Source organism: Roseovarius sp. B-10 (genome assembly GCF_056859295.1).
The window spans coordinates 112,079-168,521 of the sequence record NZ_JBSXOE010000042.1 but is presented as its reverse complement, the minus strand read 5'-3'; the positions used below and the strand labels follow the sequence as shown (position 1 = coordinate 168,521).

Below are 56,443 nucleotides of genomic sequence, written 5' to 3'. Positions count from 1 at the left end.
ACGTGGGGCCGCGGTCTTGCCGGTGTGTTCGACGCCGCGCAGCGTGTGGCCGACAGCATTAACGGCATGTCCGATGGCAGCCTCACGGTCGATGTAAAGGGCGCGGGCGAACTCGTCGGCGCGTTCGAGGTGTTCGACGCCGTGACCGCCGGTCAGGCCGACATGTATCACGGGGCCGATTACTATTTCGTTGGTCAGCACCCGGCGTATGCCTTCTTCACCTCGGTGCCCTTCGGCATGACGGCGCAGGAACTGGTGAACTGGTATTATCATGGCGACGGCGCCGGCTTCCACGATGAGCTGGGCCAGATCTTCGGGCTCAAGTCGTTCCTCGCGGGCAATACCGGCGCGCAGGCGGGCGGCTGGTTTTCCAAGGAAATCAACGGCCCCGAGGATTTCAACGGCCTCAAGTTCCGCATGCCAGGCCTGGGCGGCAAGGCGCTGGGCAAGCTGGGCGCGAGCGTCCAGAACCTGCCCGGATCGGAAGTCTACCAGGCGCTTGCCTCGGGGGCCATCGACGGCACCGAGTGGATCGGACCCTGGGCCGACGAAAAGGCCGGCTTCCAGGAGATCACCAAGACCTACTACACTGCCGGTTTCCACGAGCCGGGCGCGGGTCTGTCGATCGGCATGAACCGCGAGGTGTTCGAGAGCCTGAACGCACAGCAGCAGAAGATCGTCGAGATCGCCTGCGCCGAGGCGCATCAGTGGAACCTCGCGCAGTTCCTTGCCAACAACTCCGCCGCGCTTCAGCGCCTGCAATCCGCAGGCGTCAAAACGCTGGAATTCCCCGACAGCGTTTGGGACGCGTTCGGCCAGGCCTCCAACGAGGTCCATCAGGAAAACATGGGCGACGACATCTACAAGCGTGTCTACGACAGCTACATGGCGTCGATGGCGGCCTCGTCCTCGTGGATCCAGAAATCCGACGGTGCCTATACCGCACAGCGCGACCGCGTGCTCGGCTGAGGCCAATCGCCGGTAACTAACGGCGCAGGCCCCGGGGCATCCGGGGCCTGCGCGCATACCCGGCAGGGGCAGGTGCCCACGCGGAGCAGCGCGGGCGCGAGGGGGGAAGATGATCGACGCAGTCCTGTGGTTTTTCCAGAACGTCGCGATGGCCTTCATGAACTTTGGCTACGCGGTCACGCATCCTGGCCTCTGGCTCGACTGGTCCGACAAGCAGGCCATCATGCGGGTGGTCTATTACGGCGGATCGGTCGAGTTCTTCTTCGTGGTATTCACCACCTTCCTTGTGCTGACCGGCATCGGCATCTGGCGCAAGCGCGTGATGTGGGCCTGCGTACGCGGCCTTGAGGGCTTTGCCAACACGGTCGGCCGCCTCGTGGCCTGGGCGGGCCTTGTCATGGTTATCCAGCAGATCGTCATCGTTTTCGTGCAGCGGATATTTGCGCGGCCTGACATCGTGCTGGGCGTGGGCATACCGCTGGAATTCGACATCAGTTGGTGGGCCGAGGAACTCAAGCTCTACAACGCCATGGTGGTGGCGCTGTGCTGTACCTACACCTTCGTGCAGGGCGGGCATGTGCGGGTGGACCTGATCTATGCCCAGGTCAGCCACCGTGCCAAGCGGGGGATCGACATGGTGGGCAGCCTCGTCTTCATGATGCCGATGGCGGTGCTCATCTGGATGTATGGCTGGTTCTTCCTTTGGCGGCACCTGATCGTGCCCAAGCCATCGGCCTCTGACACCATTGACCGGCTGCTACTAAAGGCGCGGGCGCTGCGCTGGAACGTCGAGACCATCGGTTTCAGCCCCAACGGGTTCAACGGATATTTCCTGTTCAAGGTGCTGCTTGTGTTCTTCGCCGGCATGATCTTCCTGCATGCGATGGCGTTCTTCTGGCGCTCGCTGCTGGAATACCGCGAGGGGCTGGAAAGCACCGACAGATACCTCGACCGCGACACGCTGGGCGAGGGCGAAGAAGCCTATGAAGGCACGCATTAAAGGGGCGGGTGAGACATGCTATTCGGACTTGACGGCGTCGAGATCGGCCTGATCATCGTGTTCCTGTGCCTGTTCGGGGGGATACTCTCTGGTTTTCCGGTGGCCTTCGCCATCGGCGGCGCCGGGATCGTTTCCTTCGCGATCATCGCCGGGCTCGACAGCGCGGGGCTCTTGATCCACCAGGCCATCGACACGTCGAGCGAGGCGTATAACGCCCTCGTCGCCGGTGGCGCGCGGCCCGAGTCCATTTCCATCTTCCGGTACCCGGAGCTGCCGCGTAGCGGCATGCCGGTGTTCCCGCAAGGGTGGGAGACGGCGCTCGACCGCAATATCTCGTTCATCGTCAATCGCATCAACGAGCGCGTTCTGGCGGGCGCGGCGATCGAGACGCTGCTCGCGGTGCTGATGTTCGTGATGATGGGCATCACGCTGGAGCGGTCCAAGATCGCCAACGACCTGCTCACCACGATGGCGCGCGTGTTCGGGCCGCTGCCCGGGGGCCTCGCGGTGTCGGTGGTGGTGGTGGGCGCGTTCCTCGCCGCCTCGACCGGTATCGTCGGCGCGACGGTGGTGACGATGGGGCTTCTGAGCCTGCCCACCATGCTGCGCAACGGCTATTCGCCGCAGATCGCCACCGGGGTGATCGCGGCCTCGGGTACGCTGGGGCAGATCATCCCGCCCTCGATCGTGATCGTGCTTCTGGGCACGCTGGCGGGCGATCTCTATTCCGTGGCTCAGGAGAACCGCGCGCAGCTTGCCGGCTGCTCGGACGCGCTCACCTACCTGGGCGAGCCCGCCGTGGTGTCCGTGGGCACGCTTTTCCAGGCGGCGCTCTTGCCCGGCATCCTGCTGGCGCTGCTCTATGCGCTCTATGCCTTTGGCTACGCGCTGGTGAACCCTTCGAAGGCCCCGGCGGTACAGCTTGCCGATGGCGGCGGCGAGCCGATCACCCGCGCCGAACGATTCACCTGGTTCGCCGGGGTGCCGGTGGCGCTCATCGCGGGGTCGATGCTGCTGTCGTCGCTGGGCGTGATCGGCTCGCAGGGCCTGCGGGTGGATACGTTCACCGACATGGGTGAGACGGCCTCGCTGCGGACCAATGTGAGCGACGAGTGCCGCGCCTCGATGATCGAGCTGCACGGGCAGGCGGCCTGGGACGACGCGGTCGCCGAGCAAAAGGCCATCGACGAGGCAGGCGGGGTGGAACAGAGCGTGCGTCTCAGCCCCGAGCGGATTGTCGAGTTGCGCGCCGAGAAGGCGGCAAATGCCGCGCCTATCGGAACCGGCGTGGCCACTATCATGGTGATGCTCGGGCTGGTGCTGGCGCTGGCGCGGGGTGTGTCGCCCTCGGCCTCGCCGGCGCCGCTGCTCGTCGGCGCGCTCGGTATCGTGCTGGGGCTTTTGGCCGACATTCTCCTCATTCCGGCGACGATGTCCTCGGGGGCGACATGGCTGATCCTCGCGATCCCGATGGGGCTTGCCCTCTATGGCTGCGCCCATGGCGCGGTGCGGCTGGCGGGTAACGAGCTCATCCGCGTTGTGTTCCCGCCGCTGGTGCTGATCGTGGCGGTTCTGGGCTCGATCCTGGGCGGCATCACCAACCCCACCCCCGCCGCCGCGCTCGGCGCGGGCGGGGCGATCATGCTGGCTGCCTATCGCAAGCTGCGTGATCAGGACCGCTCGCCGCGGATCATCCTGTTCTCCACCTTGGCGATCGTGCTGGCGATCCTCATCGGCATCAATTTTGACCTGCGGATCAATACGGAGGAGGTCGGCTTCGAATCCTGGGTGGCGTTCATCTTCGCCTATGGTGCCTATCTCTACGCGCTCTTCGGCCTGCTTTTTGCCTGCTGGGTGCTCTTTGCCGGCGGCGTGCTCAGCCCGGTGGTGCGCGAGACCGCCAAGGTCACGAGCATGGTGTTCACCATCCTGATCGGCTCGCAATTGCTGAATCTCGTGGTGATCAGCTTTGGCGGTGAGCATTACATCCAGCAATTCCTCATGAGCTTTGACAACGAGTTCAAGGTGTTCCTGATCGTGATGCTGGTGCTGTTCTTCCTCGGCTTCGTGCTCGACTTTCTCGAGATCATCTACATCGTGATCCCGATCGTCGGCCCGGTGATCTACGGCGGCAGCTTCGATCCGAAATGGGTGACGATCATGATCGCGGTGAACCTGCAGACCTCGTTCCTGACACCGCCCTTCGGCTTCGCGCTTTTCTACCTGCGGGGGGTGGCACCGAGGGGGGTGACGACCGGGCATATCTATGCGGGGGTGTTTCCCTTCGTGCTGATACAGGTGGTGGGGCTGGCGATCCTGTGGTTCTTCCCCGATATCGTGACGATCCTGCCAGACCTTATGGGGTGAGGCGATAACGGCCTGTGCCCCGACCGTTTCCGATGGGGGTGGAAGAGGGCGGGTTCTGGGCCTGTTGCGGACCTTCGCCTCCTGTCTCGCGCGGGACAAGGCGTGCTTGCACGCCGCCGCGCGAGCGCCAGCCCGCCCCCGGGGGCTGGCGATGGGGTGACACGGGAGCAAAGCTCTGATCTCTCTCGGGAACTCAGAAATAAAGTGCCGCAGACCAACCGTTGCATCGCCAACCCGCAGGCTGGCGCTCGCGCGGCTCAGCGCTTGAGGTTCAACGACCGCTCAAGGCCAAGACGCGCCCCTAAACCATCATCTCCTTGGTCGCCGAGAGTGTCACCTCCGGGTAATCCCGTTCGACCCGGTCGATATCCCATTGCAGCCGCGTGAGGTAAACCACGTCGCCGTCATGGTCGTGGGCGATGTGTTGCTTGTTGGCGGCGATGAACGCCTCGACCTTGTCGCGCGGGCCCGTGACCCAGCGCGCCGAGGTGAACTGCGAGCCCTCGAAGCGCACCGGCAGCCCGTATTCCATCTCGATCCGGCTGCCCAGTACCTCGAACTGCAACTGCCCCACCACGCCGACGATGAAGCCCGAGCCGAAGGCGGGCTTGAACACCTTGGCCGCGCCCTCCTCGGCGAATTGCATCAGCGCCTTTTCCAGGTGCTTGGCCTTCATCGGGTCGCCTGCGCGGGCCTGTTGCAACAGCTCCGGCGCGAAGGAGGGGATGCCGCTGACGCGCAGGTTCTCGCCCTCGGTCAGCGTGTCGCCGATGCGCAACTGCCCGTGGTTGGGGATGCCGATGATGTCGCCCGCCCAGGCCTCTTCGGCGAGTTCCCGGTCGGCGGCGAGAAACAGCACCGGGGCGGAGACGGTGATCGGCTTCTTCGCGCGCACGTGGGTGAGCTTCATCCCGCGCCGGAAATGTCCCGAAGCGAGGCGAAGAAACGCCACGCGGTCGCGGTGGCGCGGGTCCATGTTGGCCTGCACCTTGAACACGAAGCCGGTGACCTTGTCCTCTTCGGGGGCGATCTGGCGGGGGGTGGCGCGCTGTGGCTGCGGTTCGGGGGCGTAGGCGCCGATCCCCTGCATCAGCTCGCGCACGCCGAAGGAGTTGATCGCCGAGCCGAACCATATGGGCGTCATGTGCCCCTCGCGCACGGCCTGCGCGTCGAGCGGGGGCAAGAGCTCACGCGCCATCTCGACATCCTCGCGCAGCTTGTCCAGCAGGGCGGGCGGCACGTGGTCGGCCATTTTGGGATCATCCAGCCCCTTGATCTCGATGGTTTCGGCGACGCGGTTGCGGTCGGCGCGGTTCATCAGTTCAAGCCGGTCGTGGAGCATGTCGTAGCAGCCCAGGAAATCGCGCCCCTGCCCGATGGGCCAGCTTGCGGGCGTGACGTGGATGGCAAGCATCTCCTGGATTTCGTCGATGATCTCGAATGTGTCGCGGGCCTCGCGGTCCATCTTGTTGCAGAAAGTCAGGATCGGCAGATCGCGCATCCGGCAGACCTCGAACAGCTTGCGCGTCTGGCTCTCTACCCCTTTGGCGCCGTCGATCACCATCACCGCGGCATCCACGGCCGTCAGCGTGCGGTAGGTGTCTTCGGAGAAGTCAGAGTGGCCCGGCGTGTCTACGAGATTAAAGCGGAACTCCTTGAAATCAAAGGACATGGCCGAGGCCGAGACGGAAATGCCCCGGTCCTTTTCCATCTGCATGAAATCCGACCGGGTGCGCCGGGCCTCGCCCTTGGCGCGGACCTGACCGGCCATCTGGATCGCGCCGCCATAGAGCAGGAATTTCTCGGTCAGCGTGGTCTTGCCCGCATCCGGGTGCGAGATGATCGCGAAGGTGCGGCGGCGCGCGATCTCGGGCGGCAGGGCGGGGCGATTGGGGCTCTGGTCCAGCATGGCCTGCCGTATAGTGGCGCGTCCCGTGGGGCGCAATGGCCCTCAGCGCAGCGAGGCCCGGCGCAGCAGGTCGGCGGCGTCCGGGTGGTCGAGCAGGGCGCGCCCGATCTCGAATTGCAGGTGCGCTGGGGTTTCGTGGCCGGGCGTGTCGGGCAGCAACTCGGCAGGCAGAGCCGAGCGGGTGCGCGGGTCGAGCAGCAGGGTTTCGGCGGCAATCCCCTCGGCAAAGATGATCTGGTGCCGGTCGAACAGAAGCTGGACATAATCGACATGGCCGCCGGTCTCGATGCGCACGCTGTCACCGTTGACCAGGTGGCGCGCGCGCACCAGCACTTCGCGCCGCCCGGCCCCGACCGCGTCGTCGCGCTGGTAGATGAACAGGCGGTGATCGGGGCTGACCAGCAAATCGCCCTCGTTGTTGAGGGCACCCGCCCGGATGCGTACCGGGGCGAAATCGCCGATGGCGCGCAGCGTGGTCTGCCCGATCCAGCGCAGCGGCTGCGCGCCGTCGTCGCGGGTAAGCACCATGTCGCCGGGCTGGAGGGTTTCGACCGGTTTCTGCGCGCCCGTGGCCATCGTGATCCGGGTGCCGCGGGTAAAGGAGACGCAGGCCGCCTGCGCGAATCGTTGCCGCGCAGTATCGCGCTCGACCCGCACCAGGGCGTATCCTGTGCGCGGGGCCATGTGTGCCAGCGGCATGGCATAGACATTGGTGACGCGCGCCTCGTCATCGGTCTCGACGAAGATCAGCACTTCGGCCACGCTGCCGGTGGCTGGCATCAGCGTGAGACAGCAATCGAGGTGCAGCGGCGCGCCGGGGGTGCCGATTTCCGAACCTTCGCCCACGCGGAACGGGCCGGCCCCCTCCATCACGAGACCAAGGCGCCGGGCGCGGGCGCGCGGCCCGAGTTCGTAAATGTCATCGAGATCGAGCTCGGCAGCAAAGGACAGCGCGTCGCCGAGATTGGCCCCGCTGACCACGCGCAGATCGGCGGCCTCGAAAACGTTGACGAATTGCGCGGGGCGTGGTGCGGGCGTGGTCATGAGCTGTCCGGGTCGGGGCTGTGCAGGCGTGCGGCGACGATGCCGTCCGCGATGCCGTTAAGCTAGGTCACGATTAAGCTAGGGCACGATTGTGGCACGTTCTGGTCGATTTCGGCAAGATTTCCCGGCAAGCAGGCAAAAGCAGGGCAGGCCGGAGGTGCGGCCTGCTGGTCATCCTGCGCTCCGCAGTGTTAATTCTCGGTGAACAAGGAAGGGGAAACGCAATGGACATGGGAATTCGTGGCAAGAGGGCGCTGGTCTGCGCCGCGTCGAAGGGGCTTGGGCTGGGCTGTGCGCGGGCGCTTGCCGAGGCTGGCGTTCATCTGGTGATGAACGCGCGCGGCGCCGAGGCGCTGGAGGCCTCGGCGTCGGTGATTCGCGCCGATTTTGGAGTCGAGGTCGCCACCGTGGCCGCCGACATCACCACCGAGGAGGGCCGCGCCGCGGTGCTTGCCGAGGCTGGCGCGGTGGATATCCTCGTCAACAATGCGGGCGGCCCGCCGCCGGGCATGTGGACCGACTGGGACCGCGAGGATTTCATCGCCGCGCTGGACGCCAACATGCTGACCCCCATCGCGCTGATCAAGGCGCTGGTGCCGGGGATGATGGAGCGCGGCTGGGGCCGGGTGGTCAACATCACCTCGCAATCGGTGAAATCGCCCATCGCCATTCTGGGACTCTCGAACTCGGCGCGCGCCGGGCTGACCGGCTATGTCGCGGGTACCTCGCGGCAGGTGGCCGGCAAGGGCGTGACAATCAACAACCTGCTGCCCGGCATCCACGCCACCGACCGCGCCGTGGCGCTCGACACCGGCGTGGCCGATCGCGAGGGCATCACGCTGGACGAGGCCAAGGAGAAGCGCTGCGCCACCATCCCTGCGGGCCGCTACGGCACGCCGGATGAGTTCGGAGCCGCATGTGCGTTCCTGTGCAGCCAGCACGCGGGCTTCATCGTCGGGCAGAACATCCTGCTCGATGGCGGAGCGGTGAACGCCACGCTGTAATCCGGGCTTGCCCCCACGCGGGGCGGCGGCTTAGCTCCTCCGAAATCTGGTCGGGGAGAGGTCGCATGCGTGGCGTCATTGCCGTCCGTCTTGTCCTGATGCTCGCGCGCTGGGCCGAGCGGCCCGCGTTTTGACGACTGGATGTGGCAGGTTGGCGAGGACTGCGTGCTTAACCGCGCCTACATGGACAAGCTGGGCCTGGAGATCTGCGAGGTGATCACCTGGTTTGAGAAGCGGGGGTAGGGGGCCTTCGGCCTGGAGATGGCGCGGCGGGCTTCGCCCTCGATTCCGCGCCGGGCCCAAGAACCGAATGGCAGCAAAAGACCACGTCGCGCCCTTACAGCATATGTCCTGATTTCGCCGCCTTGGTCGCGAGATAGGCCCGGTTGTGGTCGGTCTCGCCGAGCCGGAGCGGCACGCGTTCGGCCACCGAGATACCGTTCTGCGCCATCATCGCGAGCTTGGCAGGGTTGTTGGTCATCAGGCGCACCGAGGAGAATCCCATCCGGCGAAGCAGGTCCGCGCCGATGCGGAAGTCGCGTTCGTCATCCTCGAATCCCAGCCGATGATTGGCCTCGACCGTGTCGAAGCCCTGATCCTGGAGGCTGTAGGCGCGCATCTTGTTGGCAAGGCCAATGCCGCGCCCCTCCTGGTTGAGATAGAGCAGCACGCCCGCCCCCTCGGCCCCCATCTGCGCCAGCGCGCCGCGCAGTTGCGGGCCGCAATCGCATTTCAGGCTGCCCAGCAGGTCGCCCGTGAAACAGGCCGAATGCAGCCGTGCGAGAACCGGTGTGTCGCGCCGGGGCTGTCCGATTTCGACCGCGTAGTGCTCCTCGGCGCCATCCTCGGGGCGGAATACGTGCAGACGTCCTGCCTCTGACACCGAAAGCGGCAGGCGCGCGCTGACCACCGGGTGCATCGGGCTGGTCTCGACAAGGTGCGGCGCGGCGGCGGCGGCGTCGAGTACCGTCAGGCCGTGCCGCGCGGCAAAGTCCGCGCCGTCGGACAGGTCGAGCAGCACCGCCGCGGGTAGCAATCGAGCCGATTTCACCAGCGTGAGCGCCAGACGGTGCAGGCCCGCGTCGCCGCCGCGGTCGCTCTCGAGCGGGCCCTTCATCGGGGTCTTGAGATCGTCGGCCGGGTCGGCCACCGCCAGCACCCACGACAGCCGCGCATCGGGTGGCAGCACCACCCGTGCGAGATCACCATCATAGGCACGCGCCTTGAGTGTCGCGGCACGCCGTGCGGTGATGGCGAGTACCGGCGTGCCGCCCAGCGCCTGCACATCCGCGAGCCGCTGGGCATCGAGCGTCTCGGCCGCCAGCACCAGCGCCGCGCCGTGTGGGCCGCGCAGCATCACCGGCACGCCCATACGCAGGTCTCCGCGCGCGCGCGCGATGGTTTCGGTCAGGTCGGGGGCGAGGCTCATCGGGACACTCCGGCATATCGCTCTTTGCGGTAGCGTATATTGTAACGAAATGCAAAGAACGGCTCGCGCGGTAACACGTGGCCGTGAAAGCTGTGACGAGCCTCTTGCCGGGCGCGTGCGGCTTGCGCATCTTGGCGGACAGGAAGAGGAACTCATCATGGCCCAAGTCAAGAAGATACTGCTCGTCGATGACGATGACGACCTGCGCGAGGCGCTGGGTGAACAACTCGTGATGACCGAGGATTTCGACGTGTTCGAGGCCGCGACCGCCGCCGAGGCGATGGCCCGGGCCAAGGACATGATTTACGATCTCATCATCCTCGATGTCGGCCTGCCAGATACCGACGGGCGCGAATTGTGCCGCCTGATGCGCAAGCAGGGGGTGCGCGCGCCCATCCTCATGCTGACAGGGCATGACGGCGATGCGGACACGATTCTCGGTCTCGACGCGGGCGCCAACGATTATGTCACAAAACCGTTCAAGTTCCCGGTGTTGCTGGCGCGCATCCGCGCACAGCTTCGCCAGCACGAACAATCGGAGGACGCGATATTCCAGCTCGGGCCCTACACGTTCAAGCCGGCGATGAAGATGCTCATCACCGAGGAGGACCGCAAGGTGCGCCTGACCGAGAAGGAAACCAACATCCTGAAATTCCTGTATCGTTCGCCCGAAGGCGTGGTGCCGCGCGATGTGCTGCTGCACGAGGTCTGGGGTTACAATGCCGGGGTGACGACCCACACGCTTGAGACGCATATCTACCGGCTGCGCCAGAAGATCGAGCCCGACCCGGGCAACGCTCGCCTTCTGGTAACCGAGTCGGGCGGCTATCGCCTTGTGGTTTAAAGGTCACGGTCGCTTGACCTCGATCAAAGGCATATCTGGATTCTATGATATGTGTGGTATCGTTCACTTACGGTAAAACGTGAACCTCCCTGTTGGACTGGCCCCGGCATCGCCCGGGGCCCTTTGTTTCAAAGGGAACGAAGGGCCGATCCGGGGGCGGGGGCTGGCCCGAAACGGTGGTTGGCATCGGCCGCACCAGGGCCAGGGCCAGTCTGGCAGGATCAGGCCACCTGCTAGAGCGTGTCGCATTCATTCGCATTCACGCAACCCGCTCTAAACCATTGATTTCGCGCGTCTGAGAAGCTCAAAACCGGTTCTCACTTTTGAGCGACACGCTCTAGCCCGACGTGCACTCGCGCCCGGCGGCGTAGAGACACAGCAGGTCGCAGGCGAGCGTCGCCGCCGCCAGCGCGGTTATTTCCGAGACATCGTAGGCAGGGGCCACCTCGACCACGTCCATACCCCGGAGCGCGATCCCTTCCAGCCCGCGCAGGATTTCCTGCGCCTGGAAGGTCGAAAGCCCGCCCACCACCGGCGTACCCGTGCCTGGCGCCATCGACGGGTCGAGCGCGTCGATGTCGAAGGTGAGGTAGCAGGGCCGGTCGCCGACGATGTCGCGCACGCGGCCTGCGACCGACCGTGGGTCCGATAGGTGCACTTCGCGCGCGTCGATCACATGCACGCCCAGCGGGTCGGGATTGTGGGTGCGGATGCCCACCTGCACCGACGTTTCGGGCACGATCAGACCTTCGCGCACCGCGTGCCAGATCATCGTGCCGTGGTCGATGCGGCCGGGTTCGTCCTCCCAGGTGTCGGAATGCGCGTCGATCTGGATCAGCGAGAGCGGCCCGTGCTTCTCGGCATGGGCCTTCAGCAGCGGCCAGGTGATGAAGTGATCGCCGCCCAGCGTCAGGAGCGCGGTGTCGCTGGCCAGCACGTCGCGCGCGGCCTGCGCGATGGCCTCGGGCACCTGCGCCGGATAGCCAGGATCGAAAAAGCAGTCGCCGGTATCCACCACCGCGAGCCGCTCGAACGGGTCGAACGCCCAGGGCCACGGCGCCGACCACGCGATATGGGAGGACGCCGCGCGCACCGCTCGCGGCCCCAGCCGCGCACCCGACCGCCCCGATACCGCCAGATCGAAAGGCACGCCCATCACCGCCACGTCGGCGTCGGCCAGATCGCGGGTATAGCGGCGGCGCATGAAGCTGAGCGCGCCAGCATAGGCGGGCTCCGCGATGGTGCCGTGCGTCTCCTTGCGGGTGAAGGCCAGATCGCTGTCGGTGGGCGTTACGCTGGTGCTGTCGGTCATGAGGATCCTCTCGGGCGGCGGAGACTGCGCCCGAGATTGCCCCGCGTCCGACCCCGTGTAAACCGGGATTGCCCGCTTGCGGGGCCGGGCGGCCAACGGGGGTGGACGTCGCGCCCGAGGGGCCGTAGGTCTGCGCCATGTAGAAAAACAGGACCGAAAGCCCATGCCCCTTACCGTCGCCACCTGGAACATCAACTCGGTGCGGCTGCGCGCGGATCTCGTCGCACGGCTCCTGCGTGAGGAGGGGCCGGACGTGCTGTGCCTGCAAGAATGCAAGAGCCCGGTGGAGAAGATCCCCGCCTCGATCTTCGCGGCCCTCGGCTATCCCCACATGATCGCGCGGGGCGAGAAGGGCTATAACGGCGTGGCGATCCTGTCACGGCTGCCCATCGAAGAGGCCGGAAGCCTCGATTTCGCGGGGCTGGGCCACGCCCGACACATCGCCGGGCGGCTGGAGAACGGCGTGACCGTCCACAATTTTTACGTCCCTGCCGGCGGCGACGTGCCCGACCGCGAGGTGAACGCGAAATTCGGGCAAAAGCTCGACTACCTTACAGACATGCGCGATTTCTTCGGACAGGAGCGCCCGGAGAAGTCCATCCTCGTGGGCGATCTCAACATCGCGCCGCGGGAGGATGACGTGTGGTCGCACAAGCAATTGCTGAAGGTGGTGAGCCACACGCCGGTGGAGGTGGATCACCTCGGCAACGCGATGGAGGCCGGAGGCTGGCACGACGTCACCCGTGCCGACATACCCGAGGGCCAGCTCTATAGCTGGTGGAGCTACCGTGCCCGCGACTGGGACGCCGCCGACAAGGGCCGCCGGCTCGATCACGTCTGGGCGAGCCGCGACATCCGCGAGGCGGGCCATTCCAGCCGCATCCTGCGTGCCGCGCGGGGCTGGGAGAAGCCTTCGGATCACGCGCCGGTGTTTGCGACATTTGATCTTTGACAGCGGGGAACGCGCCCACATATAGGGTGCATTCGGATAGAGGGAGTCTCGACATGCTGGAACTGGGCAAGACCGCGAACGGCCCCGCGGCGGGCGATCTCGTCCGCGACGTGAATGAGGCCGATTTCATGGCCGAGGTGATCGAGGCCAGCCAGAAGGTGCCGGTGATCGTCGATTTCTGGGCCGCGTGGTGTGGCCCGTGCAAGACGCTGGGCCCCGCGCTCGAGGCCGCCGTGACCCGCGCGGGCGGCAAGGTGCGGATGGCCAAGGTGGACGTGGATCGCAACCAGGCCATTGCCGGACAATTGCGCATCCAGTCGCTGCCCACGGTCTATGCGTTCTGGCAAGGCCAGCCGATCGACGGCTTCCAGGGGGCGCTGCCGCAATCGGAGGTCGATGCCTTCGTGAACCGCGTGATCGAGGCGGCGGGCGGGGCCGCGGGTGATGACGGCGAAGGCGGACTCGACGCGGCGCTCGACGCAGCCGACGAGATGCTCGAGACCGGCGCGCTCACCGACGCGATGCAGACCTTTGCCGCCGTGGTGCAGGAGGACGGCAAGAACGCGCGCGCCTTTGCCGGCATGGCGCAAGTGCAGGTGGCAGCGGGCGATCTCGACCAGGCGGAGGCGATCCTCAACGGTGCCCCGGCAGAGATCGCCTCGACCCCGGAGATAGAGGCCGCGCATGCGAAGATTGCGCTTGCCAGGCAGGCGCAGGACGCGGGCCCGGTGGACGATCTGCGCGCTGCCATCGAGGCCGATCCCGACAACCATCAGGCGCGGTTCGACCTTGCCACCGCGCTTTATGCCGGAGGCCAGGTGCAGGAGGCGGTGGACGAGTTGCTCGAGCTTTTTCGCCGCGACCGCGAGTGGAACGACGGTGCGGCCAAGGCGCAGCTCTTCACCATCTTCGAGGCACTGAAGCCCAACGATCCGGTCCTGATTGCCGGTCGGCGCAAGCTCAGCTCGATGATATTTGCCTGAGCGCGCCGCCGGGCTAGACTACCCCTCATGGCACAGCGTTTCGATCTCCCCGAGATCATCCCCGTATTTCCGCTGCCCGGTGCGCTGCTGCTGCCGCGCGCGCGGCTGCCCCTTCACCTGTTCGAGCCGCGCTACCTCGCGATGCTCGAGGATGTGCTCAAGACGCGCGAGCGCCTCATCGGCATGGTGCAGCCAAACCCCGCGCCGGGCCGCGACGGCTGCACCGGGCTGCACAGGATCGGTTGTGTGGGCCGGGTGACGCAATTCTCCGAGACGGAGGACGGGCGCTACATGATCACCCTCACCGGGCTGTCGCGGTTCCGCATGACCGAGGAGGTCGAGGGCTTTACTCCCTACCGGCGGGTGCGGGTTTGCTGGAACAGTTTCGATCGCGACATGGGCCCAACGGAGACCGATCCCGGCTTTGATCGAGACGGGTTCATGAACCTGCTGTCGCGCTATTTCAACGCCCGCGCGCTCGAGACCGACTGGGAGTCGCTCGAACAGGCGGATGACGAGTTGCTCATCAACTCGCTGTCGATGCTGCTTGGCTTCGAACCCGAGGAGAAACAGGCCCTGCTAGAGGCCCCGTCGCTCGCTACAAGGCGCGAGACGCTGGTAACGCTGCTGGAATATTCGCTGCGCGGCGGCGACAACGAGGATATCGTGCAATGAGCGATTGGACCGATCCCCCGCATCCCCCCGAAGACACCTCGGAAAGCGAGGCGTCCGGACCCGGCTTTGACCGGCGGATGCTCGAGGCGCTCCTGTGCCCGCAGACCCACGGGCGGCTGGAATACGATGCCGAGCGGCAGGAGCTTGTCAGCAAGTCTGCCGGACTCGCCTTTCCTATCCGCAATGGCATCCCGGTCATGCTGATCGACGAGGCAAGGCGGCTGGACTGAGGCCGGCCTGAGCGATCTTTTCAGGCCAGCCGCTTCGGGCCGGGATGACGATGGCCTGGTCGCCGGTCGTCGTGCCGAACCAACCCCTCTTTTCGCGGCGCGGGCGATGGGCTAGACCGGCCTGACCCAAGCGCAAAGGCCCGCAGATGAGACCCGTCCGCCTGCTCTCCGGTATCCTGACCGTCAGTGGCTGGACGCTGATGAGCCGCGTGCTGGGCTTCGTGCGCGACGTGATGATCGCGAGCCTGATCGGCCCCGGCGTGCTGATGGATGCCTTCGTCGCCGCGTTCCGCCTGCCCAACATGTTCCGCCGATTCTTTGCCGAGGGGGCGTTCAACGCGGCGTTCGTGCCGATGTTCTCCAAGCGGCTGGAAGCGGGCGACAACCCGCTGGGCTTCGCGAGCCTCGCGTTGTCGGGGCTGGGGCTGGTGGTGTCACTGCTCACGGGTCTTGCGATGGTGTTCATGCCAGCGCTGGTCTGGGCCACCGCAGAAGGGTTCGCGGGGGATGCGCGCTTTGGCGTCACGGTGGATTATGGGCGGGTCGTGTTTCCCTATATCCTGTTCATCTCGCTGGCGGCGCTGCTGTCAGGGGCGCTCAACGCCGCCGGGCGATTTGCTGCCGCCGCAGCAGCACCCGTGCTGCTCAACGTGCTGCTGATCGCGGCGATGGGGGCGGCGGCATGGATGGGCGGGGAGGTGATGCAGGCGCTGGTCTGGGCGGTGCCGCTGGCTGGGGTGGCGCAGCTCGTCCTCGTTTGGGTGGCCGCCGAGCGGGCGGGGCTGCGCATCCGTCCCGTGCGTCCGCGGTGGACGCCAGAAATGGCGCAGCTCGTGCGCGTCGCCATCCCGGCGGCGCTGGCCGGGGGGGTGATACAGGTCAACCTCGTGGTGGGGCAGCTTGTCGCCTCGCAGACCGACAAGGCGGTGAGCTGGCTCTACGCCGCCGACCGGCTCTATCAGTTGCCGCTGGGCGTGGTGGGAATCGCGGTCGGGATCGTTCTGCTGCCCGATCTGGCGCGCAGGCTCAAGACCGGGGATGACGACGGCGCGCGGCATGCCCTGTCGCGCGGCGGCGAGGTGGCGCTGGCGCTGACGGTGCCGTGCGCCGTGGCGCTGGTGGCGATCCCGCTGCCGCTCGTTTCGGTACTCTTCGAACGCGGCGCGTTCGGTGCCGATGACAGCGCCGCCACCGCGCTCGCCGTGGCGATCTACGGGCTGGGGTTGCCCGCCTTCGTGTTGCAGAAAATCTTGCAGCCGATCTTTTTCGCCCGCGAGGATACACGCCGCCCGTTCCACTACGCCGTGGTGGCAATGGTGGTGAACGCCGCACTCGCCTTTGGCCTCGCCCCGGTCATGGGCTGGATCGCGGCGGCGCTGGCGACCACGGTGGCCGCCTGGGTCATGGTCTGGCAACTGGCGAGTGGCGCGCAGCGCTTTGGCGAGGTGGCGCGGTTCGACGCGCAGTTCCGCCGCAGGCTGTGGCGGATCGTGCTGGCCGCGGGCCTGATGGGCGCGGTGCTGTGGGGCGCGGCGGTGGTTCTTGGCCCGTTCCTCGCGCTGGGCGGCTGGCGCTGGCTGGCGCTGGTGCTGCTGGTTGGCCTCGGGGTGGTGAGCTACGGGCTCTTTGGGCAGGGGCTGGGCGCGTTCCGCCTGCAGGAGATGCGCGGGCAGCTGCGGCGGTAGCGCGTCAGCCCGGCGCCTGTCCGTCAGTCATGCCGCAGCCGGGCGCGCAGCCGCGTGAGGCCGCCGGGGCTGAGCGGCACCGACACGGCAAAGCCTGCAATGAACCCCGCCACGTCCGCCACCCATGTGGGCGAGCCGCCGAACAGCAGTGCAAAGACCAGTTGCAGTGCCATTAGCACGCCGATCAGGGTAAAGGCGCGGGCCTGGTTGGCGCCCATCTGCCCCAACCGCAGCCACATCACGTAGGTGAACCCCCCGATCATCCCGTAGACGCCGGGGAACGCCCCGATGAGCCACGGCCGGTCGCCCGGCAGCATCCCGTAGGCGAGCGCGCCGCCCACCGTCGCCGTGGCGAAGATCACCAGCACCGCCCAGTGGCGGAACACCTCGCCCAGGAACTTGCCCAGCGCCAGAAGCAGCACGGCGGCAAAGAGCGCGTGCGTGAAGCTGCCGTGGACGAAGGCATAGGTAACGAGGCGGCGCAGATGTTCGGTCGGTATTTGACCGGTTTCGATCATCCAGCGCAGGATCTGGCCGTGAAAAGCGTAATCCTGGATTGCCGCGCTTCGCCAGCCCACGGCGTCGGCGCCGCCGACAATCCCGCGCGCGCCGAGTGAGAACGCCGCTTCGACCCCCGCGATAACCAGGAACAGCACCACCACCACCGGCGGGATCGGGTTGAGGGGACTGGGATCGTCGCTCATGGCAGCTCTCCTTGATGGGGCACTGGTTGACGGGGCACGGGCGCATGGGTAAGCGAGACCTTCAGAGAAATCCACCACGGAGTGCGCCCATGAGCGAGGCGGCCTTTACCCCCCGCGTCTTTTCGGGAATCCAGCCCTCGGGCAACCTGCATCTCGGCAATTACCTCGGCGCGCTCAAGCGTTTTGCCGAGGCGCAGGATCGAGGCGTCGAGACGCTCTATTGCATGGTCGATCTGCACGCCGTCACCGTCTGGCAAGAGCCTGCCGACCTGCGCCGCGCCACGCGCGAGCTTGCAGCCGGGTTCATCGCCTCGGGGCTTGATCCCGCCCGCTCGATCCTTTTCAACCAGAGCCAGGTGGCCGAGCACAGCCAGCTTGCCTGGGTATTCAACTGCGTGGCGCGCATGGGCTGGATGCAGCGGATGACGCAATTCAAGGACAAGGCCGGCAAGAATGCGCAGAATGCCTCGCTCGGGCTCTTTGCCTACCCGGCGCTGATGGCCGCCGATATCCTCGCCTATCATGGCACCCACGTGCCCGTGGGTGAGGACCAGAAACAGCATATCGAGCTGTCACGCGACATTGCCGCCAAGTTCAACCACGATTACGGGGTGGAGTTCTTCCCGCTGCCCGAGCCGGTGATCGAGGGGGCGGCGACGCGGGTGATGAGCTTGCGCGACGGGACCAAGAAGATGTCGAAATCCGACCCGTCGGATATGAGCCGGATCAACCTCACCGACGATGCCGAGACCATCGCCAGGAAGATCCGCAAGGCCAAGACCGACCCTGAACCGCTGCCTTCGGAGGCCGAGGGGCTGGAGGACCGGCCGGAGGCCCGTAACCTCGTCAATATCTATGCGGCATTGGCGGATATCGACATCGAGCAGGTGATGGCCGAAGCGGGCGGACAGCCTTTTTCCGTATTTAAGCCGCGTCTGGCCGATCTGGCGGTCGACCGGCTCGCGCCGATCTCGACCGAGATGAAGCGGCTGATGCACGACGAGGCCGAGATCGACCGCATCCTCGCCGAGGGTGCGGGCCGCGCCCGCGCCATTGCGGCACCGATCCTGCGAAAAACCTATGATATCATGGGGATGGTGAGCGCGCCGGGCGGCTGACGCGGTGGGCGGTCGACAGGGGATCAGCGCAGTCGCAGGCGCGGGGCGGAACCAAGGGGGACGGGGCCGAGCCACATCCGACCACCGCCGAAGCCCAGCGGAATGTCGAGCGTGTCCGGGTTGCCTTTGAGGCGTGCCATCATGCCGAGGCCGTTCTCGACGCTTGAGGCGAGGCTCTCGGGCAGTGCCCCCGCGCTGCGCAGGATCGTCACGATCTCGCGCCAGTTGCGGGCCTTGAGCGTGATCTCGCCATCGGGCCAGCCATCGGGCGTCACGTCCACCTCGCCCGCCGCCTGAAGGAGCAGATCGCCCCAGCGCCCCTCGGCCAGACGCACGCTCAGATGGGTGGGTTGCGGGCGGGCACGCTCGATGGCGGTGCGGTCCCACGGCTTGTCGAACGTGGCGGTGACATCAGCGGTAAATCCGCTGATGCGGTCGGGCAGGCGGCCCTCCGGATCGAGCCGCGTCCGCGCGGGCGCGGCGAGCGTCAGTCCCTCGGCGCGCAGGCCGAACCGGTAGGTTGTGCCCTCCTGCCGCTCGGCGGCGAGGCTGAGGGTGGAGAGCGCGGTGGTTTCCCCGGGCCGTGTCTCGGAGGTGACGCGCAGGAAATCGGCGGTGAGCGTCATGCGCCGGGGCGCGAGCGCCGCGTCGGGCGCGATCACCAGCGAGGCGCGCATGTCGCGGCTCTCGATCCGGAACTTCTCTTCCGGGGTGGCGATACGCTGTTCGTCGGGCCAGACGGCGATGACGTGATTGGGCCGATAGCTCAACGCGTTGATCTGGAAGCGCGGCGCCTCCCACGCCAGCCCTGTGGCGGGATCGGCGAGGATCAGGTCTTCGAACACCACGTCGAAGCGGTTGGGAAAGCCTTGCACGCCGAGGCTGCTCGTCTCGGCCACCCAGCCCTCGGCACGGCGCGCGTCAAACCAGCCCTCGAACGCCGAGTGCGTGGTGCGGCTGCCAATAACCCAATAGCCGGCCCAGAGCCCGGTGGCGACGAGGATGACGGCCAGAAGTGCCCGCATGGCTTGCCCCTTTCATGCCCTTCGCGAAGGGTGTTTATAGGGGGCGGAACGTGAGGAACAGGGGAAAAGGCATGTGGGTGTTCGGCTATGGCTCGCTGGTGTGGAATCCGGGCTTTGACACGGTGGAGCGGGTGATCGCGCGGCTGCCGGGCTATCGGCGCAGTTTCTGCATGCGTTCGATCCACCATCGCGGCACGCCCGAGACGCCGGGGCTGGTGCTGGCGCTGGACCGCGCGACGGATACAGCCTGTTCGGGTGTGGCGCTGCGCGCCGACCCTGCGCGTGCCGACGAGGTGCTGGCGTATTTGCGCGAGCGCGAGCTGGTTTCGGCGGCTTATCACGAAACGCGGCTGCCGGTCATGCTCACGGACGGGCGCGAGGTGGAGGCGGTGACCTACGTGGTCGATCCGGACCACGCGCAGTATTGCGGCGGGCTCGATCTGGAAGAACAGGCGCAGATCATCGCCCGCGCGCATGGCGGGCGCGGACCGAATACCGAGTACCTGTTCCAGACCGACGCGCATCTGCGCGAATTGGGCCTCGGTGATCGCGATTTGGACTGGCTCGTGCGCCGGGTGCGCCATATCTGCGGATAAGCCTTGGCTTGCGCGGGCAGGCGGCGTAGGGTTGCGCCTGCAAAGACGTGCAAAAACCTGCAAAGAAACGTGTCGGGAGCGTCCAGATGGACCAGCCGGACCGCGAGGCCGAGCCGCAGTTTTCCACTCCCTATCGGCAGATCCTGCTGATGCTGATCGTGCTGGCGCTGACGGCGGTGGGGGCGTTTCTGGCGCTGCCGCGGGTGCTACCGGTGTTCGAGGCGAACCCTTGGCTCAACGGGTTCATCTTTTTTGTCTTCGTTCTGGGGGTAATCGCGACCTTCTGGCAGGTCATCCAGCTCATCGGTTCGGCGCGCTGGATCGAGGGGTTTGCCGCGCAGACGCCGGGGCATGAGCTTACCCGACCGCCCTCGCTTCTGGCACCGCTGGCCACCATGCTGCGCGGGCGCGGCAAGCGGATGCAGATCGCGTCAAGCTCAGCGCGCTCGATCCTCGATTCGGTGGCGCAGCGTATCGACGAGGCGCGCGAGATCACCCGCTATATCGTCAGCCTGCTGATTTTCCTCGGGCTGCTGGGTACGTTCTACGGTCTCGCTACCACCGTTCCGGCGGTGGTTGATACAATCCGCAGTCTGGCCCCGCAGGAGGGCGAGGAGGGAATCGCGATATTCAACCGGCTGATGACCGGGCTGGAGGAGCAACTCGGCGGAATGGGCGTGGCCTTTGCCTCGTCGCTGCTGGGGTTGTCGGGCTCTCTGGTTGTGGGTCTGCTGGAGCTTTTCGCGGGGCACGGGCAGAACCGGTTCTATCGCGAGTTGGAGGAATGGATATCGACCATAACCCGGCTTGGCCTTTCCGAGGGCGATGGCGAGGATGGCGGCGGGCGAGCGATGGTGGCCGAGGTGCTTGACCACATGACCGGGCAGGTCGAGGCGTTGCAGAGCACCATCGCGCAATCCGAGGTGAGCCGCACGATGGTCGACGAGAAGCTCGGCGTGTTGGCCGATTCCATCGAGCGACTGACCCACCGGATGAGCGATCAGAGCCCGGTGCAAGTGGCGCTGATGCGGGTAGCTGACGGGCAGGAGCGGCTCATCGAGGCGATCGAGGCGCGCGAGACGAGCGAGGGGCTGGATGCCGAGAGCCGGATGCGCCTGCGCTCGATCGACGTGCAGATGCTGCGCATTCTCGAGGAAATCAGCGCCGGGCGTCAGGAAACCATGACCGAGCTGCGCACCGATCTGGCGGCGCTGACGCGGCTCATGGGGCAGGCGCGCGGACCTACGCCGCGTCCCGTGCGCCCGGTGGTTCCGCGCGGCGGTGACGCGTCCGGCGAGGGGTCGGGCGAGTCTGGCGAGGGCGGCTGATATGGCGCTGTCGCGGCGCACCGGTGCGCGGTTTCAGAGCGCCATCTGGCCCGGCTTCGTCGATGCCATGACCGGCCTCCTGCTGGTGCTGATGTTCGTGCTCACGATCTTCATGGTGGTGCAGTTCGTGCTGCGCGAGGAGATCAGCGGGCAGGCCACCAAGCTCGACGCGCTGTCGGCTGAGGTGGCGGCGCTGTCGCGGGCGCTGGGGCTGGAACAGGACCGCAACGCCACGTTGCAGGAACGGGTGGGCATGTTGACCGCGACGCTGGGCGACGCCCGCGCGCGGGCCGAGGAACAGGCCGATGTGATCGCGTCGTTGCGCGCGGAGACTGCGGCGCAGTCCGAGGCGCTGACGGCGGCGGAGGGCCGGATCGCGTCCTTCGAGGAACAGGTGGCGCGGCTCTTGTCGCAGCGCGACGCTGCGCGGGACCGGGCCGCGGGACTGGAAAGCGAACGCGACGCGGCGCGCGACGAGGTGGTGACGCTGGAGGGTGAGCGGGCGGCGTTGCTCGATGAACAGGCGGCGCTGGAGGACCGGCTCGCCGGGCTGCGCGACGAGGTCGATGCACAGACCGAGGCGGCGCGGCTGGCGGCGGCGCGGCGCGAAGCGCTGGAGGCGCTCATCGCGGACTTGCGCGCGCGCAATGCCGAGGCACGGCAGGCCGGGGCCGCGCTGAGCGAGGAGGTGAGCGCGCTCGAGGAGCAGTTGAGCGAGGAAGAGGCCGCGCGGCTGGCCGAGGCCGAGGCGGCGGCTGCGTTGCGCAAGCGACTGGAGAACGCGCAGACAGAGCTGACCGCGATGACGCTGGCCCTGGAAGAAGAGCGCAAGCGGGCGGAGGAGACGCTGACCTTGTTGGCCGCGGCGGAGGCGGCGCGCGACGATCTTGACGCCGCGCTGGCGCAGGCGCTGTTGCGCGCCGAGGAGGCCGAGACGGCGCGCGAGACGGGGATCGGCGAGGCGCGCGCGGAGGTTGAGACCGAACGCGCGGCGCGTAGACAGGCCGAAGCGGCGCTGGCCGAAGCCCGGACGGCGCTGGAAGAGACTGGCGGGACGCTGGAGGAGCGCGAAACGGCGCTGGCCGAGGCGCGGGTTGCTCTGGAGACCGAGCGGGCGGCACGGGCTGAGGCGGAGGCTGCGCTTGCTGATGCAAGGGCGGCTCTGGACGAGACGGGCGGCACACTGGAGGACCGCGACGCGGCTCTGGCTGAGGCACGGGCGCGCATCCGGGCGCTCGAGGCTGATCTGGCCCGCGCGGTGGCGGCCAAGACAGATGCCGAAGCCGAGGCGCTCGACGCCGAGGAGGTGCGCGCGCGGCTGATCGCGGCGCTGGTCGCGAAGAAGGCGGCGGAAGCGCGGGCCGAGGAAGGGATGAGCGAGGCCGAGCGGCAAGAGGTGCTGTTGGCGGAGGCGCGCGAGAAGCTTGCCAAGGAACAGCAAATATCCACCGAGGCGCAGCGACAGCAGGCGCTTTTGAATCAGCAGGTGGAGGCGCTGCGCACGCAACTCTCCGAGCTTCAGGCGCTGCTCGACGATGCCAAGGCGCGCGAGGCGGAAGCGGAGGTGCAGCTTCAGTCGCTGGGCAACGAGCTCAACACCGCGCTGGCGCGCGTGGCCGCCGAGGAGAGGCGCCGGCGGCAGGCCGAGGAAGAGCGCGCGCGGCTTCTGGAGGAGCGGGCCGAACGGTTGGCCGCCGAGAAGGAGGACCTGGAGAAATACCGCTCGGACTTCTTTGGCCGGATGCGCGAATTGCTGAGCGGCCAGGAAGGGGTACGGATCGTGGGCGACCGGTTCGTGTTCTCCTCGGAGGTTCTATTCGCGCCCGGCGAGGCCGAGTTGTCGGTCGAGGGCGAGCAGGAGATCGCAAAGGTCGCAGGCATCCTGCGCCGCGTGATTGGCGATATTCCCGAGGGGATCGACTGGGTATTGCAGGTCGACGGGCATACCGACGATGTACCGATCGCGCCCGGCGCGCGCTTTGCCGACAACTGGGAACTGAGCCAGGCGCGGGCGCTGTCAGTGGTGCGCTATCTTGTCGATTTCCTCGGGTTCCCGCCCGACCGGCTCTCGGCCAACGGGTATGGTGAATATCAGCCGGTAAATCCCGCGGACACGCCCGAGGCCCGCGCGCAGAACCGTCGGATCGAGCTGAAGCTGACCACGCGATAGCGCCTCAGGGCGTCACGGTGATATCGGCGTGCCGCACGGCAAGCAGGGTGCCCCCGCGCATCAGGCGCACGTAGCCGCGATAGGCCCCGGCGGGCCATCCCGCCGCCGGTGCCTTGCGCCCGAAGGCACGAAAGAGCTGCACGCTGGGGTCGTCGAGCGTGAGCTCGTGGCGGAATATTTCACCCTCGGGTCCCTGGGCCGTCAGGCTTAGCCGATCTCCGGGCCGGGCGTAAAAGACGTGGCCATAGAGCACCAGCGGCTGGTCGGCTGTCGTTTCCTGCACGCGCGCCGCGCCGGATTGCACCGCGTCGAGGCCGGGCACGGCCGTCGAAAACCCGGCGGTAAAGAGACCGGCCCGCGCATAGCCGGGCGGGTCCTGCCACAAGCCGCCATCGGTTTCCTGGCCGCATTGGGTGATGTCGTCAGGGTGAAACGGATCGACAATTTCGCCGTCCCTGAGCACACCGAGATGAACATGCGGGGCGTTGGTCAGCCCGCTCAGTCCCACCTGGCCCAGAACATCGCCGGTCGCCACCCGCTCGCCCTGGCGGACGCTGACCGAGCCGCGCTTGAGATGGCAATAGAGCGTCTGCCACCCGTCCCCGTGATCGACGCGCACGGCATTGCCGCATTCACGTCCGGCGATGGCGGCGCGGGTCTCGGGCGTCACGGGCGTGTCGTCCATGCCGTCGCGGGTGGCAGCAACCATGCCGGGGGCGGCGGCCAGAACATTCACTCCCGCCGCCATCGCCTCGAATGACGGGAGCATGAAATCGGTGCCGCGATGGTCGTCGCGGCTCTTGAGGCCGCAGGCGTGATCGCGATGGCCTGGGCCGGGGTCGGTATCGACGTAGTCCTCGATCACGCAGGTGCGGCCATAGTCGCAGTCGAGCGGCAGCGACAGCCGGGGTGGCTCGGCGACGGCGGGGCGCGCGGCGCAAAGCGCCAGCGCGAGGACCGCCGCCGCCCGCCGTCTCATTCGGCGGTGAGCAACGGCGGTTTCTTTTTGCCCGAGAGGCGGCGGGCGGCAGGGCCCTCAACGTCGAGCGCGATCTTGCCGTCTCGCACGCCCACGCGGACTGTGCCGCCCTTGGCGAGCCTGCCGAAGAGCAGCTCCTCGGCGAGCGGTTTCTTGATGTGCTCCTGGATCACGCGGCCGAGCGGGCGGGCGCCCATGCGGTCGTCATAGCCTTTGTCGGCGAGCCATTTCGCGGCCTCGTCGGTCAGTTCTATGGTCACGTCGCGATCCATGAGCTGTGCCTCGAGCTGGAGGACGAACTTCTCGACCACCTTGAGGATGACGTCGGAGGGCAGCGCGCCAAAGGAGATCACCGCGTCGAGCCTGTTGCGGAACTCGGGCGTGAAGGTACGCTCAATCGCCGCCGTATCCTCGCCCTCGCGCCGGTCGCGGCCGAAGCCGACAGCAGATTTCGCCTGCTCGGTGGCCCCGGCATTGGAGGTCATGATGAGGACGACGTTACGGAAATCGACGCTGCGCCCATTGTGATCGGTGAGCGTGCCGTGGTCCATGACCTGAAGCAGGATGTTGAACACGTCCGGGTGTGCCTTCTCGATCTCGTCGAGCAGGAGCACGCAATGCGGGTGCTGATCGACCCCGTCGGTCAGCAGGCCGCCCTGGTCAAAACCCACGTAGCCCGGCGGCGCGCCGATGAGGCGCGATACGGCGTGTTTCTCCATGTATTCGGACATATCAAACCGCAGAAGCTCAACCCCGAGCGTATCGGCGAGCTGCTTGGCCACCTCGGTCTTGCCCACGCCCGTGGGGCCGGCGAAGAGGTAGTTGCCGATGGGTTTTTCCGGCTCGCGCAGTCCGGCGCGCGCCAGCTTGATCGCCGAGGAGAGCGCCTCGATGGCGTTGTCTTGCCCGAACACCACGCGCTTGAGCGTGCCTTCGAGGTCCTTGAGCACCTCGGCGTCGTTCTTGGAGACGTTCTTGGGCGGGATGCGCGCGATCTTGGCCACCACGTTCTCGATCTCCTTGACGCCGATCGACTTGCGCCGCTTGGAGGCCGCCACGAGGTGCTGTGCCGCCCCGGCCTCGTCGATCACGTCGATGGCCTTGTCGGGCAGCTTGCGGTCGTTGATGTAGCGTGAGGACAAGTCGACCGCGGTGCGGATCGCCTCTTGTGTGTATTTGACCGAGTGGTGATCTTCGAAATAGGGCTTGAGCCCGGTGAGGATCTTGATCGTGTCCTCGACCGTCGGTTCGCTCACGTCGATTTTCTGGAAGCGGCGGGCGAGCGCGCGGTCTTTCTCGAAATGCTGGCGGAACTCCTTGTAGGTGGTGGAGCCCATGCAGCGCAGCTTGCCGCCCTGTAGCGCGGGCTTGAGCAGGTTGGAGGCGTCCATCGCGCCGCCCGAGGTGGCGCCCGCGCCGATCACGGTGTGGATCTCGTCGATGAACAGAACCGCGTCGGGGTGCTTCTCCAACTCGGTCACCACGGCCTTGAGCCGTTCCTCGAAATCGCCGCGGTAGCGGGTTCCCGCCAGAAGCGCGCCCATGTCGAGCGCATAGATGGTGGTGCCCGAAAGCACCTTGGGCGTGTTGCCGCTGACGATCTTGTGGGCGAGCCCCTCGGCGATGGCAGTCTTGCCGACGCCGGGATCGCCCACGAGGATCGGGTTGTTCTTGCGCCGCCGGCACAGCACCTGGATGCAGCGTTCGACCTCCGAGTCACGGCCGATGAGCGGATCGACATCGCCGCGCCGCGACTTCTCGTTTAGATCGACGCAGTATTTGGCCAGCGCCGAATCGCCCGGCTCGACGGCGTCGGTCTCGACGTGCTTCTCGGCGCCCTCGTCATCGACATCTGTCGCGCCCGTGATCGGGCGCGATTCGCCGAAGGCGGGGTTCTTGGCCACGCCGTGGGCGATGAAGTTGACCGCGTCGTAGCGGGTCATGTCCTGCTCCTGCAGGAAATAGGCGGCGTTCGATTCGCGCTCGGCAAAGATGGCGACGAGCACGTTGGCGCCGGTCACCTCGGTGCGCCCGGAGCTCTGGACATGGATCGCCGCGCGCTGGATCACGCGCTGGAAGGCGGCGGTCGGCACCGCCTCGGACCCGTCGATATCGGTCACGAGGTTGGCGAGATCATCGTCGATGAAATCGACCAGCGTGGTGCGCAGTTCCTCGGTATCGACGCTGCACGCCTTGAGCACGCGGGCGGCGTCGGGTTCGTCCACGAGGGCGAGCAGCAGGTGCTCGAGCGTCGCGAATTCGTGCCGCCGCGCATTGGCGAGCGCGAGCGCGGCGTGGATTGCCTGTTCAAGTGTGGTCGAGAATGAAGGCACGGTCGTGCTCCTTCTGATCTAGCCCGCCGGGTACGTCGCCCGACAAGTCTGGCCTCGGTATGTTAAAGTTTGGTCGATGATGGCCCGGCTTCAAGGAGTTTTTTGTCAAACGACCTCACTTTTCGTCATCTTCTGGCGGAATGTTCGTAACATGCGCGTCAAAACCTGTCCTTTCGGCTGCGGATTTCGGCGAACACCTCGATATCGGTTGCCTCCGCCATGCCAAGATGCGCGCGGATCGCGGGGTCGTGGGCGCGCAGGAACGGGTTGGTTTCCAGTTCCTCGGCGAGCGATGCGGGCACGGTGGGTTGCCCGGCGGCACGGGTCCGAGTGATCTCGTCGGTGCGTGCGGCGAGGCGCGGGTTGTCGGGATCAACGGTGCGCGCGAAAGCGGCGTTAGTCTTGGTATACTCATGGCCCGAATAGATCAAGGTTTCGGGCGGCAGCGCCGCGAGCTTGGCAAGGCTCGCGTGCATCTGCGCCGGCGTGCCCTCGAACACCCGCCCGCAGCCGAGTGCCATCAGACTGTCGGCGGTGAAGACGGCGCCGCTGTCGGGGAAGTGAAAGGCAATGTGTCCCACCGTGTGGCCCGACACGTCGATCACACGGCCCGTCTCGGACCCGATCGTCACCTCGTCGCCCTCCGACACCGCGATGTCGAGCGGCGGCAACCGGTGGGCATCCGCTGCCGCGCCGATCACCCGGGCGGGGGCCTGCGCGAGCACTTCTTCCAGCCCCTCGACATGGTCGCCGTGGTGGTGGGTAATGAGTACATCCGATAGCTGCCACCCCTGTCGCGCAAGCGCATCGAGGATCGGCGCGGCCTCGGGGACGTCAATGACGGCGGTGGCCCCGGTCGCGGAGTCGTGCGCGAGATAGGCGTAATTGTCCGTGCGGCAGGGGATGGTGAGGATTTGCAGGCTCATGCTATGTTCCCCGCTGTCATGAGATGGTAGCGTCAGAGTGACGGATCAAGGGCGGCACTGCAATGCATCTCGACGTGCAGGACCTGCGAAATTTCTACTACCGCAACCCGCTGGGGCACGCGGTTCAGAAGGTCTTGCGCGCGCGGATCGCCGAGTTCTGGCACGAGGCGCACGGCAAGAGCATCGCGGGCTTCGGTTTCGCGGTGCCGTTCCTGCGGCCCTACCTCGCCGATGCGCGGCGGGTGATGGCGCTGATGCCGGCGCCGCAGGGCGTGATCGGCTGGCCGCAAGGCATGCCCAATGTCTCGGTGCTGTGCGAAGAGACGTTCTGGCCGGTGGAGACGGGTCACGTCGATAGGCTCCTCGTGGTACATGGGCTGGAGACCTCGGAGCAGCCCGGCGCGCTGCTCGACGAATGCTTGCGCGTGCTGGGCCCCGGTGGATCCGCGCTGTTCATCGTACCGAACCGGGCCGGACTGTGGTCGCGCTCGGACCGCACGCCCTTCGGCTTCGGGCGCCCCTACACCCAGACGCAGCTCGAAACGCAGCTCAAGTCTCATGGGTTCCTGCCCGAGAGACACGCCACCACGCTCTTCCAGCCGCCCTCGGACCGGCCTTTCTGGCGGCGCACGGCGGGCATGTGGGAGCGCATGGGCGCGCGCATCTCGGTGCTGGCGGCGGGCGGCGTGCTGATGGTCGAGGCCACCAAGCGCGTGCAGGCCCCGAGCGGGCCGGGCCTGCGCGAGAAAGTGCGGCACCCGCTCGGTGTGCTGGCTCCGAAACCGGAGGCGAAGCCGGTGTGAAGGGGGAGGCCGGGTGGTGTTGGGCCTTGCGGGGACGTTCCGGGCATCTCCCCGCGCGGGCGCTCGCGCGGCTCATCGCTTTGCGTCCCAGGGTCCGCGACAGGCCAACCCCGACCGCGCCCTCAGCCCTTGCGGCGGATGCCGATGCGGCTGCCCACCCCCTCGGGTCGGGGCAGGGCGGCGTGGGCCTGCGCCATCTCGGCCACCCGGGCGGCGATGTCCTCGGGCATGGGGGCCACGCGAGGGCCGGACATGTCCACGTGCAGGGTCAGGCTCTCGCCGGTGGCCGCGCACCAACCCTCCTCGTGGAACAGTTCCTGGAAGAAATGGAACCGCTTCTCGTCATGGTCGAGAAGGTAAAAGCTGCTGCGGACCCGGTCGCCGAGCTTGACCTCGCGCAGGTAGCGGATGTGGAACTCGGCAGTGTAGGTGGTGAGGCCCCGCGCCGCCACGTAATCGGGGCCGAATCCCATCCCGGCAAACGCCTCGTCGGCGCAGCGATCCATGACCACGGTGTAATAACCCATGTTCATATGGCCGTTATAGTCGATCCAGTCCTCTTCGATCGTGTGAAAGCTGGACATGAAGGGCGTGGCATCAGGCATGGATCGAACCTTTTGAATAAGCGGCGCGCGTGCGTTCTAGGAGGTTTCGTGGCATGATTGCAATGGTGCCTGCGTGCGCGCTGACACACGACCCGCGATTTTGTGATTTGGATGTCGGCGGTTCGCCCCCAGATCACGGGCAGATGCAAGCGAGGAGGTTAACATGGTGAACAAGTTTGGACGGCGGGTTTTCATCTCGGTGGGCGTGGCGGGGCTTGTGGCGATTGCGGCGGTCGCGGGACAGAAGTACCTCGGCGGTTTCGAGGAACTGGCCACGGCCCCGGTCTATGCGCCCGATGGCGTGGCGATCCGTGGCACCGATCCGGTGGCCTATTTTACCGAAGGGCGCGCCGTGCCCGGCACACCCGAGCACGCGCTGGAATGGAACGGTGCGACCTGGCATTTCGCCAGCGCCGAGACTCGTGATCGCTTTGCCGACGATCCCAGGGCTTACGCCCCGCAATATGGCGGGTTTTGCGCATGGGCGGTAGCGGAGAAGGGCAAGCTCTACTCCACGCAGCCCGACAACTGGGCGATCGTGGATGGCAAGCTCTACCTCAACTACAACGACGATATCCAGGCGCGCTGGCAACAGGACATTCCCCGCTTCATCGCCGAGGGCGATGAACGCTGGCCTGAGATACTGAAGGCGGGATCGTAAACCCCCGACTCAGACCCAGGGGCCGCGCCGACGCGCCTGCCCCGCCATCTCGCGCAGCGCGGCGATACGGTTTTCGGGCGCGGGATGGGTGGAAAAGAGCTTGTCGCGCGCATGGGTGTGCAGCGGGTTGACGATGAACATGTGCGCGGTGGCGGGGTTACGTTCGGCCGCCTCGTTATCGATCCGTGCCACCAGCCCCGAAATTTTTCCCAGCGCCGAGGCGAGCCAGAGCGGATTGCCGCAGATCTCCGCGCCCACCCGGTCGGCCTCGTATTCGCGACCTCGGCTGATCGCCATCTGTACCAGCGCCGCGCCGAGCGGCGCGAGGATCATCAGCGCCAGCGTGCCGATCAGGCCAAGCGGGTTGTTGCGGCTACCGCCGAAAAACAACGCGAAATTGGCCAGCATCGAGATCGCACCGGCAAAGGTCGCGGTGATCGTCATGATGGTGGTGTCGTGGTTGCGGATATGGGCCAGCTCATGGGCCATCACGGCGGCGATCTCTTCGCGCGAAAGATGCTGCAGCAGGCCCGTGGTGGCGGCCACTGCGGCGTTTTCGGGATTGCGCCCGGTGGCAAAGGCGTTAGGCTGATCGTTGTCGATCAGGTAGACTGCGGGGGGCGGCATGCCCGCGCGGTCGGCCATCTCTCTTACCATGTTCGCCAACGCCGCCCCCTCGGGGCCGTCGGCGGGACGCGCGCCGTGCATCCGCAGCACCATCCTGTCGGAATTCCACCAAGTATACGCGTTCATCGCCACCGCGATCACGAGCGCGATGAGCGCGCCGCCCATGCCGCCCAAGAGCGCGCCGAGACCGAGGAAAAGCGCGGTCATCGCTGCCATCAGCACTGCGGTGCGCAGGTATCCGGTCATCCAAGCCTCCTTTGATCATCGCGAATATGGGGGCGGGAGGCTGGGGTGCAAGCGGGCCCGGCGCAGGGGCCGCGCGAATTTTATGCATTTTTCAGGCTGCCGTTAAGCGGGTCTTGACCGGCGGCGGAGAGGGTCGTGCGAAAGGGAGAAACGCATGGCCATCACATCCGAACTGCCTATCGACATAGATGCCTCTGCGATGGACATGGCCAACGCCATGTTCGGTGCCGGCATCAGCGTGCTCGACGCCAGCTATCAGGGGGCGGAGCACGCCTCTGGAATCTACTCACAGGGCGACAGCGTGGCACCGGGCGTCATCCCGGCCGACAGTGGCGTGATCCTGTCCACGGGCCGCGCCACCGACATCACCAATTCCTCGGGCGATGCCAACATCTCCTCCGGCACCTCGACGAGCAATTTCACCTCGGGCGACGCGGACCTGAGCGCGATCTCGGGGCAATCCACCTTCGACGCCGCGATCTTCGAGGCCGAGTTCGTCCCCGACGGCAGCACCCTGACCATGCAGGTGGTATTTTCCTCCGAGGAATACCTCGAATACGTCAATTCCAGCTTTAACGACGCGGTCGGGATCTGGGTCAACGGCGAGGCAGCGCAGCTCGCGGTGGGCAGCGGCGACATCACGATCAATAACATCAACGATGAGAGCAACTCCAACCTCTACATCGACAATCCCGCAAGTGGCGAGGTCTACAACACCGAGATGGATGGGCTGACCGTCACCCTCACGCTCAAGGCCCCGGTAATGCCGGGCGTGTCCAACACGATCCGCATCGGCATCGCCGATGGCGGCGATGACGCCTTCGACAGCAACTTGCTCATCGCCGGTCATTCGGTGCAGACCGCGCTGGTGGCGGGCGATGACGAGATCGAGGCGCACCTCGGGCAGGAGGTGGAGGCCGACCTTCTCGGCAATGACGAGAGCGCGGCGGGCGGCACCCTGACCATAACCGCCATCAACAACCAGCCAGTTGGCGTGGGCGACACGGTGGTGCTGGCCACGGGCGAGGCGATTACGCTCACACCCACCGGCATGATCCTCGCCGCCAGCGCCGAGACCCCGGGCGAGAGTACCTTTTCCTACGAGGTGAGCGACGAGGCGGGCAACACCGATATCGGATTCGTGACACTGACCACCACGCCTTGCTTTGTCGCGGGCACGCTGATCGAAACGCCGAGCGGCGCGGTCCCGGTCGAGGCACTGCGCCCCGGTGACATGGTGATGACCCGCGATCACGGGGCGCAGCCGCTGGGCTGGTTGGGGATCAGCACGCGGCGGGCTGAAGGACCGGATGCGCCCGTGCGTATCGCGGCGGGCGCGTTGGGGGATCACGCGGCACTGGACCTGTCGCCAAATCACCGGGTGATGATCACGAGCCTGACCGCGGACTTGCTCTTCGCCGAGCGCGAGGTGCTGGTGCGGGCGCTTGACCTCGCCGGCCAGGCGGGGATCGCGCGGTGTGAGGACGCGCGCGCGCTGCGCTACGTGCACCTGCTCTTCGACCGGCACGAGATCGTGTGCGGAAACGGGCTGTGGAGCGAGAGCTATCACCCCGGCCCCGAGACGATGAACGGCTTCGATGTAGAAGCCGAGGTCGAGCTGCGCCGCCTGTTTCCCGAGCTGTACGAGGGGATGGGGCCCGCGCGCTATGGTCCCGCCGCGCGGCGGGCGCTGCGCCGCTTCGAGGCAGGGCTGCTTGTCGCGACCCTCCCGCCCGGCGGCAGGGTTGTGCAGGGTGCTTTGGCAGGCGTCCGAGAGCGGGCGATGCGGTAGCGCGCCTGCCCGCCCCCGGGGGTGCGGCGCGTAAGACCCGTTCCCTGCCGCCCCGTCCCGGCCTAGAGTGGCGGGATGATCCTCTCGCGCGACCGTGGCTATATTTTCGTTCACATTCCCAAGACCGGGGGCACCTCGCTCGCGCAGGCGCTGGAGGCGCGGGCAACCGCCACCGACATCCTGATCGGCGACACGCCCAAGGCGCGGCGGCGGCGCGGGCGGGTGGCGCGCCTGCGTGGTCAGGCTCGGGGACGGCTGTGGAAGCATTCCACGCTCGCCGATATCGACGGATTGCTGACGCCCGCAGAGATCGCCGCCATGTTCACTGTCACCCTGGTGCGCAACCCGTGGGACCGGATGGTGAGCTATTACAACTGGGCGCGCGCGCAGAGCTTCGATCATCCGGCTGTGCGGCTGGCGCGCGCGCGCAATTTCGCCGGGTTCGTCGCCGCGCCCGAGACCCGCGCCGCCTGGGCCGCGCAGCCCGCACGCCATTACATGACCGCCTCTGATGGCCAGGAACACGCGCGCCTCTGCATACGGCTTGAGGCGTTCGAAGCCGATGCCGGGCCGCTCTGGCAGCATCTCGGATTTCGTCTCGACCTGCCGCGGCTCAACCCCTCGGCGCGCGGCGATTACCGGGGGTATTACAGCGACCGCACCGCCGCGATCGTGGCCGACATCGCCGCCGAGGATATCGCGCGGTTCGACTATTGCTTCGATCCGCATGGGTCGATTTGATCAAATCGTGTTTCACCTCTGGCCAAGCCGCGCGCCCTGCGACAATGTCAGCCGCACTGACCTTCGTCCCGGGAGATCGCCATGACCCAACCGCCCCTGCGTATCGCCATCAATGGGTTCGGGCGCATCGGTCGCACGATCCTGCGCATCCTGATGCGCGAGCGCCGCGATTTCGAACTGGTTTGCATCAACGAGATCGAGCCGATCGAGACCTGTGCCTATCTCTTCCAGTATGACAGCGTGTTCGGCCCCTGGCCTGGCACGGTGACGCGGGAGGATGCGGCGACATTGGTGGTCGACGGGTGTGCGATCCCGTTCCACGCGGCGCGCGACCTGAGCGAACTCGACCTCTCGGGCGTCGATCTGGTGCTCGACTGCACCGGCATGGCCGGTGCGCGCGCCGTGGCCGAGCGGGGGCTGGCGGCGGGCGCGCGCATGGTGCTGGTCTCGGGGCCTTCGGATGAGGCCGATATCACCGTGGTCATGGGGGCCAACGAGGAGGCGCTGGCCGGGCAGCGGATCGTGTCGAACGCATCGTGCACCACCAACGCGCTCGCGCCGCTGGCGCGGCTTCTGGACGAGGCGTATGGCATCGTCAGCGGGCAGATGACCACGGTGCATTGCTATACCGGCAGCCAGCCCACGGTGGACAAGCCGCGCGGCGCGCCCGAGCGCAGTCGCGCCGCCGCGCTGTCGATGGTGCCCACCACCACGAGCGCGCAGCACCTGACTGGGCAGGTTCTGCCCGGCCTCGCGGGACGTATCGAGGCGCGGGCGATCCGGGTGCCGACGGCGTCAGTCTCGGCCATCGACCTGACGGTTCAGACCCGCGCTCCGGTGACGGTAGAGGGGGTGGCCGCGATGCTGCGCGCCGCCGCCGCGCGCCATCACTGGCTGGGCTGGACCGAGGCGCCGCTGGTGTCGTCGGACCTGCGCGGGCGACCGGAGAGCCTGATTGTCAGCGGCCCGCAGATATCGGTCTCGGCGGGCGGGCTGTTGCGAGTGTTCGGCTGGTATGACAACGAGTGGGGCTTTTCCGCCCGGATGCTCGACATGGCGCTGCTCATGGGGCGGCGCGCGGCGCGCCCGCCCGCAGTCTAGCGCAGCCGCACGTTCTCAAAGCCCATGCCGCGCAGCCGCGCCGCGCCTGCGCGGGCATCCGCCTTTGAGCCGAACGGCCCGGCGAGCACGAGGGTTAGCTTGCGCCCGTCGCGTCGAAGCGTGCCGCGTCGGGCGGGCATCCCGGCCTCGGCGATGCGGCGCGCGGCGGTAAGGCCCTGCGCTGCATCGGCAAAGAGCCCCGCCTGCGCGTAATGCGCGGTTTGGCGCGGCTTTTGCGGGGCGGGCGTTGGCTTTGGTTCCGGCACGGCAGCGGTGGTGGCCGGGGCCGAGCGCGTCGAGACCGAGGCGAGAGGTGCGCTGGCCTGTGCGCGCTGACGCGCCTCGCGCACAGTGACGGGATCGGGCACGTAGCTGCCGCGCGTGGCCACGGTCACCCCGGCGGCGCGCTGCTCGTCGAAGCTGGTATAGGGCGGCTGAAGCCCCGGAAAGTTGTGGATCACGTCGGCCCCGGTGCTCCGGTCGATGAGGCGGCGCGGCACGGTGTTCGTCCACATCAGTTCCATCCGCGCCTTGCCCTCGAAGGTCTGGTGCGCGCGGCGCGGGTTGAGTCGGTCGTCTTCCCAAGCCGGTTTCATGCCGTCGGGCACGCTGATACCGGCGAGGCTGGTCTGCTGGCTGGCGTAGACGCGGGCCGGCGCGACGCGGGTGCCGGGCGGCACGCTCTCGGGCGTGGCGATTGTGCCCGGCGGTGGGGTGACGGCAGTGCTGCCGCCTCGTGCATAGGTGATGTAGTGCGCTTGTTGCGGGCCGCAGCGCACGGGCGAGCCGTTGTGCTGGACGGTATAGGCCGCCGACACGCCGCTGAGCCCGGCGCAGGCGGTTTGTCCGGGGTCGGGGGGCGTGATCTTGCGTGCGGGCCGTCCTGCGGGTTTGGCCTCGGGTTTCGGCGCGGCTTGCGACGCGGTCTTGGTGGTGGTGATGACAGTGACGCGCTCCGGCGCCCGGGGGGCGGGCCGGGCACTGGCTGTGCGGGGTGCGGTGGCGGGCTTTGCCGGGGGCTTCGCGCTACGTGGCGCGGGTGTCGGCTTAGGCGCAGCCGCCGTTCGTTGTGTCTTTTGAGCGGGTTCCTCGTCTGCCTTGGCCTTGGCGAGCGAGGGGCTAAAACCGCAAAGCGGCTGGCGCGAGCGAGTGAGGCGCGGCACCCACGTCTCGGCCGCGCCGACACCCGCCCGGACGAAGACGCAGCCCGCGCTGTCGACATACTGTGTGCTGCTGTAGGAATCGGGCGGGAATTCGGCCGGAACGGGCAGGTTACGAAGGGATTGCGCCTCGCCCGGCCCTGCGGTCAGCGCAACAGCCATGCAGGACAGATACAGAAAGCGACGAACCGACATGCGACCCCCCTAGATCAATACCCGGAAACGTGCCTTATTTTCACCGCTTAGTAAACAGGTATTGGCTCATCTAGTGGCGTGCGCGTCACTTACCGCAGATGCTGGGGGTCGGTCCCGGTGCCGAAGCCCAGGGTTTGGGCCGTCCGGTCCTCAGGCAGGGGGTTTGCGGGTCGGGTGAGTCGTGCTAAGACCAAAATGGTTTAACGTTAAACGATCGTTGCGTTATGCTGATCGGAGACCGGGAGGAGACCCATGACCGATAGCCCCAAGGACATCCTGCGCGCGGCGGCGCTTGAATATCACGAGTTCCCCAAGCCCGGGAAGCTGGAGATACGCGCCACCAAGCCGATGGCCAATGGCCGCGACCTAGCGCGCGCCTACAGCCCCGGCGTGGCCGAGGCGTGCATCGAGATCAAGGCCGACCCGCAGACCGCGCGGCGCTACACCGCGCGCGGCAACTTGGTGGCAGTGGTCACGAACGGCAGCGCGGTGCTGGGCCTGGGCAATATCGGCGCACTTGCCTCCAAGCCGGTGATGGAGGGCAAGGCAGTGCTCTTCAAGAAGTTCGCCAATATCGACTGTTTCGACATCGAGGTGAACGAGCCCGATCCTGAGCGGCTGGCCGAGATTGTCTGCGCGTTGGAGCCCACCTTCGGTGCGGTCAATCTCGAGGATATCAAGGCGCCCGACTGTTTCATCGTCGAGCGCATCTGTCGTGAGCGGATGAACATTCCGGTGTTTCACGACGACCAGCATGGCACCGCCATCGTTGTGGGCGCGGCGGCGACCAATGCGCTTCATGTAGCGGGCAAGCGGTTCGAGGATATCAAGGTGGTCTCGGCCGGCGGTGGAGCGGCGGGCATCGCCTGTCTAAACATGCTGCTGAAGCTGGGGGTGAAACGCGAGAACGTGTGGCTGTGCGACATTCATGGGCTGGTGCACGAGGGCCGCGAGGTAGACATGAACCCCGAGAAAGCCGCCTTTGCGCAGGCCTCGGACCCGCGCAGCCTGGGCGACGTGATCGCGGGCGCGGACCTGTTCCTAGGGCTGTCGGGGCCCAACGTGCTGACGCCCGAGATGGTGCGCGAGATGGCGGCACGCCCGATCGTCTTCGCGCTGGCCAACCCCGACCCCGAGATCATGCCCGATAAGGCGCGCGCGGCGGTGCCGGACGCGATCATCGCAACGGGGCGCTCGGATTTTCCCAACCAGGTCAACAATGTGCTGTGTTTCCCGTTCATCTTCCGCGGGGCGCTGGATGCGGGTGCGACCGAAATTAACGACGCCATGCAGGTGGCCTGCGTGCAAGGGATCGCCGATCTTGCGCGCGCCAGCACCAGCGCAGAAGCGGCGGCGGCCTACCGCGGCGAGGCGATGACTTTCGGCCCCGATTACCTGATCCCCAAGCCGTTCGACCCGCGCCTGTCGGGGATCGTGTCGTCATCGGTGGCGCGCGCGGCAATGGAGACCGGTGTCGCCACGCGACCCATCGCCGACCTGGAACAATATAAGGCCGATCTCGATGCCAGCGTGTTCAAGTCGGCGCTGCTGATGCGTCCGGTCTTCGAGGCTGCGCGAACCGCGGCGCGCCGTCTCGTCTTTGCCGAGGGCGAGGACGAGCGCGTGCTGCGCGCCGCGCAGGCGGTCTTGGAAGAGACGCCGGAACAGCCGATCCTGATCGGGCGGCCCGAGGTGATCGCTCGGCGCTGCGAGCGGGCGGGGCTGGCGATCCGACCAGAGCGCGATTTCAACGTGGTCAACCCCGAGAACGACCCGCGCTACCGCGACTACTGGGAGACCTATCACGCGATCATGGCGCGGCGCGGAGTGACGCCCGACATCGCGCGCGCGGTGATGCGCACCAACACCACCGCCATCGGCGCGGTGATGGTGCAGCGTGGCGAGGCCGACAGCCTGATCTGTGGCACATTCGGCGAGTTTCGCTGGCATCTCAACTACGTGTCCCAAGTGCTGGCTGATGGCGAGCATCACCCACACGGCGCGCTCAGCCTGATGATCCTCGAGGATGGGCCGCTCTTTATCGCCGATACCCATGTCTATTCGCTGCCGACGCCAGAGAACCTCGCCGAGATCGCCATCGGGGCCGCACGCCACGTACGCCGCTTCGGGATCACGCCCAAGGTGGCGTTCTGCTCGCAGTCGCAGTTTGGCAACCAGTCCGAGGGTTCGGGCAAGCGGTTGCGCGCGGCGATCGAGTTGCTCGACGCCGCGCCGCGTGACTTTGCCTACGAGGGCGAGATGAACGTGGATGCCGCGCTCGATCCGGAACTGCGCGACCGGCTCTTGCCCGGCAATCGGCTGGAGGGGGTGGCAAACGTGCTGATCTTTGGCCATGCCGACGCGGCCTCGGGGGTGCGAAACATCCTCAAGGCCAAGGCTGGCGGGCTGGAGGTGGGGCCGATCCTGATGGGCATGGGAAACCGCGCGCATGTGGTGACGCCGGGGATCACGGCGCGGGGTCTTCTGAACATGGCCGCGATCGCCGGAACACCGGTGGCGCATTACGGATAGAATCGCCGGTTAGCAGGGGTTTTAAGAAAAATTTGCAAAGTTTCCGGACTGGGAGACTAGAAAACCCTCCTTACCGATAGTTTGCAAAAATTTGCAGGCTATCTGGGGGAGTTTCTGCAAATATTTCGCGGCCTTCTGCCGCGCCGCCGCGCTCGGCGCTTGCCGCAGGCCCACGCGATCCGTAACACCGATGCAAAGGATCGGAGGAGGATACGATGGGATACAAGGAGATTTACGCGCGTTCGCTGGCTGACCCCGAGGGATTTTGGCTCGAACAGGCCGAGGCGATCGACTGGGCGCGCAAGCCGTCGAAGGCGCTCTTTGCCGAGAACGCCCCGCTCTATGAATGGTTCAGTGACGGGCTGGTGAATACCTGCTGGAATGCGGTGGATCGCCATGTCGAGGCCGGGCGCGGCGCGCAGGCGGCGATCATCCATGACAGTCCCGTGACCGGCATCAAGCAAAAGATCAGCTATGCGCAACTGCGCTCGCGGGTGGCGCGGCTGGCAGGTGCCTTGCGTGCGCGCGGCGTGGAAAAGGGCGATCGCGTTATCATCTACATGCCGATGGTGCCCGAGGCGCTGGAGGCGATGCTGGCCTGCGCGCGGATCGGCGCGGTACATTCGGTGGTGTTCGGCGGGTTTGCCGCGCACGAGCTTGCAGTGCGGATTGACGATTGCGCACCCAAGGCGATCATCGCCGCCTCCTGCGGAATCGAGCCGGGCCGGGTGGTGCAGTATAAGCCACTACTGGATGGCGCCATCCAGCAGGCGCGCCACAAGCCCGAGTTTTGCGTGATCTTTCAGCGCGAGGAGGAGGTTGCCCATCTCGAACCGGGGCGCGATCTGGACTGGCACGCCTTTCAATATGGGGTCGAGCCCGCCGAGTGCTTGCCCGTCGAGGGCAACCACCCTGCCTATATCCTTTATACCTCTGGCACCACCGGACAGCCAAAGGGCGTGGTGCGCCACACTGGTGGGCACCTCGTGGCGCTCAACTGGACGATGAAGAACATCTATGACGTGAACCCTGGCGAGGTGTTCTGGGCGGCGTCGGATGTGGGCTGGGTCGTGGGGCACAGCTATATCTGTTACGGGCCGCTCATTCACGGCAACACCACCGTCGTGTTCGAGGGCAAGCCGGTGGGCACGCCCGATGCGGGCACCTTCTGGCGGGTGATCTCCGAGCACAACGTAAAGAGCTTTTTCACGGCGCCGACGGCGTTCCGTGCGATCAAGCGCGACGACCCGGAGGCAAAAGAGCTGGCGAAATACGACATTTCCTGCCTGCGCGCGCTTTATCTCGCGGGCGAGCGCGCTGACCCCGACACGATCAACTGGGCCGCCGACAAGATGAGCGTGCCGGTTTATGACCACTGGTGGCAGACCGAGACGGGCTGGACCATCGCCGGCAACCCGGCAGGGTGCGAGCCGATGCCCGTCAAGATCGGCTCGCCCACCGTGGCGATGCCGGGTTATGACGTGCAGATCCTCGACGAGGGCGGGCACGAGGTGCCGCCGGGCACGCTGGGCGCTATCGCGATCAAGCTGCCGCTGCCGCCGGGCACGCTGCCAACGCTGTGGAATGCCGAAGACCGCTATCGCAAATCCTACCTCGACCATTTCCCCGGCTATTACGAGACCGGCGACGCGGGCATGAAGGACGAGGACGGCTATCTGTGGATCATGGCGCGCACCGACGATGTGATTAACGTGGCCGGGCATCGCCTGTCCACCGGCGCGATGGAGGAGGTTCTGGCCAGCCATCCGGACGTGGCCGAATGCGCCGTGATCGGGGCGAGTGACGCGCTCAAGGGGCAGGCGCCGGTGGGATTCCTGTGCCTGACCAAGGGCGTCAACCGTGGTCATGACGAGATCGTGCGCGAATGCGTCGGCCTCGTTCGCGACCAGATTGGGCCGGTGGCGGCGTTCAAGCTCGCTGTGGTGGTGGACCGCCTGCCCAAGACCCGCTCGGGCAAGATCTTGCGTGCGATCATGGTACGTATCGCCGACGGGCAGGAGTACAAGATGCCCGCCACGATCGACGATCCGGCGATCCTCGACGAGATCAAGAGTGCCCTGCAAAGTATTGGCCTGGCAAAAGATTGACGAAATTCCCCCGCGCGGGCGGACCCGCGCGGGGGATCGGCTTGCCCGGTGCGCCGGGCAGGAGAAGAGCCGTGCCTCAGGACGAGCGCGCGGTCAGGATCGTTACCGTCACGGGGTTGGGGATGAGACTGGTTACCGAGGCCGGATCGGGGTTGTTTCCATCCCGCTCCGGATACAAGACGATTCCCGCGACGATCAGGCTTCCAAGCAGAAGTATCCTGATGGCATTCATTACCCGCATGACCGTGCCTCCCTTCCCTGACATGGCACACCTGCGTAGTGCAGGCCAAGCGAGGGTGCGCAAGTCGGGGTAGGACAAGCAATAGCGTGCCGATGATATCCGATAACAAGGAGGGGTGCGGGCGCTTGTCAGGGGAGCTGTCTCCACATGAGGAGACACATCGTGTGCCTTCATATCCATGCATTTTTTGCTTGTCTGGCCTGTGCCATACCCGATCCGTCATCCGACGGTTACATGCCGCAGCCACCCGGTGCCCATCGCTTTTTCACCGATCAGGTGGTGAGTGATGTTTCTGCCGGCGAGGCGCGGGGCGCGGGGCGCGGGCGCCACGCGGCATTTGCGGCTCACCGGGACGGTGAGCACGGAAAATCGTCGCCGATTCATTCAGGCGTGGGCCGATCTGGATGTGCCTTTCACGGATTTCGCGGCATCGGGGCGCTGTTGCGCGGCGGGCCGCGCCCCGAGACGGTTAAGAGCCTGGTTGCGATGACCTATGGGCGCAGCCACGATGCAGACCTGTCATTTTAATGGCTGGGCCTTTATTGATCATCTTTGTGCAAGCCTGTGAATTTTTCTGTGGATAACATGGCCACTTTGGTCACTTCAGGTAAACTGCTCGCGCAGCAGCCGTTCCTCCAGCCCGTGGCCGGGATCGAACAGGATGCGGTGGCGGATATCGGTGCGTGAGCGGATTTCTACCCAGTTCACGCTTTCCACCCAGCGGCTGTCGGCATCCGCCATGACCGGGCGCTTGTCCGGGTCGATCACGTCGAAGCGGACGCAGGCTGTCTTGGGCAAGAGCGCGCCGCGCCAGCGTCGGGGACGGAACGCGGCCACCGCGGTGAGTGCCAGAACGTCCGAGCCGATGGGCAGGATCGGCCCGTGGGCGGAATAGTTGTACGCGGTGGAGCCGGCGGGCGTGGCCACCAGCGCGCCGTCGCAGATCAACTCCTCCAGCCGCAACCGCCCGTCGATGGAGATGCGCAGCTTGGCCGCCTGTGGTCCGGCGCGCAGGAGCGATACCTCGTTGATGGCCAGCGCCTCGTGCACTGTGCCGTCATTGGCCTCGGCGCGCATGGCCAATGGGTTAATGATCTCTTCCTCGGCACTGGCGAGCCGCTCGGGCAGGTCGGTTTCGGTATAGTCGTTCATCAGAAAGCCAACGGTGCCACGATTCATTCCGTAGACCGGCGTGTCGAGCGCCTGCGTGCGGTGCATGGTGTGCAGCATGAACCCGTCCCCGCCCAGCGCCACGATCACGTCGGCCTGCGCTTCGGGTGCATCGCCGAAGCGTGCGACAAGGGCGGCGCGTGCGGTTTGGGCGCTGGGCACGTCGCTGGCGACAAAGGCGATCTTGCAGCGCATCTGGACTCCTCGTGGCTTTGGAGCGCGGATCGAAGCACAATTCGCGCCCCAAGGCCAGCCATGCCGGTGTGGCGGGCGGATGTGTCGCTTTGCGATCTTTCCTTGGGGGCACCTTTCGGCTACGTGATCGCGAAAGTTATCTTCTGGCGGAGGACAGCACATGCCCCATGACGGAATCCGGCCCTTGGCCGATAGCGGCTTCTTCACCGAGGCGCTGGCCTCGCGCGATCCCGAAATTTCCCGCGCGATTGAGCAGGAGCTCGGTCGCCAGCGCGACGAGATCGAGCTCATTGCTTCCGAGAACATCGTCTCGGCGGCGGTGATGGAAGCGCAGGGCTCGGTGATGACCAACAAGTATGCCGAGGGCTATCCGGGGCGGCGCTATTACGGCGGCTGCCAGTTCGTGGACATCGCCGAGAACCTCGCCATCGAGCGGGCCTGCCAACTCTTTGGCTGCGGCTTTGCCAACGTGCAGCCGAATTCCGGCAGCCAGGCCAACCAGGGTGTATTCACCGCGCTCCTGAAGCCGGGCGATACCATCCTCGGCATGAGCCTCGATGCGGGCGGGCACCTGACGCATGGCGCGGCGCCCAACCAGTCGGGCAAGTGGTTCAACGCCATCCAGTACGGCGTGCGCAAGCAGGACAACCTGATCGACTACGACCAGGTACAGGCGCTGGCCACCGAGCATCAGCCCAAGCTCATCATCGCTGGCGGCTCGGCCATCCCGCGCCAGATCGACTTCGCGAAGATGCGCGAGATTGCCGACAGCGTCGGCGCGTATCTTCACGTCGACATGGCGCATTTCGCCGGAATCGTGGCGGCGGGCGAGCATCCCAGCCCGTTCCCGCATGCGCATGTGGCGACCACGACGACGCACAAGACGCTGCGCGGCCCGCGCGGGGGCATGATCCTGACGGATGACGAGGCGCTGGCCAAGAAGTTCAACTCGGCCATCTTCCCCGGTATCCAGGGCGGACCCCTGATGCATGTGATCGCCGCCAAGGCAGTGGCCTTCGGCGAGGCCCTGCGCCCGGAATTCAAGAGCTATATCAATGCCGTTGTGGCCAATGCTCAGGCGCTGTCGGACCAGCTCATCAAGGGCGGGCTGGATACTGTGACGCATGGCACCGACACCCACGTGGTGCTGGTGGACCTGCGGCCCAAGGGCGTGAAGGGCAACGCCACCGAGAAGGCGCTGGGCCGCGCGCATATCACCTGCAACAAGAACGGCGTGCCGTTCGACCCGGAAAAGCCGACTGTGACGAGCGGCATCCGCCTCGGCAGCCCGGCGGGCACGACGCGCGGCTTCGGCGAGGCGGAATTCCGTCAGATCGCCGACTGGATCATCGAGGTGGTCGATGGCCTCGCCGCGAATGGCGAGGACGGCAACGGCGCGGTGGAGGAAAAGGTCAAGGCTGAGGTCGAGGCGCTCTGCGCGCGCTTCCCGATCTACCCGAACCTGTGATTGTTAAGAGGCGCACCTTCGGGCGCGCCTCATTCGTCGAGCGAGCCGTGCACCGCCACGAGATCGAGTTCGGCCCCTTGCGGCGCGATGGTGCTAAAGCTTTCGTGCACCCCGGCCTCTGACAGCTCGCGCATCACGGTGAGCAGCGTGTTGGGCGCGTGCTCGTCGCACAGGTCGGCCATCTGAGCGATCTCGTCCCGTGCCACGGGCAGGGCGGCCTGTATATCGGGCGCGCCGTAGACATCGACGAAGTGCTGCGCCAGCGCTCGTGTCACGACCTCGGCCTCGTCCAGCTCGATCTGCGTGACGGCGACGAAGGTGGCGCGGCCGAAGGTCTCGACCCCGAGCCAGCCATTGGCGAAGGCCTGCCGCGCCTTGCCGACCAGATCGCCCTCGCCCCAGTTAGAGAATTCGAAGCCGCCGGAAATGCACCATTCGCCGGTGCGTGCTGGGCTGTGATAGACGCGCAGGTCGCTCTCGTCGAAATGGATTGCGCGGGCGAGTTTCATTGTGTGACCTCCAGCAGCGAGGTGAGGGGGATCAGATGGGTGATGTCACCCTCGCGCATGAGCATACCGAAATCCTCGTCCACACCAACCCACATGCCGGTTAGGCCACCAAGCGTGACCGCCTCGCCCATGCCCCAGGCGAGGCCGCGCCATTCGGCGTGAAGAGGGCGCGGGCCCTCGTCCTCCCAGCGGGTAATCCAGACAAGCGTGTGTCGCGCCCAGGCCTCGAGCAGCATGAGAGGGTCAAGTTCGGCGCAACCTTCTTCGAGCAGGGCGGTCTCGTCCGGGGTTTCGCCGGGGTGGTCCGTGCCGGGGGTAATCGGCACGTCCAGCCCCACCACGAGCCAGCCGGGCAGGGCGGCCGGGTCGGTACCTCCTGCCGCCACGCGCAGCCGCCCGCAGCGCGCGCCGTTGACCCGGATGCCTCCCGGCCATTCGAGATGCACCGCCACCTCTGGCGGGGCCAGCGCGCCGAGCGCGTTCTGAAAGCCGATGCCGCAGGCGGGCAGCATCGCCATCGCCTGCGCCAGCGGCACCTCGGGGGCCATCACGAGCGCCGCTGCCAGTTGCCTGTCGGTCACGTTGTGCACGATGAGCCCGGCGTCGCAGCCCAGCGCGGCCATCGCGCGGGCCTTGTCGAAGGGTGATATCGCGCCGGTGACGGCGAGCCCCGACATCAGCGGCGGAAAGGAGGGTGCGCTCATGCCACGCCCATGCTGACGAGATCGCGTGCCACGTTCCGAAACGCCTGAGCCTGCGGGCTGTCGGGCTTGGTCACCACGATGGGTGCGCCGCCATCCGAGGCCACCCGGATATCGAGATGCAGCGGCACCTCGGCCAGCAGCGGCACGCCCATCTTCTCGGCCTCGGCCTTGACGCCGCCATGGCCGAAGATGTGCTCCTCATGTCCGCAATTGGAGCAGATATGCGTGCTCATGTTCTCGATCAGCCCCAGCACCGGCACCTTGAGCTGGGTGAACATGTCGATTCCCTTGCGCGCGTCCAGAAGCGCCACGTCCTGCGGGGTGGAGACGATGATCGCGCCGTCCACCTCGGTCTTTTGTGCCAGCGTCATCGACACGTCGCCGGTGCCCGGCGGTAGGTCGACTATCAGGCAGTCGAGCGCACCCCATTGCACCTGCATCAGCATCTGTTGCAATGCGCCCATCAGCATCGGGCCGCGCCACACGACGGCCTGATCCTCGTTCACCATCAGGCCGATAGACATCATGGTGACGCCGTGATTGCGCAGCGGCAGGATGATCTTGCCATCCGGGCTGGCGGGACGACCCGAGACGCCCAGCATCCGTGGTTGCGAGGGTCCGTAGACATCGGCATCCAGCAGGCCCACACGTCGGCCCTCGGCGGCCAGTGCGCAGGCGATATTGGCCGCGACGGTGGATTTACCGACGCCCCCCTTTCCCGACGCGATGGCGATGATGTGATCGACACCGGGTACGCGCTGCGGTCCCTTGGGCTCCGCCTTTTTTGTGGGCTTGAGGTCGGGTGGCTCCTTGGCCGAATGGGCGGTCAGAACCGCCGAAACACTGCCCGCACCTGCCGATTTCGCCGCCTGTTCGGCGGCGTCGCGCACGGGACCATAGGTCTCGGCCTTGGCCGGGTCGATCTCGAGGACGAAACGCACCTCCTCGCCCTCGACATTGAGCGCGCGCACCACGCCCGCCGCCACGATATCCGACCCGCTCACGGGATCGGTGATTTGCTTCAGCGCCTCGAGGACGCTCTCGCGTGTTGCTGCCACCTCAGTTCTGCCCCTTGATCTTTCCGGTTACCACGTGCTCGACATCGAGCCCATCGACGGTCAGCACCACCTTGGCCTCGAATTCCTGGCCCGCGGTTGCGCCCTTGGCGCGCAGGCCCTCTTCGATGGCCTGCTGCGAGGTGACGCCCACCTGCTTGAGAAACTTGCGCATCGACATGTTGAAGTCGTCACTCATCGCGGTCTCCTGTCTTCTGATCCTCCGCTTGACGCGGATATAGTCTTGTTTCTACGGTCCGGTATGGTTCGTCTCGCCCCGATATTCGCGTGCCTTTGCGGCGCGCTGGCGCTGGTGATGGCGGTCGGCTTGCCATTGGCGGCGCAGGCCGACGACAAGCGGTTCAGTCTTGCCGCGCCCGCGTCGCTGGTGGAAAGCGGGCTGCTCGATTACCTGTTGCCGCGTTTCTCGTTGAAGACTGGCGTTCGGATCGAGGTTGTGCCTGGCAAGGCCGCAGCCGAGGCGACGCTCGGCACGCAAGAGGGGCGCGCGGTGTTCACGGGCTCGGGGGAGACATGGCGGCTGCGCATCAGGGACGATCATCCGGGAGCGGTGCGCTTCGTGGATTGGCTGACCTCGGAGATCGGGCGGCGAACCGTCACGAGCTACGAGGTGGCGGGCACGGCGCCCTTCGCGCCGCCCGAGGCCGACGCGATGGAGGAGGAGGCTCCAAGCTTCGACGGCGACGCCGCGTTGGGGCGACGCGTTGCGCAAGCCAAGTGCGGGCGCTGCCACGTGGTTGATCCCAACCGGCGCGGCGGCATCGGCTCGACCCCGTCCTTTCCGGTGCTGCGCACGCTGAGCGACTGGGACGCCCGGTTCCAGACGTTCTACGCCCTCAACCCGCATCCCGCCTTCACGCAGGTGCCCGGCGTGACCGAGGGCTTTGCCAAGCACCTGCCGCCGGCCATCGTGCCCGTCGAGGTGAGCCTGGGCGAGATCGAGGCGATCCTTGCCTATGTGGCGGGCATCGCTCCCGCCGATCTGGGGGCGCCGATCCAATTTCAGTGATCCTTGCGGTTCGGCGTCTGAACCTTGCGGTTCGACAGGTAATCCTCGGTGGTGCGCGGGCGCCGGCGCTCGCCCGACGAGAACGGGCTGTCTGCCGCACCGAACTGTGCGTTGATGCGGCAATTCTCGCACATCTGGATCGTGCGCGCGGCGTCGGGTGTGCCGAACATGGAATGCTTGCCCGCCAGCTTCTCGGTGATCTTTTCAATGGTCGATTTCGAGCCGAAGAGCGCACCGCATTCGATGCAGGCAAACGGCTCTTCCTCGTTGAGCACCACCTGCCCGAGCGCGGCCTCGGTCACGTTCATGCGCGGCTCCAGCGTGATCGCCTTTTCCGGGCAGATCGTGGCACAGATGCCGCATTGCAGGCAGGCATCCTCTTGAAAGCGCAGTTGCGGCAGATCCTCGTTGTCCAGCAGCGCGCCCGAGGGACAGAGCGACACGCACGAGAGGCACAGCGTGCAGGCGTCCTGGTTGACGAGAACTGCGCCATAGGGTGCGCCCTCGGGCAGGGGCAGGCTCTCGGCCCCGGGGTTGAGCGCGCGGGCGGCCAGCCGGGCCACCTGCCGACGGCTGCCCATCGGCAAGACCGGCTCGGCGAGCGGCGCGGGAGCCTCGGTATTGTAGAGCGCGTCGCAGAGCATGTCGGGGTCGGCGAGGTCCAGAAGGCGTATCGGGTGGCCGCCCGCCATCGCCTGCGCAAGCGGCAGCTCGGCGTCGGGCGCGTCGCGCTCGGTGCTGGGCGACAGCAGCACCGAGACCTCGGCAAAGCCCGAGGCGAGCGCGGCGAGAATCTCGGCATGGCCGAAGCTTGCGAGCGCGCTCATTTCCAGCGGGATCACGTCGGCGGGCAGGCCGCGCCCATGGCGTGCGGCGAGGCGGATCATCTCCGCGCCAAAGTCTGCGTCATGCACCAGCAGCCGTGGCGCTTCGCCGCCCGCGCGGCGATAGGCCGACGCCAGCGTCTGGATGCGGCGTAGGATCATGTCGGGCGGCGGTGCGTCATAGGTGATCGCGCCCGATGGGCAGCGCGCGGCGCAGGCCCCGCAGCCCGCGCAGACCATCGGATCAACGCTGACATGCTCTCCCGCAGGTGTGATCGCGCCGGTGGGGCAGATGTCGAGGCACTTGGTACAACCGGTCTGCTCGGCGCGGGAATGCGCGCAGAGAAGCGGCTCGACCGTCACGTAGAGTGGCTTCTCGAAGGTGCCGGTAAGCTGCGAGGCGGCGAGGATCGCGTCGGCCACCGCTGGCAGGCTGCCGGGATCGGCGCGCAGGTAGCCCTCACGCTTTTCCGGGGCGGGAAACAGTGGGGTGCCGCCGGTGAGGTCTATGATGACGTCGCAGGTCGTCTCTGCCCCGCTGCGCGGCGCAGTCCATTCCAGCGCGCCGCGCCCGCCGGGATTGACCTGGCGCAACGCGTCGAGCCGGAGGTGGAAGCCGCCGAGCGCACCCTGTGCCGTCGTGATGCGCGCGCTGATCGTATCGAAATCGCGATTGTCGGGCGGGGCGCTGTCGTCTGTCAAAAGGACCGTGACCGCCAGCATCGGCGCGAGCCGCTCGGCGGCTGACAGTGCCACCGCGGCCTCACCGATGACTAGGCACAGCCCCTCGGAGGTGACGTCCACGCTCTTGTCGGGGCGCGCGGGCAGGGTGGCCTCGGCCACGAGCGCGGACATTTTGGGCAGCGTCGAGGCCTGATCGTCGGTCCACCCGGCGCGGTCACGCAGGTCGAGGCAGGGGGGAGGCTCGACGCCCAGATCGGCGGCAATCTCGTCGAAGACTCGGCGCTCCTGCGTGCAGCAGATGATCGGTTCGTCGCCGTCCGCGGCGGCGATGGCCTTGGTGGCGGACCCTGTTTCGGCGGTGCACAGCGCACTATGCATCCGAGAGCACACAAGCCCGGAAGTCCGCGAAAGCGCCGCGGCGTCGATCTCCTGAGAGCCGGAGCAGTCGCATAATATCAAGCGTTTGGGCATGTTTCCCCCGGGTGTTTCGGTTTCGGGAAAGGCGCGTTTGGCGCGGATCAGGCAGAAGCTTAGACATGATTCGAGGTCGCCGTAAACAGCCATTCGAATCACACTGCACGATCGTGAGCGGCTAATTTCACGGGTTCGTAAGCCTGATTGATTCCATTTGTTTTCAGCATCTTGCCATGCGGCGGCGCAGCATTTTGACACCGATCCGGTCAATCTGTCCAATCCGGCACGGTTACCGTGGCGGTGTGGTTCAAAATGTCCGGGATCGTGCCGCGGTAGACCGTTGCGCACAGAAAATGCTTTGCGTGGTCAAAAAACTGCACCAATCTTGGCAGGGCCAGCAATTGGGGACATCGCCAGCCGTGACCGCCGTCGCACAAGACAAGCAAATGCTTCTGCCCCTGGGGGTTGTCGTGCGGCGTGCGCCGGGGGTGACGCGGTGGGTGCCGTGGAGTTGGCGTGCGGTGGCTGTGCTGCCCGGCGCGGGCCCCGCGGAATGGCGCGAACTGCGCCGCGACGGCGATGTCGTCGAGTATCACGCCGCCACGCTGACCCTCGATCTGCACCACACGCAAACCGATGCCTATCTTGAGGCGCTGCGCGCGCGGGTTCCGTCGGTTTACGTCGTTATGCGCCCGGTGGCGGCGCAGGGCGGGCAGATGCCTTTCGAGGTAACGCTGGTCACTGCCTCGCCCTTCGAGGCGCAGGATTACTGCGACACCGGCGAAGAGATGGTGGAGCGGGTGCCGATGCCCGAGGGGTTGATCGCGCTGATCCGCGATTTCGTCGCCGCGCACCACGTCGAGGAGGCGTTCAAGAAGCGCAAGCGCGATCGGGTCCGGGTGACGGGATCGGAGGATGGGATCGGCGATGCGCGCATCCCGCAGACGGCGGATGTCTACCGCGCGCCATCGCGCGCCCGCAAGGAGAGGATGCATTGACCGGGGCCGCGGATTTCTGGTCGCGCCGCAAGGCGCGGGTTGCCGCCGAGGACGCGGCGGAGGAACGTGCCGCCGCCGAGCAGGCCGAGGCCGAGCGCGAGGTCACGCTGGCCGACAAGTCGGACGCGGAGATTTGCGAGGAACTGGGCCTGCCCGATCCCGATACGCTCGAGGCGGGTGACGATTTCCAGGCTTTCATGGCCAAGGCCGTGCCCGAGCGCCTGCGCCGCCGGGCGCTTCGGCGGCTGTGGCTGAGCAACCCGGCGCTCGCCAATCTCGATGGGATGGTGGATTACGGTGAGGATTTCACCGACAGCGCCTGCGTGATCGAGGGAATGCAGACTGCCTATCAGGTGGGCAAGGGAATGCTCGCCCATGTGCAGGAGATGGCCCGGCAGGCCGAGGCAGAAGCTGCCGCAGAGGCCGAGGGCGAGGCACCCGAACCGATGGCGCTGACCGAGACGGAGCCCGTGGCAGAGGCCGAGGCGCCGGAAGCGGAGGTCCGTGAACAGGCTGTGCCCACGCCGGATGTGTCCGCAGATACCGAGGCGGAAGACGCACCGCATCCGCCGCCGCGTCGGCGGATGCGCTTTGCCTATGCCGACAACGCCGGAGAGCAGGCATGACCAACCAAGAGGCCATTATGGACACCACAGAAGCCGCGCCCGCGATCGCCGAAGAAGACCGCATGCGCGCTGATCTCTACGACTTCCTCGCAGTGTTGCTGGCACGCCCCGCCGATGCCGCGCTGCTGGAGCGGACCGCTGCGCTGAGCGGCGACGACACTGCGATGGGGCAGGCAGTGTCGGCGCTTGCGCGGGTGGCGAAGGTGAGCACGCCGCGCGCGGTGGAATCGGAATTCAACGCGCTCTTCATCGGGTTGGGGCGGGGCGAGTTGCTGCCTTACGCCAGCTATTACCTCACCGGCTTTCTCAACGAGAAGCCGCTCGCCAGTCTGCGCCGTGACATGGCTGCGCGCGGGATGCGGCGGGCCGAGAACGTCTACGAGCCCGAGGATAATATCGCTTCGCTCATGGAGATGATGGCCGGGCTGATCCGGGGTCGCTTTGGCGCGCCGGGCAGCCTCGAAGATCAAAGGACGTTCTTCGCACGGCACATCAGCCCTTGGGCGGGGCACTTTTTCACGGATCTCGAGGGCGCTCAATCCTCTGTTCTCTATGCCTCGGTCGGCGCGCTCGGCCGGGTGTTCATGGAGATCGAGGCCGAGGGCTTTCGGATGAGCGGGGCGTGAGCCACGCAATAACCGGCGGCGCGTGCCGCCATTAACGAGGGGAGGAACCCTAGAATGACACGGAAACCCGAGGAGGCCACAAGCCGCCGCGATTTCCTCCGGCTCGCCGCCACTGGCGCGCCGGCCGTCGCCGTGGCCACGGCCATGACCGGCGGCAAGGCCGAGGCCGCTGAGCCCGATCTGTCATCCGACCGGATGCAGGACACCGCGCATACCCGCGCCTATTACGACAGCGCCCGGTTCTGAAGCCCCGGACGCCGTGAACCGCCGCTGACGACTGGTTGCGTGACGCCCGACTGTCAGTGGAAACCGCAGTACCCAGCCTGAATCCAGGCCCAGGGAGGAGAGAGAAACATGCTTAGGAAAAAGACCAACGGGGTTGCGCGACGCCCCCAGCGGACCAGTATCCTGTCCGAGGTCGGCGGCAAATCCGTCGATCGCCGCGCGTTCCTGCGCGGTAGCGGCCTGGCCATCGGTGGCCTTGCCGCAGTGGGGGCCTTGGGTGGCACCGTTACCCGCGCCAACGCCCAGAGCGCCGCCAAAGAGGCGGTGAAGACGGTGAAATCCGTCTGCACCCATTGCTCGGTCGGGTGCACGGTCGTGGCCGAGGTGCAGGACGGCGTCTGGACGGGCCAAGAGCCCGGCTGGGACAGCCCCTTCAACCTCGGCGCGCATTGCGCCAAGGGCGCGTCGGTGCGCGAGCACGCGCATGGCGAGCGCCGCCTCAAGTACCCGATGAAGAAAGAGGGCGGCGAGTGGAAGCGCATCAGCTGGGAGCAGGCGATCAACGAGATCGGCGATGGCATGATGCAGATCCGCGAGGAAAGTGGGCCTGACAGCGTCTACTGGCTGGGCTCGGCCAAGCACAGTAACGAACAGGCCTACCTGTTCCGCAAGTTCGCGGCCTATTGGGGCAGCAACAACGTGGACCATCAGGCGCGCATCTGTCACTCGACCACCGTCGCGGGCGTTGCGAACACATGGGGCTACGGCGCCATGACCAACAGCTACAACGACATTCACAATTCCAAGGCCATCTTTATCATTGGCGGCAACCCGGCGGAGGCGCATCCCGTCTCGCTGCTGCACGTGCTGAAGGCCAAGGAAGAGAACAACGCGCCGCTCATCGTATGCGACCCGCGTTTCACCCGCACTGCGGCCCATGCCGACGAATACGTGCGCTTCCGTCCCGGCACCGACGTGGCGCTGGTCTGGGGCATCCTGTGGCACATCTTCGAGAACGGCTGGGAGGACAAGGAATTCATCCGCACCCGTGTCTGGGGGATGGACCAGATCCGCGACGAGGTGAAAGGGTGGACGCCCGAGGAGGTCGAGCGTGTGACCGGGGCACCGGGGTCGCAGCTTCGCCGTGTGGCGCGGACGCTGGCCAACAGCCGTCCCGGCACCGTGATCTGGTGCATGGGTGGCACGCAGCACACCAACGGCAACAACAACACCCGTGCCTACTGCATCCTGCAACTGGCGCTCGGCAACATGGGCGTTGCGGGCGGCGGCACCAATATCTTCCGCGGCCATGACAACGTGCAGGGCGCGACCGACCTCGGCGTGCTGAGCCACACTCTACCGGCCTATTACGGGCTGAGCGCCGGGGCCTGGGCCCATTGGGCGCGCGTCTGGGGCGAAGACCCTGAGTGGCTTGCCGGGCGGTTCGCCACGATCAAGGCCAAGGACGGCAAGGATCAATCGCTCCAGAACCTCTCCGGTATCCCGGTCAGTCGCTGGATCGACGGCGTGCTCGAAGACCCCGAGAACATGGACAACCCCAACAAGGTGCGCGCCATGGTGCTCTGGGGTCACGCGCCCAACAGCCAGACCCGCGGCAAGGAAATGAAGACCGCGATGGAACAGCTCGACATGCTGGTCGTGGTCGATCCCTATCCGACCGTGTCGGCGGTGATGCATGACCGCACCGACGGGGTCTACCTGCTGCCCGCGGCGACGCAGTTCGAGACCTATGGCTCGGTCACCGCGTCCAACCGCTCGCTGCAATGGCGTGAGAAGGTGGTCGATCCGCTCTTCGAGTCGAAGCCTGATCACGAGATCATCGGGCTGTTCGCCAAGAAGTTCGGCTTCCACGATCGGTTCTTCCGCAACATCAAGATCGAGGATGACGGCGTGACCCCGAATGTCGAGGACACGCTGCGCGAAATCAACCGCGGCACCTGGACGATCGGCTATACCGGGCAGAGCCCTGAGCGGCTCCGGCTGCACATGGCCAATCAGCACACCTTCGACCGCACCACTTTGCGGGCAGTCGGTGGACCCGCCGATGGCGAGACCTACGGCCTGCCTTGGCCGTGCTGGGGCACACCGGAGATGAAGCATCCCGGCACCCATGTGCTCTATGACATGTCCAAGCCGGTGAGTGAGGGCGGCCTAACCTTCCGCGCGCGCTTCGGTGTCGAGCGGGACGGCGACAACCTCTTGGCCGAGGGCGTCTACTCGGTGGGCTCCGATATCCAGGACGGGTATCCGGAATTCACCATGCAGATGCTCATGGACCTGGGCTGGGATAGTGAGCTGACCGACGAGGAACGCGCGGCGATCGACGCCGTCGCGGGGCCCAACACCAACTGGAAGACCGACCTTTCGGGTGGGATCCAGCGGGTGGCCATCGCCCATGAATGCGCGCCCTTCGGCAATGCCAAGGCCCGCGCGGTGGTGTGGACCTTCCCCGACCCGGTGCCGCTGCACCGCGAGCCGCTTTATACGCCGCGGCGCGACTTGGTGGCAGATTACCCCACCTACGAGGATCGGCATGCCTACCGGCTGCCAACCCTCTATGCTTCGATCCAGAAGAACGACTTCTCGAAGGAATATCCTATGATCCTCACATCCGGCCGTCTGGTCGAATACGAGGGCGGCGGCGACGAGAGCCGGTCGAACCCGTGGCTGGCCGAGCTTCAGCAGGACATGTTCGTCGAGATCAACCCGCGCGACGCCAACGATCTGGGGCTGCGCGACGGCGAACAGGTCTGGGTCGAGGGTGCCGAGGGGGCCAAGGTCAAGGTCATGGCGATGGTGACCGAGAGGGTGGGCGCGGGCGTGGCCTTCATGCCCTTCCACTTCGGCGGTCATTTCGAAGGGCGCGACCTGCGGGAGAACTATCCCGACGGGGCAGACCCCTACGTGCTGGGCGAGGCCAGCAATACCGCCCAGACCTATGGCTATGACAGCGTGACCCAGATGCAGGAGACCAAGTGTACTCTCTGCAAGATCATGCCAGCGTAAGGAGATAGAGACATGGCAAGAGCAAAGTTTCTGTGTGATGCCGAACGCTGCATCGAATGCAACGCCTGCGTCACCGCCTGCAAGAACGAGCACGAGGTGCCGTGGGGGATCAACCGCCGCAAGGTGGTGACGATCAACGACGGCACGCCGGGCGAACGCTCGATCTCGGTCGCGTGCATGCACTGTTCCGACGCGCCATGCATGGCCGTCTGCCCGGTGGATTGCTTCTACCAGAACGAGGACGGTGTGGTGCTCCACTCCAAGGACCTGTGCATTGGCTGCGGGTACTGCTTTTACGCGTGCCCCTTTGGCGCGCCGCAGTATCCGCAAGCGGGCAATTTCGGATCCCGCGGCAAGATGGACAAATGCACCTTCTGCGCCGGCGGCCCCGAAGAGAACCACAGCCAGGCCGAGTTCCAGAAGTACGGACGCAACCGGATCGCCGAAGGCAAGCTGCCCATCTGCGCCGAGATGTGCTCGACCAAGGCGCTTCTGGCCGGCGATGGCGACGTGGTCTCGGCGATCTACCGCGAACGCGTCGTGGCGCGCGGTTTCGGCTCGGGCGCCTGGGGCTGGGGCACGGCCTACGGGCAGAAGGGCGGCTGACCCGAGAACCTGTCCGGCCGGGCCGCGCCCGGCCGGATACCGGTGCCGGAAGGCTCTCAGGCCGTCGGTACCGGAGACTTGAAAAGTTTCCGATCCGGTTTCCTCCACGGAAACCAGGTTCCCGCACAACAATCGAGGACATCATGCGCGCACTACTCAGCATGGCTTTGTGTTTCCTGCTCGCCCTGCCCGCGATGGCGCAGGAGACGCCGGATACATCCGCCCCCGATCGGTCCGCGACCGGTGGCGCGCAGACGCTCGAGGATATCCTCGCCCGCCAGCGCGGCGAGCAGGTCGACAGCAGCTTTCGCCGCAACGCCACCGGCAACCCCGAAGGTGCTGCCGGGATGGCCAGCCAGCTTGGGACGCTGGGCGGGGCTTCGGATGCCGAGGTGTGGCGCGCGCTGCGCTATGGACTCGAGGATGTGAAAGTGTCCGCGGGTGGACCGGAAGCGCGCGTGCTGATTCAGGATTCGGGCATGTGGTGGCTGCAATTCCGCCGTGGGCCGCTGGCGACCTACGGCGCATGGCTTCTCGGTGGCACTCTGGCGCTGCTGGTGCTGTTCTACCTGATCCGCGGCCGCATCCGCATCGATGGCGAGAAGACCGGGCGCACCGTCACGCGCTTTCAGGCAGTTGAACGGTTCGGCCACTGGCTGATGGCGGGCTCCTTCGTGGTGCTGGCAATCACCGGGCTTCTGGTGCTCTTTGGTCGCATGGCCATCATTCCGCTGCTGGGGCTTGAGGCGTTCTCGACCCTCGCAGCCGGCTCGAAATGGGTACACAACAACATCTCCTGGGCGTTCATGCTGGGGCTTGTGATGGTGTTCGTCATGTGGGTGCTTCACAACATCCCCAACCGCACTGACCTGAAATGGCTGGCTGTGGGCGGCGGCATCTTCAGCAAGGGCGTGCATCCGCCGGCGAAGAAGTTCAACGCCGGGCAGAAGCTGATCTTCTGGGCGGTGATCGTGTTCGGTGCTTCGATCTCGGTCTCGGGGCTGTCGCTGCTCTTTCCGTTCGAGTTGCCGATGTTCGCCAAGACCTTTCAGATACTCAACGATACCGGTCTGCCGCAGGCGGTAGGCTATGGCGCGCTGCCCGAGACGCTGGCGCCGCATGAGGAGATGCAGTTCGCCACGCTTTGGCACACGATCATGGCCTTCGCGCTGACGGCCATCATCCTCGCACATATCTATATCGGTTCAGTCGGCATGGAGGGCGCGTTCGACGCGATGGGCTCGGGCGAGGTCGAGGAGCAATGGGCGCGCGAACACCACGGGCTGTGGCTCGAGGAACTGCAGGAAAAAGGCCACGCGCCTGCGCCCGACAAGGCCACGCACCCCGCAGAATAGGCCATGCGCACGCTGATCGCCGGATTGTGGTTCTTGGCCGCGGCGCCCTCGGTGGCGCAAGAGTTTACTACGCTGAAAGGGCATGGCGGGCCGGTCATGGGGCTGGCCAGCCTGCCCGGTGGCGAGGTGGCGTCGGCCAGTTTCGACAACTCGGTGGGGCTGTGGCAGGGCCGAGAGCCCCACTGGCTGGAAGGGCACGACGCGGCGGTGATCGCGTTGGCACCACTGGGCGAGGCCGGGCTGGTCTCGGGCGGCGACGATTTCGATGTGATCGCGTGGGACAGGTACACAGGCAAGAGTCGTCGTCTGGAGGGCCACAAGGGAAAGATCGCCGGGCTGGCGGTGTCGCCTGATGGAGCGTGGATCGCTTCGGCAAGCTGGGATGGCGCGATCGGCCTCTGGTCGGTGGCGGGAGGCGCGGCGCGGTTTCTCGACGGCCATGATGGGCCGGTGACAGATGTGGCGTTCGGCGCAGATGGAACGCGGCTTTATTCCACCTCCGCCGATGGCACGCTGCGCGTCTGGGACTGGCG

Annotated in this window: 50 protein-coding genes and 1 pseudogene (2 of these 51 cut by a window edge); 32 read left to right on the top strand and 19 right to left on the bottom strand. The window is 66.5% G+C overall.

Annotated elements, in window-relative coordinates; translation table 11 throughout:
- From AC13D8_RS18525 to AC13D8_RS18515, 3 genes are all read left to right on the top strand, one after another.
- Positions 1-969, top strand: partial view of a TRAP transporter substrate-binding protein gene (locus AC13D8_RS18525; protein WP_129431966.1) — the 3' portion only. Its footprint begins 114 nt before the window's first position; the window shows 969 of its 1,083 coding nt (coding positions 115-1,083); its start codon lies beyond the left edge, outside the window; its stop codon occupies positions 967-969.
- A gap of 109 nt (positions 970-1,078) precedes the next feature.
- On the top strand, positions 1,079-1,969 hold the full coding sequence (locus tag AC13D8_RS18520) for a TRAP transporter small permease subunit (protein WP_482970068.1): 891 nt from the start codon (positions 1,079-1,081) through the stop codon (positions 1,967-1,969).
- Between the two features lie 15 nt (positions 1,970-1,984).
- Entirely contained in the window at positions 1,985-4,336 is a 2,352-nt protein-coding gene (locus tag AC13D8_RS18515) for a TRAP transporter large permease (RefSeq protein ID WP_482970067.1), read from the top strand.
- A 301-nt stretch (positions 4,337-4,637) separates the two neighbouring features.
- Here AC13D8_RS18515 and AC13D8_RS18510 read toward each other — a convergent pair whose 3' ends face one another.
- Entirely contained in the window at positions 4,638-6,245 is a 1,608-nt protein-coding gene (locus AC13D8_RS18510; RefSeq protein WP_482970066.1) for a peptide chain release factor 3, read from the bottom strand.
- Positions 6,246-6,287: 42 nt separating this feature from the next.
- Positions 6,288-7,289, bottom strand: a complete 1,002-nt coding sequence (locus AC13D8_RS18505; RefSeq protein ID WP_482970065.1) for a Hint domain-containing protein — start codon at positions 7,287-7,289, stop codon at positions 6,288-6,290.
- A 224-nt stretch (positions 7,290-7,513) separates the two neighbouring features.
- Between AC13D8_RS18505 and AC13D8_RS18500 the strand changes: the two genes are divergently transcribed.
- Positions 7,514-8,293, top strand: a complete 780-nt coding sequence (locus AC13D8_RS18500) for an SDR family oxidoreductase (protein ID WP_482970064.1) — start codon at positions 7,514-7,516, stop codon at positions 8,291-8,293.
- A 138-nt stretch (positions 8,294-8,431) separates the two neighbouring features.
- A pseudogene (locus AC13D8_RS18495) lies at positions 8,432-8,536 on the top strand (DUF3833 family protein); the annotation flags it as partial.
- A 94-nt stretch (positions 8,537-8,630) separates the two neighbouring features.
- Here AC13D8_RS18495 and ribA read toward each other — a convergent pair.
- Complete coding sequence (gene ribA / locus AC13D8_RS18490) at positions 8,631-9,722, bottom strand: GTP cyclohydrolase II (protein WP_482970063.1); 1,092 nt, start codon at positions 9,720-9,722, stop codon at positions 8,631-8,633.
- Between the two features lie 157 nt (positions 9,723-9,879).
- On the opposite strand from ribA, the gene AC13D8_RS18485 reads away from it, so the two are divergent.
- Positions 9,880-10,566, top strand: a complete 687-nt coding sequence (locus tag AC13D8_RS18485; protein WP_104019388.1) for a response regulator transcription factor — start codon at positions 9,880-9,882, stop codon at positions 10,564-10,566.
- Between the two features lie 337 nt (positions 10,567-10,903).
- Here AC13D8_RS18485 and speB read toward each other — a convergent pair whose 3' ends face one another.
- On the bottom strand, positions 10,904-11,878 hold the full coding sequence (speB, locus tag AC13D8_RS18480) for an agmatinase (RefSeq protein ID WP_482970062.1): 975 nt from the start codon (positions 11,876-11,878) through the stop codon (positions 10,904-10,906).
- Positions 11,879-12,041: 163 nt separating this feature from the next.
- On the opposite strand from speB, the gene AC13D8_RS18475 reads away from it, so the two are divergent.
- The 5 genes from AC13D8_RS18475 to murJ all read left to right on the top strand — a co-directional run bounded on the left by AC13D8_RS18475 (position 12,042) and on the right by murJ (position 16,403).
- A complete protein-coding gene (locus AC13D8_RS18475; protein ID WP_482970061.1) occupies positions 12,042-12,830 on the top strand; it encodes an exodeoxyribonuclease III in 789 nt (262 codons plus the stop codon).
- A 53-nt stretch (positions 12,831-12,883) separates the two neighbouring features.
- A complete protein-coding gene (locus AC13D8_RS18470; protein ID WP_482970060.1) occupies positions 12,884-13,813 on the top strand; it encodes a tetratricopeptide repeat protein in 930 nt (309 codons plus the stop codon).
- A gap of 27 nt (positions 13,814-13,840) precedes the next feature.
- The gene (locus AC13D8_RS18465) at positions 13,841-14,488 is read left to right on the top strand and encodes an LON peptidase substrate-binding domain-containing protein (RefSeq protein ID WP_129431978.1); all 648 of its coding nucleotides are present in this window, start codon (positions 13,841-13,843) and stop codon (positions 14,486-14,488) included.
- The gene (locus AC13D8_RS18460; RefSeq protein ID WP_482970059.1) at positions 14,485-14,718 is read left to right on the top strand and encodes a Trm112 family protein; all 234 of its coding nucleotides are present in this window, start codon (positions 14,485-14,487) and stop codon (positions 14,716-14,718) included. Before AC13D8_RS18465 ends, AC13D8_RS18460 begins: the two co-directional genes overlap by 4 nt.
- A 146-nt stretch (positions 14,719-14,864) precedes the next feature.
- Entirely contained in the window at positions 14,865-16,403 is a 1,539-nt protein-coding gene (gene murJ / locus AC13D8_RS18455; protein WP_482970058.1) for a murein biosynthesis integral membrane protein MurJ, read from the top strand.
- Positions 16,404-16,426: 23 nt separating this feature from the next.
- On the opposite strand, the gene AC13D8_RS18450 is transcribed toward murJ, so the two are convergent.
- A complete protein-coding gene (locus AC13D8_RS18450; RefSeq protein ID WP_482970057.1) occupies positions 16,427-17,107 on the bottom strand; it encodes a rhomboid family intramembrane serine protease in 681 nt (226 codons plus the stop codon).
- A gap of 89 nt (positions 17,108-17,196) precedes the next feature.
- Here AC13D8_RS18450 and trpS point away from each other — a divergent pair, with 89 nt between their 5' ends.
- Entirely contained in the window at positions 17,197-18,225 is a 1,029-nt protein-coding gene (trpS, locus tag AC13D8_RS18445; protein WP_482970056.1) for a tryptophan--tRNA ligase, read from the top strand.
- Between the two features lie 23 nt (positions 18,226-18,248).
- Here the strand turns inward: trpS and AC13D8_RS18440 are convergent, their stop codons facing one another.
- Entirely contained in the window at positions 18,249-19,250 is a 1,002-nt protein-coding gene (locus AC13D8_RS18440; protein WP_482970055.1) for a DUF2125 domain-containing protein, read from the bottom strand.
- Between the two features lie 71 nt (positions 19,251-19,321).
- Between AC13D8_RS18440 and AC13D8_RS18435 the strand changes: the two genes are divergently transcribed.
- From AC13D8_RS18435 to AC13D8_RS18425, 3 genes are all read left to right on the top strand, one after another.
- On the top strand, positions 19,322-19,846 hold the full coding sequence (locus tag AC13D8_RS18435) for a gamma-glutamylcyclotransferase (RefSeq protein WP_129431984.1): 525 nt from the start codon (positions 19,322-19,324) through the stop codon (positions 19,844-19,846).
- An 86-nt stretch (positions 19,847-19,932) separates the two neighbouring features.
- Positions 19,933-21,174: a biopolymer transporter ExbB gene (locus AC13D8_RS18430; protein WP_482970054.1), complete on the top strand. Its 1,242-nt coding sequence runs from the start codon at positions 19,933-19,935 to the stop codon at positions 21,172-21,174.
- 1 nt (position 21,175) lies between these two features.
- A complete protein-coding gene (locus AC13D8_RS18425) occupies positions 21,176-23,344 on the top strand; it encodes a peptidoglycan -binding protein (RefSeq protein ID WP_482970053.1) in 2,169 nt (722 codons plus the stop codon).
- Between the two features lie 4 nt (positions 23,345-23,348).
- Here the strand turns inward: AC13D8_RS18425 and AC13D8_RS18420 are convergent, their stop codons facing one another.
- The 3 genes from AC13D8_RS18420 to gloB form a co-directional block, all read right to left on the bottom strand.
- Positions 23,349-24,323 carry a M23 family metallopeptidase gene (locus tag AC13D8_RS18420; RefSeq protein ID WP_482970052.1) on the bottom strand — a complete coding sequence of 325 codons (975 nt, stop codon included), beginning with the start codon at positions 24,321-24,323 and terminating at the stop codon, positions 23,349-23,351.
- Positions 24,320-26,656, bottom strand: coding sequence for an ATP-dependent Clp protease ATP-binding subunit ClpA (clpA, locus tag AC13D8_RS18415; RefSeq protein WP_482970051.1), 2,337 nt, complete (start codon positions 26,654-26,656; stop codon positions 24,320-24,322). Before clpA ends, AC13D8_RS18420 begins: the two co-directional genes overlap by 4 nt.
- A gap of 158 nt (positions 26,657-26,814) precedes the next feature.
- Positions 26,815-27,582: a hydroxyacylglutathione hydrolase gene (gene gloB / locus AC13D8_RS18410; RefSeq protein ID WP_482970050.1), complete on the bottom strand. Its 768-nt coding sequence runs from the start codon at positions 27,580-27,582 to the stop codon at positions 26,815-26,817.
- Positions 27,583-27,644: 62 nt separating this feature from the next.
- Between gloB and AC13D8_RS18405 the strand changes: the two genes are divergently transcribed.
- Entirely contained in the window at positions 27,645-28,385 is a 741-nt protein-coding gene (locus AC13D8_RS18405; protein ID WP_482970049.1) for a class I SAM-dependent methyltransferase, read from the top strand.
- 122 nt (positions 28,386-28,507) lie between these two features.
- Here AC13D8_RS18405 and AC13D8_RS18400 read toward each other — a convergent pair whose 3' ends face one another.
- Complete coding sequence (locus AC13D8_RS18400; protein ID WP_482970048.1) at positions 28,508-28,990, bottom strand: thioesterase family protein; 483 nt, start codon at positions 28,988-28,990, stop codon at positions 28,508-28,510.
- 163 nt (positions 28,991-29,153) lie between these two features.
- Between AC13D8_RS18400 and AC13D8_RS18395 the strand changes: the two genes are divergently transcribed.
- Positions 29,154-29,651 (top strand): YHS domain-containing (seleno)protein, encoded by a 498-nt coding sequence (locus tag AC13D8_RS18395; RefSeq protein ID WP_482970047.1) that lies wholly within the window; start codon positions 29,154-29,156, stop codon positions 29,649-29,651.
- 9 nt (positions 29,652-29,660) lie between these two features.
- Here AC13D8_RS18395 and htpX read toward each other — a convergent pair whose 3' ends face one another.
- Positions 29,661-30,524 carry a zinc metalloprotease HtpX gene (gene htpX, locus AC13D8_RS18390; RefSeq protein ID WP_482970046.1) on the bottom strand — a complete coding sequence of 288 codons (864 nt, stop codon included), beginning with the start codon at positions 30,522-30,524 and terminating at the stop codon, positions 29,661-29,663.
- A gap of 154 nt (positions 30,525-30,678) precedes the next feature.
- On the opposite strand from htpX, the gene AC13D8_RS18385 reads away from it, so the two are divergent.
- From AC13D8_RS18385 to AC13D8_RS18375, 3 genes are all read left to right on the top strand, one after another.
- The gene (locus AC13D8_RS18385) at positions 30,679-32,316 is read left to right on the top strand and encodes a choice-of-anchor L domain-containing protein (RefSeq protein WP_482970045.1); all 1,638 of its coding nucleotides are present in this window, start codon (positions 30,679-30,681) and stop codon (positions 32,314-32,316) included.
- Between the two features lie 75 nt (positions 32,317-32,391).
- Positions 32,392-33,057: a sulfotransferase family 2 domain-containing protein gene (locus tag AC13D8_RS18380; RefSeq protein WP_482970044.1), complete on the top strand. Its 666-nt coding sequence runs from the start codon at positions 32,392-32,394 to the stop codon at positions 33,055-33,057.
- 81 nt (positions 33,058-33,138) lie between these two features.
- Positions 33,139-34,158 carry a type I glyceraldehyde-3-phosphate dehydrogenase gene (locus AC13D8_RS18375; protein ID WP_482970043.1) on the top strand — a complete coding sequence of 340 codons (1,020 nt, stop codon included), beginning with the start codon at positions 33,139-33,141 and terminating at the stop codon, positions 34,156-34,158.
- On the opposite strand, the gene AC13D8_RS18370 is transcribed toward AC13D8_RS18375, so the two are convergent.
- Positions 34,155-35,513: an SPOR domain-containing protein gene (locus AC13D8_RS18370; RefSeq protein WP_482970042.1), complete on the bottom strand. Its 1,359-nt coding sequence runs from the start codon at positions 35,511-35,513 to the stop codon at positions 34,155-34,157. The genes AC13D8_RS18375 and AC13D8_RS18370 overlap by 4 nt on opposite strands.
- 252 nt (positions 35,514-35,765) lie before the next feature.
- On the opposite strand from AC13D8_RS18370, the gene AC13D8_RS18365 reads away from it, so the two are divergent.
- Complete coding sequence (locus tag AC13D8_RS18365) at positions 35,766-38,045, top strand: NADP-dependent malic enzyme (RefSeq protein WP_482970041.1); 2,280 nt, start codon at positions 35,766-35,768, stop codon at positions 38,043-38,045.
- 215 nt (positions 38,046-38,260) lie between these two features.
- Positions 38,261-40,153: a propionate-CoA ligase PrpE gene (gene prpE, locus AC13D8_RS18360; RefSeq protein WP_482970040.1), complete on the top strand. Its 1,893-nt coding sequence runs from the start codon at positions 38,261-38,263 to the stop codon at positions 40,151-40,153.
- Positions 40,154-40,229: 76 nt separating this feature from the next.
- Here prpE and AC13D8_RS18355 read toward each other — a convergent pair whose 3' ends face one another.
- On the bottom strand, positions 40,230-40,394 hold the full coding sequence (locus AC13D8_RS18355; RefSeq protein ID WP_164989192.1) for a hypothetical protein: 165 nt from the start codon (positions 40,392-40,394) through the stop codon (positions 40,230-40,232).
- Positions 40,395-40,997: 603 nt separating this feature from the next.
- Positions 40,998-41,759 carry an NAD kinase gene (locus AC13D8_RS18350; protein WP_482970039.1) on the bottom strand — a complete coding sequence of 254 codons (762 nt, stop codon included), beginning with the start codon at positions 41,757-41,759 and terminating at the stop codon, positions 40,998-41,000.
- Positions 41,760-41,919: 160 nt separating this feature from the next.
- On the opposite strand from AC13D8_RS18350, the gene glyA reads away from it, so the two are divergent.
- Positions 41,920-43,227, top strand: a complete 1,308-nt coding sequence (glyA, locus tag AC13D8_RS18345) for a serine hydroxymethyltransferase (protein ID WP_482970038.1) — start codon at positions 41,920-41,922, stop codon at positions 43,225-43,227.
- A gap of 29 nt (positions 43,228-43,256) precedes the next feature.
- Here the strand turns inward: glyA and AC13D8_RS18340 are convergent, their stop codons facing one another.
- From AC13D8_RS18340 to AC13D8_RS18325, 4 genes are read right to left on the bottom strand one after another with little or no spacing between them, the layout of a single operon-like run.
- Positions 43,257-43,736, bottom strand: coding sequence for a DUF6505 family protein (locus AC13D8_RS18340; protein ID WP_482970037.1), 480 nt, complete (start codon positions 43,734-43,736; stop codon positions 43,257-43,259).
- Entirely contained in the window at positions 43,733-44,440 is a 708-nt protein-coding gene (locus AC13D8_RS18335; protein WP_482970036.1) for a biotin/lipoate--protein ligase family protein, read from the bottom strand. The genes AC13D8_RS18340 and AC13D8_RS18335 overlap by 4 nt, the downstream gene beginning before the upstream one ends.
- Complete coding sequence (locus tag AC13D8_RS18330) at positions 44,437-45,498, bottom strand: Mrp/NBP35 family ATP-binding protein (RefSeq protein WP_482970035.1); 1,062 nt, start codon at positions 45,496-45,498, stop codon at positions 44,437-44,439. The genes AC13D8_RS18335 and AC13D8_RS18330 overlap by 4 nt, the downstream gene beginning before the upstream one ends.
- A 1-nt stretch (position 45,499) precedes the next feature.
- Positions 45,500-45,694, bottom strand: coding sequence for a DUF6494 family protein (locus tag AC13D8_RS18325; protein WP_129432469.1), 195 nt, complete (start codon positions 45,692-45,694; stop codon positions 45,500-45,502).
- Positions 45,695-45,757: 63 nt separating this feature from the next.
- Between AC13D8_RS18325 and AC13D8_RS18320 the strand changes: the two genes are divergently transcribed.
- Positions 45,758-46,525 (top strand): c-type cytochrome, encoded by a 768-nt coding sequence (locus AC13D8_RS18320; protein ID WP_482970034.1) that lies wholly within the window; start codon positions 45,758-45,760, stop codon positions 46,523-46,525.
- Here AC13D8_RS18320 and AC13D8_RS18315 read toward each other — a convergent pair.
- The gene (locus tag AC13D8_RS18315; RefSeq protein WP_482970033.1) at positions 46,519-48,504 is read right to left on the bottom strand and encodes a 4Fe-4S binding protein; all 1,986 of its coding nucleotides are present in this window, start codon (positions 48,502-48,504) and stop codon (positions 46,519-46,521) included. The genes AC13D8_RS18320 and AC13D8_RS18315 overlap by 7 nt on opposite strands.
- Before the next feature lie 389 nt (positions 48,505-48,893).
- Here AC13D8_RS18315 and AC13D8_RS18310 point away from each other — a divergent pair, with 389 nt between their 5' ends.
- The 8 genes from AC13D8_RS18310 to AC13D8_RS18275 all read left to right on the top strand — a co-directional run.
- Positions 48,894-49,445: a DUF3305 domain-containing protein gene (locus tag AC13D8_RS18310; protein WP_482970032.1), complete on the top strand. Its 552-nt coding sequence runs from the start codon at positions 48,894-48,896 to the stop codon at positions 49,443-49,445.
- Positions 49,442-50,071, top strand: coding sequence for a DUF3306 domain-containing protein (locus tag AC13D8_RS18305; protein ID WP_482970031.1), 630 nt, complete (start codon positions 49,442-49,444; stop codon positions 50,069-50,071). Before AC13D8_RS18310 ends, AC13D8_RS18305 begins: the two co-directional genes overlap by 4 nt.
- Positions 50,068-50,697, top strand: a complete 630-nt coding sequence (locus AC13D8_RS18300; protein WP_206018370.1) for a TorD/DmsD family molecular chaperone — start codon at positions 50,068-50,070, stop codon at positions 50,695-50,697. The genes AC13D8_RS18305 and AC13D8_RS18300 overlap by 4 nt, the downstream gene beginning before the upstream one ends.
- Positions 50,698-50,751: 54 nt before the next feature.
- Positions 50,752-50,943 carry a ubiquinol-cytochrome c reductase iron-sulfur subunit N-terminal domain-containing protein gene (locus AC13D8_RS18295; RefSeq protein WP_482970030.1) on the top strand — a complete coding sequence of 64 codons (192 nt, stop codon included), beginning with the start codon at positions 50,752-50,754 and terminating at the stop codon, positions 50,941-50,943.
- A gap of 108 nt (positions 50,944-51,051) precedes the next feature.
- Positions 51,052-53,949, top strand: coding sequence for a formate dehydrogenase subunit alpha (locus tag AC13D8_RS18290; protein WP_482970029.1), 2,898 nt, complete (start codon positions 51,052-51,054; stop codon positions 53,947-53,949).
- A 12-nt stretch (positions 53,950-53,961) separates the two neighbouring features.
- The gene (gene fdh3B / locus AC13D8_RS18285) at positions 53,962-54,555 is read left to right on the top strand and encodes a formate dehydrogenase FDH3 subunit beta (RefSeq protein ID WP_129432462.1); all 594 of its coding nucleotides are present in this window, start codon (positions 53,962-53,964) and stop codon (positions 54,553-54,555) included.
- 143 nt (positions 54,556-54,698) lie between these two features.
- Positions 54,699-55,910 carry a formate dehydrogenase subunit gamma gene (locus AC13D8_RS18280; RefSeq protein ID WP_482970028.1) on the top strand — a complete coding sequence of 404 codons (1,212 nt, stop codon included), beginning with the start codon at positions 54,699-54,701 and terminating at the stop codon, positions 55,908-55,910.
- A gap of 3 nt (positions 55,911-55,913) precedes the next feature.
- A protein-coding gene (locus tag AC13D8_RS18275; RefSeq protein ID WP_482970027.1) for a c-type cytochrome crosses the window boundary here: on the top strand, positions 55,914-56,443 show its 5' end (the start). Its footprint extends 757 nt past the window's final position; only the first 530 of its 1,287 coding nucleotides appear in the window; the start codon lies at positions 55,914-55,916; its stop codon lies off the right edge, out of view.

Coding starts and splice junctions, on each gene's coding strand:
- AC13D8_RS18520 (WP_482970068.1), top strand. CDS start 1,079: ATGATCGACGCAGTCCTGTGGTTTTTCCAGAACGTCGCGATGGCCTTC.
- AC13D8_RS18515 (WP_482970067.1), top strand. CDS start 1,985: ATGCTATTCGGACTTGACGGCGTCGAGATCGGCCTGATCATCGTGTTC.
- AC13D8_RS18510 (WP_482970066.1), bottom strand. CDS start 6,245: ATGCTGGACCAGAGCCCCAATCGCCCCGCCCTGCCGCCCGAGATCGCG.
- AC13D8_RS18505 (WP_482970065.1), bottom strand. CDS start 7,289: ATGACCACGCCCGCACCACGCCCCGCGCAATTCGTCAACGTTTTCGAG.
- AC13D8_RS18500 (WP_482970064.1), top strand. CDS start 7,514: ATGGACATGGGAATTCGTGGCAAGAGGGCGCTGGTCTGCGCCGCGTCG.
- ribA (WP_482970063.1), bottom strand. CDS start 9,722: ATGAGCCTCGCCCCCGACCTGACCGAAACCATCGCGCGCGCGCGCGGA.
- AC13D8_RS18485 (WP_104019388.1), top strand. CDS start 9,880: ATGGCCCAAGTCAAGAAGATACTGCTCGTCGATGACGATGACGACCTG.
- speB (WP_482970062.1), bottom strand. CDS start 11,878: ATGACCGACAGCACCAGCGTAACGCCCACCGACAGCGATCTGGCCTTC.
- AC13D8_RS18475 (WP_482970061.1), top strand. CDS start 12,042: ATGCCCCTTACCGTCGCCACCTGGAACATCAACTCGGTGCGGCTGCGC.
- AC13D8_RS18470 (WP_482970060.1), top strand. CDS start 12,884: ATGCTGGAACTGGGCAAGACCGCGAACGGCCCCGCGGCGGGCGATCTC.
- AC13D8_RS18465 (WP_129431978.1), top strand. CDS start 13,841: ATGGCACAGCGTTTCGATCTCCCCGAGATCATCCCCGTATTTCCGCTG.
- AC13D8_RS18460 (WP_482970059.1), top strand. CDS start 14,485: ATGAGCGATTGGACCGATCCCCCGCATCCCCCCGAAGACACCTCGGAA.
- murJ (WP_482970058.1), top strand. CDS start 14,865: ATGAGACCCGTCCGCCTGCTCTCCGGTATCCTGACCGTCAGTGGCTGG.
- AC13D8_RS18450 (WP_482970057.1), bottom strand. CDS start 17,107: ATGAGCGACGATCCCAGTCCCCTCAACCCGATCCCGCCGGTGGTGGTG.
- trpS (WP_482970056.1), top strand. CDS start 17,197: ATGAGCGAGGCGGCCTTTACCCCCCGCGTCTTTTCGGGAATCCAGCCC.
- AC13D8_RS18440 (WP_482970055.1), bottom strand. CDS start 19,250: ATGCGGGCACTTCTGGCCGTCATCCTCGTCGCCACCGGGCTCTGGGCC.
- AC13D8_RS18435 (WP_129431984.1), top strand. CDS start 19,322: ATGTGGGTGTTCGGCTATGGCTCGCTGGTGTGGAATCCGGGCTTTGAC.
- AC13D8_RS18430 (WP_482970054.1), top strand. CDS start 19,933: ATGGACCAGCCGGACCGCGAGGCCGAGCCGCAGTTTTCCACTCCCTAT.
- AC13D8_RS18425 (WP_482970053.1), top strand. CDS start 21,176: ATGGCGCTGTCGCGGCGCACCGGTGCGCGGTTTCAGAGCGCCATCTGG.
- AC13D8_RS18420 (WP_482970052.1), bottom strand. CDS start 24,323: ATGAGACGGCGGGCGGCGGCGGTCCTCGCGCTGGCGCTTTGCGCCGCG.
- gloB (WP_482970050.1), bottom strand. CDS start 27,582: ATGAGCCTGCAAATCCTCACCATCCCCTGCCGCACGGACAATTACGCC.
- AC13D8_RS18405 (WP_482970049.1), top strand. CDS start 27,645: ATGCATCTCGACGTGCAGGACCTGCGAAATTTCTACTACCGCAACCCG.
- AC13D8_RS18400 (WP_482970048.1), bottom strand. CDS start 28,990: ATGCCTGATGCCACGCCCTTCATGTCCAGCTTTCACACGATCGAAGAG.
- AC13D8_RS18395 (WP_482970047.1), top strand. CDS start 29,154: ATGGTGAACAAGTTTGGACGGCGGGTTTTCATCTCGGTGGGCGTGGCG.
- htpX (WP_482970046.1), bottom strand. CDS start 30,524: ATGACCGGATACCTGCGCACCGCAGTGCTGATGGCAGCGATGACCGCG.
- AC13D8_RS18385 (WP_482970045.1), top strand. CDS start 30,679: ATGGCCATCACATCCGAACTGCCTATCGACATAGATGCCTCTGCGATG.
- AC13D8_RS18380 (WP_482970044.1), top strand. CDS start 32,392: ATGATCCTCTCGCGCGACCGTGGCTATATTTTCGTTCACATTCCCAAG.
- AC13D8_RS18375 (WP_482970043.1), top strand. CDS start 33,139: ATGACCCAACCGCCCCTGCGTATCGCCATCAATGGGTTCGGGCGCATC.
- AC13D8_RS18370 (WP_482970042.1), bottom strand. CDS start 35,513: ATGTCGGTTCGTCGCTTTCTGTATCTGTCCTGCATGGCTGTTGCGCTG.
- AC13D8_RS18365 (WP_482970041.1), top strand. CDS start 35,766: ATGACCGATAGCCCCAAGGACATCCTGCGCGCGGCGGCGCTTGAATAT.
- prpE (WP_482970040.1), top strand. CDS start 38,261: ATGGGATACAAGGAGATTTACGCGCGTTCGCTGGCTGACCCCGAGGGA.
- AC13D8_RS18355 (WP_164989192.1), bottom strand. CDS start 40,394: ATGCGGGTAATGAATGCCATCAGGATACTTCTGCTTGGAAGCCTGATC.
- AC13D8_RS18350 (WP_482970039.1), bottom strand. CDS start 41,759: ATGCGCTGCAAGATCGCCTTTGTCGCCAGCGACGTGCCCAGCGCCCAA.
- glyA (WP_482970038.1), top strand. CDS start 41,920: ATGCCCCATGACGGAATCCGGCCCTTGGCCGATAGCGGCTTCTTCACC.
- AC13D8_RS18340 (WP_482970037.1), bottom strand. CDS start 43,736: ATGAAACTCGCCCGCGCAATCCATTTCGACGAGAGCGACCTGCGCGTC.
- AC13D8_RS18335 (WP_482970036.1), bottom strand. CDS start 44,440: ATGAGCGCACCCTCCTTTCCGCCGCTGATGTCGGGGCTCGCCGTCACC.
- AC13D8_RS18325 (WP_129432469.1), bottom strand. CDS start 45,694: ATGAGTGACGACTTCAACATGTCGATGCGCAAGTTTCTCAAGCAGGTG.
- AC13D8_RS18320 (WP_482970034.1), top strand. CDS start 45,758: ATGGTTCGTCTCGCCCCGATATTCGCGTGCCTTTGCGGCGCGCTGGCG.
- AC13D8_RS18315 (WP_482970033.1), bottom strand. CDS start 48,504: ATGCCCAAACGCTTGATATTATGCGACTGCTCCGGCTCTCAGGAGATC.
- AC13D8_RS18310 (WP_482970032.1), top strand. CDS start 48,894: ATGCTTCTGCCCCTGGGGGTTGTCGTGCGGCGTGCGCCGGGGGTGACG.
- AC13D8_RS18300 (WP_206018370.1), top strand. CDS start 50,068: ATGACCAACCAAGAGGCCATTATGGACACCACAGAAGCCGCGCCCGCG.
- AC13D8_RS18295 (WP_482970030.1), top strand. CDS start 50,752: ATGACACGGAAACCCGAGGAGGCCACAAGCCGCCGCGATTTCCTCCGG.
- AC13D8_RS18290 (WP_482970029.1), top strand. CDS start 51,052: ATGCTTAGGAAAAAGACCAACGGGGTTGCGCGACGCCCCCAGCGGACC.
- fdh3B (WP_129432462.1), top strand. CDS start 53,962: ATGGCAAGAGCAAAGTTTCTGTGTGATGCCGAACGCTGCATCGAATGC.
- AC13D8_RS18280 (WP_482970028.1), top strand. CDS start 54,699: ATGCGCGCACTACTCAGCATGGCTTTGTGTTTCCTGCTCGCCCTGCCC.